General features: G+C 29.7%; 45 protein-coding genes and 1 pseudogene. 16 read left to right on the top strand and 30 right to left on the bottom strand.

The features are described 5' to 3' along the window. Positions 1 to 212 precede the first annotated feature (212 nt). The 3 genes from AJ886_RS03400 to mog all read left to right on the top strand — a co-directional run bounded on the left by AJ886_RS03400 (position 213) and on the right by mog (position 3,627). The gene (locus AJ886_RS03400; protein WP_070287131.1) at positions 213 to 1,967 is read left to right on the top strand and encodes a hypothetical protein; all 1,755 of its coding nucleotides are present in this window, start codon (positions 213 to 215) and stop codon (positions 1,965 to 1,967) included. A gap of 113 nt (positions 1,968 to 2,080) precedes the next feature. After that, positions 2,081 to 3,064, top strand: coding sequence for a magnesium/cobalt transporter CorA (gene corA / locus AJ886_RS03405; RefSeq protein WP_070276184.1), 984 nt, complete (start codon positions 2,081 to 2,083; stop codon positions 3,062 to 3,064). Positions 3,065 to 3,084: 20 nt separating this feature from the next. Further along, positions 3,085 to 3,627, top strand: a complete 543-nt coding sequence (gene mog, locus AJ886_RS03410) for a molybdopterin adenylyltransferase (protein WP_002842823.1) — start codon at positions 3,085 to 3,087, stop codon at positions 3,625 to 3,627. On the opposite strand, the gene AJ886_RS03415 is transcribed toward mog, so the two are convergent. Beyond that, positions 3,624 to 3,809, bottom strand: a complete 186-nt coding sequence (locus tag AJ886_RS03415; RefSeq protein ID WP_044778932.1) for a hypothetical protein — start codon at positions 3,807 to 3,809, stop codon at positions 3,624 to 3,626. The genes mog and AJ886_RS03415 overlap by 4 nt on opposite strands. A gap of 125 nt (positions 3,810 to 3,934) precedes the next feature. Here AJ886_RS03415 and AJ886_RS03420 point away from each other — a divergent pair, with 125 nt between their 5' ends. Genes AJ886_RS03420 through AJ886_RS03440 form a run of 5 tightly spaced genes read left to right on the top strand, consistent with a single transcriptional unit; the run spans position 3,935 to position 7,872 of the window. Next, positions 3,935 to 5,122 (top strand): M48 family metallopeptidase, encoded by a 1,188-nt coding sequence (locus tag AJ886_RS03420; RefSeq protein WP_004305587.1) that lies wholly within the window; start codon positions 3,935 to 3,937, stop codon positions 5,120 to 5,122. Beyond that, complete coding sequence (locus AJ886_RS03425) at positions 5,119 to 5,934, top strand: HemK/PrmC family methyltransferase (protein ID WP_004305586.1); 816 nt, start codon at positions 5,119 to 5,121, stop codon at positions 5,932 to 5,934. The genes AJ886_RS03420 and AJ886_RS03425 overlap by 4 nt, the downstream gene beginning before the upstream one ends. Positions 5,935 to 5,946: 12 nt before the next feature. Beyond that, positions 5,947 to 6,417, top strand: a complete 471-nt coding sequence (locus AJ886_RS03430; protein WP_070287132.1) for a DUF4149 domain-containing protein — start codon at positions 5,947 to 5,949, stop codon at positions 6,415 to 6,417. 37 nt (positions 6,418 to 6,454) lie between these two features. Beyond that, positions 6,455 to 7,204: a flagellin C gene (gene flaC, locus AJ886_RS03435; RefSeq protein ID WP_002871300.1), complete on the top strand. Its 750-nt coding sequence runs from the start codon at positions 6,455 to 6,457 to the stop codon at positions 7,202 to 7,204. Between the two features lie 35 nt (positions 7,205 to 7,239). Beyond that, positions 7,240 to 7,872: a YggS family pyridoxal phosphate-dependent enzyme gene (locus tag AJ886_RS03440; RefSeq protein WP_002871301.1), complete on the top strand. Its 633-nt coding sequence runs from the start codon at positions 7,240 to 7,242 to the stop codon at positions 7,870 to 7,872. Between the two features lie 12 nt (positions 7,873 to 7,884). Here AJ886_RS03440 and dnaE read toward each other — a convergent pair whose 3' ends face one another. Continuing rightward, entirely contained in the window at positions 7,885 to 11,487 is a 3,603-nt protein-coding gene (dnaE, locus tag AJ886_RS03445) for a DNA polymerase III subunit alpha (RefSeq protein ID WP_004305583.1), read from the bottom strand. Between the two features lie 195 nt (positions 11,488 to 11,682). Between dnaE and AJ886_RS10180 the strand changes: the two genes are divergently transcribed. Then, the gene (locus AJ886_RS10180) at positions 11,683 to 11,925 is read left to right on the top strand and encodes a SelT/SelW/SelH family (seleno)protein (RefSeq protein WP_257841545.1); all 243 of its coding nucleotides are present in this window, start codon (positions 11,683 to 11,685) and stop codon (positions 11,923 to 11,925) included. Between the two features lie 12 nt (positions 11,926 to 11,937). On the opposite strand, the gene AJ886_RS03450 is transcribed toward AJ886_RS10180, so the two are convergent. The 18 genes from AJ886_RS03450 to AJ886_RS03535 form a co-directional block, all read right to left on the bottom strand. After that, complete coding sequence (locus tag AJ886_RS03450; protein WP_002861397.1) at positions 11,938 to 12,267, bottom strand: ArsC/Spx/MgsR family protein; 330 nt, start codon at positions 12,265 to 12,267, stop codon at positions 11,938 to 11,940. After that, positions 12,264 to 13,604 (bottom strand): class II 3-deoxy-7-phosphoheptulonate synthase, encoded by a 1,341-nt coding sequence (locus tag AJ886_RS03455; RefSeq protein WP_070274958.1) that lies wholly within the window; start codon positions 13,602 to 13,604, stop codon positions 12,264 to 12,266. Before AJ886_RS03455 ends, AJ886_RS03450 begins: the two co-directional genes overlap by 4 nt. Positions 13,605 to 13,627: 23 nt before the next feature. Beyond that, positions 13,628 to 14,041: a hydroxyisourate hydrolase gene (gene uraH, locus AJ886_RS03460; protein WP_002852246.1), complete on the bottom strand. Its 414-nt coding sequence runs from the start codon at positions 14,039 to 14,041 to the stop codon at positions 13,628 to 13,630. Between the two features lie 132 nt (positions 14,042 to 14,173). Then, positions 14,174 to 14,530: a 50S ribosomal protein L19 gene (gene rplS / locus AJ886_RS03465; protein ID WP_002861395.1), complete on the bottom strand. Its 357-nt coding sequence runs from the start codon at positions 14,528 to 14,530 to the stop codon at positions 14,174 to 14,176. Positions 14,531 to 14,539: 9 nt separating this feature from the next. Continuing rightward, positions 14,540 to 15,244 (bottom strand): tRNA (guanosine(37)-N1)-methyltransferase TrmD, encoded by a 705-nt coding sequence (gene trmD / locus AJ886_RS03470; protein WP_053872575.1) that lies wholly within the window; start codon positions 15,242 to 15,244, stop codon positions 14,540 to 14,542. Next, positions 15,241 to 15,780, bottom strand: coding sequence for a ribosome maturation factor RimM (rimM, locus tag AJ886_RS03475; RefSeq protein ID WP_053872574.1), 540 nt, complete (start codon positions 15,778 to 15,780; stop codon positions 15,241 to 15,243). Before rimM ends, trmD begins: the two co-directional genes overlap by 4 nt. Further along, a complete protein-coding gene (locus AJ886_RS03480) occupies positions 15,773 to 16,015 on the bottom strand; it encodes a KH domain-containing protein (RefSeq protein ID WP_002861392.1) in 243 nt (80 codons plus the stop codon). Before AJ886_RS03480 ends, rimM begins: the two co-directional genes overlap by 8 nt. Before the next feature lie 2 nt (positions 16,016 to 16,017). Beyond that, a complete protein-coding gene (gene rpsP / locus AJ886_RS03485; RefSeq protein WP_002852274.1) occupies positions 16,018 to 16,245 on the bottom strand; it encodes a 30S ribosomal protein S16 in 228 nt (75 codons plus the stop codon). 64 nt (positions 16,246 to 16,309) lie between these two features. Beyond that, positions 16,310 to 17,647: a signal recognition particle protein gene (gene ffh / locus AJ886_RS03490; protein WP_070233227.1), complete on the bottom strand. Its 1,338-nt coding sequence runs from the start codon at positions 17,645 to 17,647 to the stop codon at positions 16,310 to 16,312. A 66-nt stretch (positions 17,648 to 17,713) separates the two neighbouring features. Then, complete coding sequence (locus tag AJ886_RS03495) at positions 17,714 to 18,466, bottom strand: RluA family pseudouridine synthase (protein ID WP_053872572.1); 753 nt, start codon at positions 18,464 to 18,466, stop codon at positions 17,714 to 17,716. After that, complete coding sequence (gene waaA / locus AJ886_RS03500) at positions 18,447 to 19,604, bottom strand: lipid IV(A) 3-deoxy-D-manno-octulosonic acid transferase (protein WP_070287133.1); 1,158 nt, start codon at positions 19,602 to 19,604, stop codon at positions 18,447 to 18,449. Before waaA ends, AJ886_RS03495 begins: the two co-directional genes overlap by 20 nt. Continuing rightward, positions 19,601 to 20,317: a zinc ribbon domain-containing protein gene (locus AJ886_RS03505; RefSeq protein WP_002888864.1), complete on the bottom strand. Its 717-nt coding sequence runs from the start codon at positions 20,315 to 20,317 to the stop codon at positions 19,601 to 19,603. The genes waaA and AJ886_RS03505 overlap by 4 nt, the downstream gene beginning before the upstream one ends. A gap of 9 nt (positions 20,318 to 20,326) precedes the next feature. Beyond that, positions 20,327 to 21,052: a Nif3-like dinuclear metal center hexameric protein gene (locus AJ886_RS03510; RefSeq protein ID WP_002932958.1), complete on the bottom strand. Its 726-nt coding sequence runs from the start codon at positions 21,050 to 21,052 to the stop codon at positions 20,327 to 20,329. Beyond that, complete coding sequence (gene glyQ / locus AJ886_RS03515) at positions 21,039 to 21,902, bottom strand: glycine--tRNA ligase subunit alpha (RefSeq protein ID WP_002852069.1); 864 nt, start codon at positions 21,900 to 21,902, stop codon at positions 21,039 to 21,041. Before glyQ ends, AJ886_RS03510 begins: the two co-directional genes overlap by 14 nt. A gap of 11 nt (positions 21,903 to 21,913) precedes the next feature. After that, positions 21,914 to 22,450 (bottom strand): DUF3972 domain-containing protein, encoded by a 537-nt coding sequence (locus AJ886_RS03520; protein WP_070287134.1) that lies wholly within the window; start codon positions 22,448 to 22,450, stop codon positions 21,914 to 21,916. Positions 22,451 to 22,459: 9 nt separating this feature from the next. Beyond that, positions 22,460 to 22,954 (bottom strand): 5-(carboxyamino)imidazole ribonucleotide mutase, encoded by a 495-nt coding sequence (gene purE / locus AJ886_RS03525; protein ID WP_070274961.1) that lies wholly within the window; start codon positions 22,952 to 22,954, stop codon positions 22,460 to 22,462. Further along, positions 22,955 to 24,208, bottom strand: coding sequence for a peptidase U32 family protein (locus AJ886_RS03530; protein ID WP_044780520.1), 1,254 nt, complete (start codon positions 24,206 to 24,208; stop codon positions 22,955 to 22,957). After that, complete coding sequence (locus AJ886_RS03535; RefSeq protein WP_044794184.1) at positions 24,205 to 24,900, bottom strand: chemotaxis protein; 696 nt, start codon at positions 24,898 to 24,900, stop codon at positions 24,205 to 24,207. Before AJ886_RS03535 ends, AJ886_RS03530 begins: the two co-directional genes overlap by 4 nt. A gap of 202 nt (positions 24,901 to 25,102) precedes the next feature. On the opposite strand from AJ886_RS03535, the gene glnA reads away from it, so the two are divergent. Continuing rightward, the gene (glnA, locus tag AJ886_RS03540; protein WP_070233216.1) at positions 25,103 to 26,533 is read left to right on the top strand and encodes a type I glutamate--ammonia ligase; all 1,431 of its coding nucleotides are present in this window, start codon (positions 25,103 to 25,105) and stop codon (positions 26,531 to 26,533) included. 65 nt (positions 26,534 to 26,598) lie between these two features. Here the strand turns inward: glnA and flgG are convergent, their stop codons facing one another. The 5 genes from flgG to AJ886_RS03565 all read right to left on the bottom strand — a co-directional run bounded on the left by flgG (position 26,599) and on the right by AJ886_RS03565 (position 32,392). Next, positions 26,599 to 27,390, bottom strand: coding sequence for a flagellar basal-body rod protein FlgG (gene flgG, locus AJ886_RS03545; RefSeq protein ID WP_002852142.1), 792 nt, complete (start codon positions 27,388 to 27,390; stop codon positions 26,599 to 26,601). Between the two features lie 30 nt (positions 27,391 to 27,420). Then, positions 27,421 to 28,233, bottom strand: a complete 813-nt coding sequence (locus AJ886_RS03550) for a flagellar hook-basal body protein (RefSeq protein ID WP_002854829.1) — start codon at positions 28,231 to 28,233, stop codon at positions 27,421 to 27,423. Positions 28,234 to 28,388: 155 nt separating this feature from the next. After that, a complete protein-coding gene (gene ftsZ, locus AJ886_RS03555) occupies positions 28,389 to 29,501 on the bottom strand; it encodes a cell division protein FtsZ (protein ID WP_002921956.1) in 1,113 nt (370 codons plus the stop codon). A 15-nt stretch (positions 29,502 to 29,516) separates the two neighbouring features. Next, complete coding sequence (gene ftsA / locus AJ886_RS03560; protein ID WP_079860504.1) at positions 29,517 to 30,905, bottom strand: cell division protein FtsA; 1,389 nt, start codon at positions 30,903 to 30,905, stop codon at positions 29,517 to 29,519. After that, positions 30,902 to 32,392, bottom strand: a complete 1,491-nt coding sequence (locus tag AJ886_RS03565) for a peptidylprolyl isomerase (RefSeq protein WP_070274964.1) — start codon at positions 32,390 to 32,392, stop codon at positions 30,902 to 30,904. The genes ftsA and AJ886_RS03565 overlap by 4 nt, the downstream gene beginning before the upstream one ends. A 158-nt stretch (positions 32,393 to 32,550) precedes the next feature. On the opposite strand from AJ886_RS03565, the gene rsmH reads away from it, so the two are divergent. Both rsmH and AJ886_RS03575 read left to right on the top strand, forming a co-directional pair. Then, positions 32,551 to 33,489: a 16S rRNA (cytosine(1402)-N(4))-methyltransferase RsmH gene (gene rsmH / locus AJ886_RS03570; protein WP_079860796.1), complete on the top strand. Its 939-nt coding sequence runs from the start codon at positions 32,551 to 32,553 to the stop codon at positions 33,487 to 33,489. Then, entirely contained in the window at positions 33,489 to 34,427 is a 939-nt protein-coding gene (locus AJ886_RS03575; protein WP_070287135.1) for a hypothetical protein, read from the top strand. Before rsmH ends, AJ886_RS03575 begins: the two co-directional genes overlap by 1 nt. On the opposite strand, the gene AJ886_RS03580 is transcribed toward AJ886_RS03575, so the two are convergent. The 3 genes from AJ886_RS03580 to pta form a co-directional block, all read right to left on the bottom strand. Further along, positions 34,415 to 34,906 carry a hypothetical protein gene (locus tag AJ886_RS03580; RefSeq protein WP_070233204.1) on the bottom strand — a complete coding sequence of 164 codons (492 nt, stop codon included), beginning with the start codon at positions 34,904 to 34,906 and terminating at the stop codon, positions 34,415 to 34,417. The genes AJ886_RS03575 and AJ886_RS03580 overlap by 13 nt on opposite strands. A 70-nt stretch (positions 34,907 to 34,976) precedes the next feature. Next, the gene (locus AJ886_RS03585; RefSeq protein ID WP_070286435.1) at positions 34,977 to 36,164 is read right to left on the bottom strand and encodes an acetate kinase; all 1,188 of its coding nucleotides are present in this window, start codon (positions 36,162 to 36,164) and stop codon (positions 34,977 to 34,979) included. A gap of 13 nt (positions 36,165 to 36,177) precedes the next feature. Continuing rightward, positions 36,178 to 37,683 carry a phosphate acetyltransferase gene (gene pta / locus AJ886_RS03590; protein WP_083267223.1) on the bottom strand — a complete coding sequence of 502 codons (1,506 nt, stop codon included), beginning with the start codon at positions 37,681 to 37,683 and terminating at the stop codon, positions 36,178 to 36,180. A 91-nt stretch (positions 37,684 to 37,774) separates the two neighbouring features. Between pta and flgH the strand changes: the two genes are divergently transcribed. Next, a complete protein-coding gene (gene flgH, locus AJ886_RS03595) occupies positions 37,775 to 38,473 on the top strand; it encodes a flagellar basal body L-ring protein FlgH (RefSeq protein WP_070286437.1) in 699 nt (232 codons plus the stop codon). A gap of 29 nt (positions 38,474 to 38,502) precedes the next feature. On the opposite strand, the gene ispG is transcribed toward flgH, so the two are convergent. Further along, the gene (gene ispG / locus AJ886_RS03600; protein ID WP_070287136.1) at positions 38,503 to 39,576 is read right to left on the bottom strand and encodes a flavodoxin-dependent (E)-4-hydroxy-3-methylbut-2-enyl-diphosphate synthase; all 1,074 of its coding nucleotides are present in this window, start codon (positions 39,574 to 39,576) and stop codon (positions 38,503 to 38,505) included. A 145-nt stretch (positions 39,577 to 39,721) separates the two neighbouring features. Here ispG and AJ886_RS03605 point away from each other — a divergent pair, with 145 nt between their 5' ends. Next, positions 39,722 to 41,113 carry a DUF2972 domain-containing protein gene (locus tag AJ886_RS03605; RefSeq protein ID WP_070287137.1) on the top strand — a complete coding sequence of 464 codons (1,392 nt, stop codon included), beginning with the start codon at positions 39,722 to 39,724 and terminating at the stop codon, positions 41,111 to 41,113. 623 nt (positions 41,114 to 41,736) lie between these two features. On the opposite strand, the gene AJ886_RS03610 is transcribed toward AJ886_RS03605, so the two are convergent. Next, the gene (locus AJ886_RS03610; RefSeq protein ID WP_070287138.1) at positions 41,737 to 42,330 is read right to left on the bottom strand and encodes a hypothetical protein; all 594 of its coding nucleotides are present in this window, start codon (positions 42,328 to 42,330) and stop codon (positions 41,737 to 41,739) included. Positions 42,331 to 42,585: 255 nt separating this feature from the next. Here AJ886_RS03610 and AJ886_RS10995 point away from each other — a divergent pair. After that, positions 42,586 to 43,056: pseudogene (locus AJ886_RS10995) on the top strand (S24 family peptidase). A gap of 59 nt (positions 43,057 to 43,115) precedes the next feature. Continuing rightward, positions 43,116 to 43,373 (top strand): hypothetical protein (locus tag AJ886_RS03620; RefSeq protein WP_070287042.1); only part of this gene is annotated, 258 nt, incomplete at its 3' end.

Raw genomic sequence — 43,373 nt, forward strand, 5'->3', positions numbered from 1 at the left:
TCTTTGGTAATATCACAAAAGATAATACTTAGTTTGATTAGTTTACTCTCCTACTTGTTAAAAATTTCATCCTGATAATTTAAAATTATTAGGATGGATGTTGTTATATTTTTTTATTTTTGTTTTATTATTTAATTTTATAAAAATATAATTATCTTTTTATGCAACTTATAAGATAATATTAGATTTTAATGTAACTATCAAGGAAAAATATGTTTGATAAAATTCATTATTATTATTTTAATGCTAATTATGAAAAATGTTTAAACTTGAGTGAGCAATTTTTAAAAGAAAGTCCAAAATTTGCTTTAGAATTTGCTACGCTTTCTTCTTATAAACTTTCTCTTTTTCAAAAAGCTTTATATTATGCTCAAGAGCTTTTTTCTTTAAATCCTACAAGTTTTAATGGTCTTATGCTTGCTAAAAGCTATATTGAAAATTTAAGACTTGATGAAGCCTTGAATTTATTACAAACACTTTTAACTCGCAAAGATGATTTAGAGGATGAACTTAAGTTAGAATTGGCTTTTATTTATAAACTGAGCAACAAACTAGAAGAATCTGAACAAATTTTCAAAGAATTGCTTTCTAAAGATATGTATAATCTTAATCTATGGAAAAATTATGCAGAAATTTATTTTAAACATGATTTTACTAAGGCATTAAATGCACATGAACACTTGTGTCATTTTATGCAAGATTTGATTGATAAACTGCAAAAAGGAATCATTGCTGAACAAACCAATCTTAATTTAGTCAAACTCGAAGATAGGCTTCACAGTAAAACCAAAGAAAACCTTACTATTTCTAAAATAGAAGATTTTTTAACTCATCAAATTTTACCCCAAAAAGCATACTTACTTTTTAAGCTTTTTAGAATATCTGATTCTTTAGAACTTTTTCAATCACTACAAGAAACCAATCAACACCATGCACAGTTTTGGCAAAACTATGCTAAGGTCTTAGAATTTAACTCAAACTATCAAGAAGCTTATCATGCTTATAAAAAATGTCTTAGTTTGGATTCTCATGCAACCTATCAATTTGATTTGGCTTATCTTTTGATGCGTATGGGAGTGGATGATAATTTTGAAGAGGGTAAGAAGTATTATGAAAGTAGATTGTTTTATGCTCATAATGAAACTTTTTCTACTTATCATTATAATGAAAGCATAAAAGCTTTTAATAAATTTGGCATTGATGCTTTTAAAAATAAAGAAGTTTTAGTATTTTGCGAGCAAGGCTTTGGCGATACTATAATGTATGCAAGATGCTTAGAAAAACTTTGCAAAATCGCTTCAAAGGTTTTATTTGCTCCTCAAAGTGCCATGTATGAAATGTTTAAAAATCAAATCAAATTTTTAAATCAAAATGATGATATTTTTAAAAATGTAAAGGTTTTAAAAAATCTACCTACAAATTTTGATTATGCTATTCCTATTTGTTCTTTGCCTTTTTTTATTGATATTAAGCTTGATGAGATTTCACGATTAAAAACACCTATATTGCCACAGAAAAAACCGCATAATAAAAGAAAAAAACTTGGTATTTTTTATGCTACTCCTAATGCTGAAAATTCTGATTTATTAAGAAATGTAAAATTTGAATTTTTATTTGATATATTAAAAGACTTAGATTATGAAATCATTTCTTTTCAAATGCAATTAAAAGAAGAATTGCCTAAGGTAATAGAAGATAGAAGCAAGCTTATAAAAAATTGGAATGATACTCTAAATTATTTATATGATATTGACTGTATGCTTAGTATTGATAGTGCTATAGCGCATTTAAGCTTAGCTATGGATATTCCTACTATAGTTCTTTTACATCCTAGATTTGATTGGCGTTGGGGAAAATTTGAAAATCCTAAAAGTTATTTTTGGCCAAAAGCAAAATGTTTTATCATAAAAGAACAAGAAGAAACAAAAAGGAATTTGCAAAAACTGATTAAAGATATTTTAAACTAAAGCTTAGTTTAAGAGCTTTAGGTGGAAAATTTGGTTTTTGATTTGCAAAAATTAAAAAATTGATTTTTAAACTAATCAAGGTATAATTTTAAAGTTAAAAATAAGGAATAACTATGCTCTATGTTTATATTAAAACTCAAAATGCTTTAGTTCAAAGAATCAACTTTAATCTCGATAGTCAAGAACTACCACAAAATATTTTATGGATTGATTTACTTCATCCAAGTGCAGCGGAAATTGCTTTTATATCAAGTGAATTTAATCTTGAGTTTCCTACAAAAGAAGAAAGAGAAGAAATAGAACTTAGTGCAAAATATTGGGAAGACAATGCGACAATAACCATCAATGCTCATTTTTTAGTAAGAGATCTTAAAAGCGATGAAGAAGATAGGAATTTAATCAAACTTCGCACAGAAATTGTTACTTTTGCTACAGCTAAAAATATCTTATTTACTATAAGATATAACGAATTTAGCACTTTTGAAGAAATTCAAGCAAGGATTTTAGCTAGTCCGAAGAATTTTGAAGATGGTTTTGATATTATTGATAAAATGTTTGAAGTGCGCGTTGAAAAAGATGCGGATTTACTAGAATGGATAGATAAAGAAGCAAGACGCTTAAGAACAAGTGTTTTAGAAAAAAAAGATGAATATAGTTATGATGAAATGCTAAAGGATATTTCAAGCTTACAAGAGCTTAATATGCGTGTAAGAGATTCTTTATTTGATAAACGTCGTGCTATGACTTCTTTACTAAAAAGCGATAAAATCGATAAAGATATAAAACAAAATCTCACTATAGTTTTAAAAGACTTAAATTCTTTGGTTGAATTTAGTGTTTCGCAACTTAATATCTTAGACAATATTCAAACCATTTTAGCTAGCCAAATCAACATAGAACAAAACAAAATCATTAAAATTTTTACCGTTGCAACTGTTGCCATGATGCCTCCTACTTTAATAGGAACTATTTATGGTATGAATTTTAAATTCATGCCAGAACTTGAACTTCACTATGCTTATCCCATAGTGCTTGGCGTGATGGTAATTTCTATCATTTTACCTTTGGTTGTTTTCAAGAAAAAAGGATGGTTATAAAAATTTATTAAGGAGGAACAATGGATACGATAAACATAGGAATTTTAACCCTAAGCGATAGAGCAAGTAGTGGTATATACGAAGATAAAGCTACTGCTGAAATTGAAAGAGTGTTAAATTCATATATAAAAAATGATATTATTTATCATAAAGAATTAATCCCTGATGATTATGATTTGATCATTAAAAAATTACTTTATCTAGCAGATGAAAAAAAATGCGATTTGATTGTTACAAGCGGAGGTACAGGTCCAGCACTTCGTGATGTAACCCCAGAAGCCACGGAAGCCGTGTGTGATAAAATGATGCCAGGTTTTGGAGAGCTTATGCGCTTAGAAAGTTTAAAATATGTCCCAACAGCCATACTTTCAAGACAGAGCGCAGGAATTCGCAATAAATCTTTTATCATTAATTTACCAGGAAATCCTAAAGCTATAAAAGAATGTCTAGAGCCTGTTTTTCCAGCTATACCTTATTGTATTGATTTAATAGAAGGTGCTTATATAGAAGCAAATGATGAAGTTATTAAGGTTTTTCGCCCTAAGAAAAAATGTCAAAATTAAAATTTATTAGCTCTGATAAGTCTGCTTAATTGTCTAGCAAGCAGACTTGCCGAAGCTTCATCTTTGCTTATCTTTTGCACTTTATTTTTAAACTTACAAAGTCTGTCATCTAAAATCACATTATTGATTGGAATTTTAGGCTTTTCTTTTTGCTTTTGTGAAATCTTTTTCTTAAAAAACATTCTTTAATCCTTTTTTATAAATATACATCAACTTAGTTGAAAAGAATATTATTTTAGATTTTAAGCTATTAACTTTATTTCATTATTTTAAGCTAAAATTCGCAAAAACTAATCAAGGAAAAATAATGACTTTAATTGCAATTTTATGTCTTTACACAGCACTTTTATCTTGGATTTCCTATACTCAAATTCGTTTCTTAGAAAGAGAAAAAGACAAACAAGCTCAAATTTTAAGCGAAAAAGACTATCAAAATGCAGCAGACATTGCCATCGAAAATGAAAAATTTAAACTATTTTCCAATTTTTATAATTTAATCATCAATATTGCATGGATAGGTTTTGGATTTTTATATCTTAAAGAATTACTTATCTCAAATAACACTCGTTTTGAAAATACTTTATTTTTATTATCTTTTTTAATAATCACAAGTATTTTAAATCTACCTTTAAGTATTTATGAAAGTTTTATCAAAGATAAAGCCCATGGTTTTTCAAATATGACTGTAAAACTTTTTATCAAAGACACTGTAAAAAGTCTTATTTTAACTTTAATATTTGGATTTTTAATCCTTTATGCTTTGCTTTTTTGCTATGATTTTTTTGGAACTTTTTGGTGGATTGTGGCCTTTATTTTTGCCTTTTGTATTATAGTGATTATAAATCTTATTTACCCTACCTTGATAGCACCTATTTTTAATAAAATGGAAAAACTAAACGATGAAAATTTGCTGAAAAAAATCAGCTCTTTAATGAAACAATGTGGGTTTAATGCAAATGGGGTTTATGTTATTGATGCAAGCAAAAGAGATAAACGTTTAAATGCTTATTTTGGTGGACTTTTTAAAAGCAAAAGAGTGGTTCTTTTTGATACATTATTAAAAGCTTTAAATGAAAGAGAACTTTTAGCTGTTTTAGGACATGAGCTTGGACATTTTGTTCATAAGGATGTTATCAAAGCTTTATTTAACGGTGCTATAACTATGTTTTTACTTTTTTTTGTTTTTGCAAATTTACCTGAATTTGTTTACTTAGAAAGTCATCTAGAAGGAGTAAATGGCGGTGTATTTGCTCTTTTATTTATCTTTGCAAATATTTTTAGCTTTTTAATCTCTCCTATACTTAATGCCTTAAGTAGAAAAAATGAATTTGCAGCTGATCAACACGGAGCTAAAGTTACAAGCAAAGAAGATATGAAAAATGCGTTGATAGCTCTAGCAAGAGAAAATAAAGCTTTTATCAAAACAAGTAAAATATATACATTTTTTTATCTCAGTCATCCAAGTATTAGCGATAGAATCAAGGCTCTTTCTTGACTATAAAAAATGCTCTTATAGAAGCTAAATCTAGCTTAAAAGGTTATGAAAATGAAGCAGTATTTATACTCTGTGAATATCTAAAAAAAGATAAAGCTTGGTTATTTTTAAACCAAGATATAGAAATAGATCACAAACCTTATTTTGAGCTTATAAGACGTTTTAAATCTGGAGAACCTTTTGAATATATATTTGAAAAAGTGGATTTTTGGGGCTTAGAATTTAAGATAAAAAAAGGCGTTCTAATCCCTCGTTATGATAGTGAAATTTTACTTTTTCAAATTTTAAATTTATGCAAAAAAAATACTTTTAATAAGATTTTAGAAATAGGATTTGGAAGCGGAATTTTAAGCATTGTTTTAGCCAAAGAACTTGGGTTAAAAATCACAGCCTGTGATATCAATCCTAAAGCCTTAGAATTAGCTTTAGAGAATGCCAAATTACACAAAGTCGATCACTTGATTGACTTTAAACTTTGTAATTTTAAGCAAATTAAAGAAAATTATGATTTTATTTTTTCAAATCCACCTTATATTAAAAATTCATATCCTATAGATATTTGGGTACAAAAAGAACCCAAAGAAGCTTTATTTGGCGGAGAAAAAGGATATGAAATTTTAGAAGAAATCATACATTTTTCCCTCGATAAAAAAGTTAAATTTTTAGCTTGCGAATTTGGCTATGATCAAAAAAAAATTTTGGAAAAAATTTTATATCAAAATAATTTCATTGTTGATTTTTTCAAAGATGAACAAGGTTATAATCGTGCTTTTATAGCTAAATTTACAAATATGCGTTATGATAAAAAATAAAAGGAGAAACTTTTGAAAGCTGTTAATTTATTTTTACTTGCCTCCATCATAGGGGTTGAACTCATACTAGGAATAGTTGTTGCACCAACAATTTTTTTTCCTCAGAATCTTATAGGGGAAGGAGTGTTGAGCCATTTTCAAAGTGGCTTAATGATGACGCAAATTTTTATTAAAATGGGATATTTACTGATTTTTGTTTCAGTGGTTAATTTTTTATATGAAATTTATTCTCTTATAAAAGATGAAATAAAATTTCAAATAAAATTTTCAAAATTTATACTGAGTTTGCTTATTTTGATTTTAAGCTTAATATTTGTTTTTTATTTTACTAATACCATAATTGAACTCCAAAACTTAGGAGAAAACGCTACAAAAACTCAAGAATTTATCAGTATCCATAATGCAAGTGAAGTGGTGATTAAAATCATCTTGATAATGCAAGTTTTTTTATATTTCTTAAGCTTTAAAATAGCAAAAAAATGATAAAATATAAATAAATCTGAAAGAGAAGGAGTAGGCCATGATGATCTCTGAAGCAACTATGATGCAACAAAATTATTATTTAAATAATGCACAAAAAGCTAGCGATAAAGCTTTAGAAAATATTGCAGCTGTTCGCGCAATAAGTGGAGTTGATAGTGCTAATTTAGCTATTGCTGATTCTTTAAGATCTCAATCAAGCACTATAGATCAAGGTGTCGCAAATGCTTATGATGCTATAGGGGTTTTACAAATTGCAGATGCTAGCCTTACCAATATCTCTCAAAGCGCAGATAGACTTAATGAACTTTCAGTAAAAATGAACAATGCTGCACTTAATGATTCTCAAAAAGGAATGCTAAGAACAGAAGCAACACGCATACAAGAATCCATCAATGATTCTTTTAATAATGCAACTTATAATGGAAAAAATGTCTTTCAAACTATGAATTTTGTAGTAGGTAGCGGAACTGAAACTACAAATTTAAATCCATTAGCAACAGGTGGATTAAACATAGATAATCAAGATAGTATTACAAATTTTATGGATCAACTTGGAAGTTTAAGAAGTGAAATAGGCTCAGGTATCAATGCCATCACATCAAATATTAATGCAAGTGTTCAAAATAGCATCAACTCAAAAGCAGCTGAAAATAATTTACTAAATAATGATATGGCAAAAAATGTTAATGATTTTAATGCCAATTATCTAAAAGAAAATGCTGCTGCTTTTATTGCTGCGCAATCCAACATGCAGCTTCAAAGCAAAATTGCTAATTTACTACAATAATATAAGCCCTAAATAGGGCTTATTTCTTTATCAAAATGACTTTAGAGCAAATTTTAGAAAAAACCAAAAACGTTCGTCTTGTAGCCGCAAGCAAGTATGTCGATGCAAGTATAATTGAAAAGCTTTTTGATCAAGGTATAGTAGAATTTGGAGAAAATCAAGTCCAAGCTCTAGCACAAAAAAAAGAAAATCTTGATGAAAAAAAACTAGACATAAAGTGGCATTTTATAGGAATGCTACAAAGCAACAAAATTAATCTCTTAATCAAACAAAAACCTATATTATGGCACTCTTGCAATGGTATTAAAATAGCTAAAGCTATGGACAAAAGACTTGATTATAAATTAAATACTTTATTAGAAATCAATAGTGCAAATGAAAATAGCAAAAGCGGTCTAGATCCAAATCAAGCTGTAGAAGAATATTTACAAATACAAGAAGAATGCTCTAATCTAAATCTTTGTGGCGTAATGAGCATAGGATCACACAGCCAAGATAAAGAAAGTATTATCAAAAGCTTTGAAACTACATTTAAAATTTATGAAATTCTTCAAAAACATGGGGCTAAAATTTGCTCTATGGGGATGAGTAATGATTTTGAAATTGCTATAAAATGCGGATCCAACTTAGTAAGACTTGGAAGCATTTTATTTAAAAATCTTAAGTAAGAACAATCTTACTTAAGCATATTTATTAGAAATTTCCTCTACTATACTATCAGAGATAATAAAATCTGTATGATAAAGCAAGCAAGATCCCGCGCTAATAACTTTTAAAACAAGTTTTTTATTATTTTTTTCATTAGGATTATGTGCATTTCTAGCAATTTCATGAATTTCATAGATTAATTCTCTATTTAATCTTGTCAAATCTAGCTCTATGATATTTTTTTCAAATTCCTTAGGTTCTGCGGTAAAATGATTTTCTTCTTTATTTTTGAAATCTTTTTTTGCTCCAAATTTTTTTATAGCTTTAATCTCGCCATCTTCAAGACTTTGTAAATCTTTAATTGCTTTTAAAAAAAAGCTAGGCTTCTCCCCTCCCTCAGCTTTAAATCCCAATACAAAACCATAGGCATTATTTTTTAAATTTTCATCTTTGATGATGTTTTCTATTTCTTCTACATTGCTTTCAAATACAGTAGCATCAAACGAAGAATAATAATCCAAAATTTCAATTCTACCATAACGCTTATTATTTTTACTCATCATGGATTTGAAATCTTCAATTTTACCTATACTTAAAATTTCTCCATTGTTTTTTAAACTTTCAAAATCTAAACTTTTAACATAATCTATGGCATTAATTTGTTCATAAAATCGATCTAAAGGATGGCCTGAAACATAAATTCCTAAAATTTCTTTTTCATATCCTAATTTTTCCATCACTTCAAATTCTTCATTTTTGGGAGTAAAATTTACTTGAACACCTGAAGTTAATTCCTCTTCACCAAAAAGAGAACTTGCAGCATTTTTTCTTACTTCAGCCATTTTACGCGATGCTTCGCTAAGATTTTCCATATTATCAAACAAAGCTTTTCTAGTAAAACCAAACTCATCAAAAGCCCCTGCCTTAATAAGACTTTCTAATGTTCTACGGTTTATTTTGGTAGGATCTATCTTACCTAAGAAATCATTAATATCCTTAAATTCTCCATCTTGTCTTGCTTCAAGTAAATTTTCAACTGCAGGAATACCCACACTTTTTATAGCCCCAAGTCCGTATATAATAGCATCCTTGCCATCTTGCTCTAAAGCACTAAATTCACGGATCGCTTTGTTAATCGATGGAGGTAAAAGTTTAATATTCATTTTTTTCATCTCATCAATATAAACAGCAATTTTATCCACATTGTTTTCTTCGCTTGTTAAAAGCGCTGCCATAAATTCACTAGGATAATAAGTTTTTAAATAAGCTGTTTGAAAAGTAATCAACGCATAAGCCGCAGAGTGAGATTTATTAAAACCATATCCTGCAAATTTTACGATAAGCTCCCATAAATCCTCAGCTTTTGCTCTATCATATCCTTGTTTTTCTGCTCCATCTGCAAAATCAGTCTTAAGCTTTTTCATCTTTTCAGGATCTTTTTTACCCATAGCACGACGCACTACATCAGCACCTCCTAAAGAAAAGCCACCTATAATTTGAACAATTTGCATAACCTGTTCTTGATAAACGATAACCCCATAAGTAGGCTCTAAAACCTTTTCTAAACTGTCAAAAGGATATTCTATACTTTTTAAACCATGCTTTCTGTCGATAAAATCATCAAGCATTCCTGATTCCATAGGGCCTGGACGATAAAGCGCAAGAACCGCAATGATATCTTCAAAACGCTCTGGTTTTAAGCGTGCATTTAAGCTTTGCATACCGTCTGATTCGATTTGAAAAATCCCTAAAGTATTTCCACTTTGTATGGTTTTATAAACTTTGCTATCATTTACATCTATAGTTTCCCAAATAATGTCTTTATTATAACGCTTTTTAATAAGCTTGATTGCATTATTGATTACTGTTAAGGTTTTAAGACCTAAAAAGTCAAATTTTATCAAATCCACATCTTCTAAATGATCTTTAGAATACTGCGTTACCAAATGTCTTTCATCATTTTTACTTTGTCTAAAAAGCGGAGTTTTCTTCCATAAACTTTCATTAGAAATTACAACACCCGCTGCGTGCATACCCGCATTGCGATTTAATCCTTCTAAAGCTCTTGCATATTCCCAAACTTCAGGACCTTTAGGATGACGATCAATAAATTCTTTGATTTTAGGTTCTTTTTCATAAGCAGCATCAAGAGTGATTTTAAGCTCTTCAGGCACAAGTTTAGCAAGCTCATCAGCATCTTGAATACTCATATCACAAACTCTAGCCACATCACGAATCACCCCTTTAGCTAAAAGCTTACCAAAGGTAATAACCTGTGCAACCTTATCTGCTCCATATTTATCAATCACATAATCAATCACTTCAGCACGTCTGTCTTGACAAAAATCCACATCAATATCAGGCATGCTCACACGCTCAGGATTTAAAAAACGCTCAAAAAGTAAACTATAAGGAATAGGATCTAAATCCGTAATCCTCAAACAATAAGAAACCAAACTTCCTGCAGCTGATCCTCTTCCAGGACCTACTGGAATGCCTTTATCTTTAGCCACTTTAATAAAATCATGAACAATAAGCATATAACCTGAAAATTTCATATTTTTAATGATATTAATTTCTACCTCAAGTCTTTGTTTGTATTCTTTATGCTTGCTTTCATCGATAAATTTTAATCTCTCTTCAAGTCCCTTTTTACAAAGCTCTTCAAAAACTATGTCATCATTATCAAAGCTAAATTCTTTTGTTTCTTCAGGCAAGGTAATATTATGATCTTTAGCATATTCTCTTGTAAATTTGAAATTCGGTGGAGTGGGATTGCCAAGATTAAGCTCTAAATTACATTTTTGCGCGATTTCTTGTGTATTTTCTATAGCTTCTGGAATATCTGCAAAAAGCTCACTCATTTGCTCAGGGCTTTTAACATAAAATTCATGCACACTATGACGCATTCTATCAGGGTCATTAAGTTTTTTTCCCATAGCTATACACATAAAAACCTCATGGGCAGCCGCTCTTTCTTTAAAAGTATAATGCGTATCATTTGTAGCAATGATTTTTATATTTAATTCTTTAGAAAGTCTGATAATATCATCATCTATCATTCTTTGATCACCTATACCATGACGCATGATTTCAAAATAAAAATCATCTTTAAAAACTTTTTTATACCATAATGCTGCTTCTTTTGCTGCTTCATAGCCTTTTGCACCAAAACGCACATTTCTTTCACTATAAGTATTTAAGTGCCAATTTACTTCACCTTGCAAGCAAGCAGAAGAACAAATAAGACCTTCGCTATATTTTTCTAAAAGCTTTTTATTGATACGCGGATAATAATACAAACCTTTAATATAACTTTGAGAACTTAAATACATTAAATTTTGATATCCGATCTCATTTTTTGCATACAAACAAAGGTGAAAACGCTGACGAGAACTTTTATCATCTAATTCATCGTGATTATGTAAATACGCTTCCATACCAATGATAGGTTTTAAACCTTGTGCTTTCATTGTTTGATAAAAATCAATTGCCCCAAACATATTTCCATGATCTGTCATAGCAACACTTGTAGCACCCTGCTCTTTTAAAGTCAAAGCTAATTCTTTAAGCTTATTAGCTCCATCAAGCAAAGAATATTCTGTATGTAAATGCAAGTGTGTAAATTGACTCATTTTCTTCCTTTAGTTTTTTAAGGCTTATTTTAATTTTGATAAAAATTATAAATTTTTCTCGCTGAATTTGAAAGAAATTGACCCTAAATTTCAACTTAAATTTTACAAAAAAGGCAAAAATTCAGCCAAAATAAACTATAATAAAAATTTAAGATTTTAATCTTAAATAAAATAAACTTTTCAAAGGATGAAATGATGAAAGTAAAAATTGCTTATTGCAATCTTTGAAATTATCGCCCACAAGCTGCAAGGGTTGCAGAAGAACTACAAAGCGATTTCAAAGATGTTGAAGTAGAATTTGAAATTGGCGACAGAGGTGATTTTATCGTTGAAGTAGACGGAAAAGTTATCTTCTCTAAAACACAACTTATTAATTGCGAAAGTGAAAGATTTCCATATCAAAATGAAATTAATCAATTAATAAAAAATAGAGTGTAATCAAACACTCTATCATAATATTTTCTCATATTCCTTGCCAATATATATGTTTTGCTCATACTCGATAATAGGACGCTTAATACAGCTTGGATTTTCTAATACAATTTTCTCAAGTTCTTTTTCATTTAAACTTTTAACTTTTTCTTTGTTTAAACCAAGTTTTTTAGAAGTTAATCCAGCAGTATTGATAAGATCTTCAAAAGATTTTTGTTTTAACCATGTGTATAAAATATCTTGATTAATCTTTTTAATATCCATAAAATCAAATACAACACCTTTTTGTGTTAAAGCATCCATAGCTTTCTTTACAGAATTACAATTTTTAATACCATAAAGTTTCATTTTCTAGCCTTTTTTACTAAATCTGCAATTAAAAAAGCAAGCTCTAATGCTTGATCCGCATTAAGCCTTGGATCGCATTGAGTCTCATAACGATCTTCTAAGCTTTGAGCAGTAACATTGCTTGCACCACCTGTGCATTCTGTTACATCTTTTCCGGTCATTTCAAGATGCACTCCACCTGGATAAATCCCTTCGCTTATTGCAATCTCAAAAAAAGATCCCACTTCTTGCATGATTTTATCAAACTCACGTGTTTTAAAATTACCTGCTTTTACTGTATTTCCATGCATAGGATCTATGCTGTATACTAAATTTAAACCTTCACTTTTAAGTTTGGAGAAAATTTTTGGCAAATTATTGATAATTTTATCTGCACCCATGCGGATAATAATATTTAATCTTCCTTCTTCATTATTTGGATTTAAAACATTTGCTAAAGCTATGATATCATCAACACTTGCACTAGGTCCTATTTTAACCCCTAAAGGATTTTTTACTCCTCTTAAAAAATGTACATGGGCTTCATCAAGCGCCCTTGTTCTTTCACCTATCCAAAGCATGTGAGCTGAACAATCGTAAATTTCTCCACTTAAACTATCCACTCTAGTTAAAGCTTCTTCATAAGGCAAAAGTAAAGCTTCATGTGAAGTATAAACACTAACTTCTCTTAGACTTGGGGTATTACTTGTATTAATCCCACAAGCTTCCATAAAAGCTAAAGCTTGTGAAATTTTTTCACTGATATTAGTATATTGCTTATGGAGTTCACTCTTTTTTAAAAAGCCCAAATTCCAACGATGTACTTCATGCAAATCTGCTAAACCACCCTTAGCAAATCCGCGCAACAAATTTAGCGTTGTTGCACTTTGATAATAAGCTTCAAGCATTCTACGTGGATCAGGAATGCGTGCTTGTTCGCTAAATTCAAAACCATTAATAATATCACCACGATAACTAGGAAGACTTATACCATTTAACTCTTCAAAATCACTACTTCTTGGCTTGGCAAACTGCCCTGCAATACGACCAATTTTTACAACAGGACATCCACCGGCAAATGTAAGCACTATAGCCATTTGAAGTAAAATTTTAAACATATCACGGATATTTACAGCGCCAAAATTTTCAAAGCTTTCAGCACAATCTCCACCTTGAAGTAAAAAAGCTTCTTTTTTACAAACTCTTGCTAAAGACTTTTGAAGATTTCTCACTTCTCCAGCAAAAACCAAAGGAGGAAGTTTCTCAAGTCTTGCTAAAACTCTATTCATTTCCTCTTGATCTGGATAGATAGGTTGCTGTTTTATGGGATAGTTTTTCCAAGAATTCTTAGTCCACATGGTTTTTTCTTTCGTTTTATTGATCAGCTTCCTCTATAAGTTGAATAACCAAAAGGAGAAAGGGTTATTGGAACATGATAATGTTTTTGATCTTTAGAAAGCTCAAAACTTACCTCTACAAAAGGATAAAAAGTATTTATTTTGTGTGATGTGTAATAGTCTTTTGTAAAAAATTTAAGCTTATAAATTCCAAAAGCCCTATTTTCAGCTTTTTCATATGGTAATAAATCCCCTATTCTACCATTTTCTTCGGTAAATTCTTCACTTACTTTTTTCCACTGTTGATTTGCTTCCAACTTATAAAGCTCAACTTTTACTTTAGGAGCGGGTTGTCCAGAAGTAATATCCAAGACATGAGTGCTTAATTGATATTCAGTAGCACTCAAAAACATTGGCACGCTTGCTAATATTAATAAAGTTTTTTTAATAGAAAACATTTTCTCTCCTTATATAATATTTACAAGGAATATTATATAAGAGCATTATTAATAATTAAAATCAAATAATAAAAATTATAAATTAATTATAATTATTTAATTGTTAGACTTATAATAAAAAATAATTATAAATTATTTTTTAAGCTCTTTAATACGTGCTGCTTTACCGCGTCTGTCTCTTAAGTAGAATAATCTTGCACGGCGTACACGACCACGACGCAAAACAATAATACTTTCCAAACTCTCACTATAAATAGGAAAAATTCTCTCAACGCCAACATTATTAGCACCCATTTTACGTACGATAAAAGTTTCGCTTACGCCATTACCTCTTCTAGCAATACAAATACCCTCAAAATTTTGGATTCTTGTTTTATCTCCTTCTTTGATACGAATTGCAAGCTTTAAAGTATCACCAGCACGAAAATCTGGAACATTTTTACCTTCAATTTGTTTTGCTTCAAATTGTTCTATATATTTATTTTTCATAAAAATCCCTTATTTTTTGCGTTCATGCTCTAAAAATAAATCTGGACGAAAAAATTTCGTTTTGCAAGACGCCAAAGTAGTTTTTAAACTTGCAATTCTAGCGTGATTACCCTTTAAAAACTCTGAAGGAGTATAAAATTTTTGATTTTTTTTCTCAAAAATAAAAGGTTTTGAAAAAGCAGGTGCTTCGAGTAAATTATTTTCAAAGCTTTCTTCTTCCAAACTTTCCATATTCCCTAAAACCCCGTTAACATTTCTTAAAATCGCATCACACATTACAAGCGCAGGTAATTCTCCTCCTGTTAAAATAAAATCCCCTATGCTAAAAACTTCATTCCCAAAAATTTCAAGCACTCTTTCATCTATACCTTCATAGCGCCCACATACAAAAACTATGTGTTCTTTTTTACTTAAGCGTTTGGCGTCTTTTTGATTAAAAGTTTTACCACTTGGATTTAAAAAAATAAAATAGGGATTTTCTTTTTTTTCTTGAATACTTTTTAACACCTCATACATAGGTTCAGCTTGCATCAAAAGTCCAGCTCCACCACCTATTTTATAATCATCGACTTTATGATAAGAATTTTTAGAAAAATCTCTTGGGTTATAAAAATTAAGTTTGAAAAGTTTTTTTTCTTTTGCTCTTGCAAGTATAGAATCCTGAAAGTAAAATTCCATAAGATTAGGGAATAAAGAAACGAAACTAAATTTCATGAATTTTCTAAAATTAAAAAAGCATCTTGCGTGCAAAAAATCTGTCGTTTTTCTATATCTATATTTTTAACAAATTTATCTAGATACGGAATAAAAAATATTTTAGAATATTTTTTATTCACCCATTTTTCATCACTTTGAATTTCAAATAAATAAGAAGCTCCAGTTTCCAAGATATCAACAACTTTACCTAATCTTTTATCTTCTTCAAAAACTTCACACTCTAAAATATCAAAATAAAAAAACTCATCTTTTTTTAATTTACAAGTTTGTCTGCTTTTCTCGATACTCTGAAAAAGAATAAGATTGGTTAATTCTTTAGCTTTTTCTATATCTTCATAATTCTCAAATAAAACAGTAGAATTGCTTGCATTATAATGCTTAATCTTTAATATTTCTTTGGTATTTTTTATAAAAAAGGTAGCATCTTTTTTAAATTGAGAAGAAAAGTCGCTCAGGTTATGCAATTTTACATAACCCTTAAGACCCACAGTTTTACCAAGTTTTGCAACTTGAACAAAATCTTTTTCACTCAAGTGCTTTTACCGTTACCCTATAAGAACTTGCATCCTTGCTCTTATAAGCAGAGATTACGGTTTTTATAGCATTGATCATTTTTCCATTTTTACCTATAAGCTTACCTGTATCAACCTTATGTGCAAAAAGAACAATCTCAAAAAAATTTTCACTTAATTCAATTTTTTGAGTGTTAATCTGTTCAGGATAATCTGCAATTAATTTTGCGTATTCCCTAAGAAAATTCTCTACCATGATTATTTGCTAGTGATAGAAGCAACTTTATCGCTAAGTTTTGCACCAACACTTTTCCAATAAGCTAAACGCTCTGCATCAACTTTAATTACCTCAGGTTCTACCATAGGATTATAATATCCAATACTTTCTATCCAACCACCATCGCGACGTTTTCTACTGTCTGTAACCACAATACGATAAAATGGTCTTTTAGTTCTACCCATTCTTGTAAGTCTAATAACTGTCATTTATACTCCTTAAAAATTAAAAATTTTATTTATAGATACTATAAAAAGTATTTATAAATAAAATTTAAAATTGTCTTCTAGCTTGGCTCATCATTTGTGTCAAATTCTCCATTCCTTTTTTGCCTGAAAATCTTTTTGCAAGTTTTGCTGCATTACTAAATTGTTTTAAAAAACGATTGACTTCTACCTGAGAAAGACCTGCTCCCTCTGCTATACGACGTTTTCTAGCATTATTTAACAAATCAGGATTTTCTCTTTCTTTTGGAGTCATTGAAGAAATCATTGCCTTAATATGTATAATCTCTTTAGAATTATCCAAATCTATATCTTTTACCGCATTTGCCATTCCGCCAAGCCCTGGTATCATACCGATTAAAGACTTCATACTTCCTAATTTTTTAATACTTTCCATTTGGTTAAGAAAATCATTAAAATTAAATTCACCTTTTTTGATTTTTTGATTGAGTTTTTTAGCTTCTTTTTCATCAATCACTGCAGCAGTTTTTTCAGCTAAAGTAGCCAAATCACCCTCGCCCATGATACGACTTACTATGCGATCTGGTATAAAAACTTCTAAATCTGCTACTTTTTCACCTACACCAATAAATCTTAAAGGAATACCGATTTGTTTTGCTATACCTAAGGCTACTCCACCTTTAGTATCTGCATCAAATTTTGATAAAATTACCCCGCTGATACCTAAAACTTCATTAAAACTAGCCGCAGTCTTAACCCCATCTTGACCACTCATTGCATCAGCAACATAGAAAATCTCATCAGGATTTAAAACATCCTTAACTGCTTTTAATTCATTCATCAAAGTCTCATCTATAGCCAAACGCCCAGCAGTATCCACAAGCAAAACATCCACCATAGAACTTTCAGCCTTTTTTAAAGCCTCTTTAGCAACCCTAATAGGATCTTTTTCATTTTCTATGAAGAAAAGTTCAATTTCATTAGCTTCACAAAGTTGTCTTAGCTGCTCCACTGCCGCTAAACGCTGTAAATCACAAGCTGCAACTAAAACTTTTTTATTGCGTAATTTTAAATAATTTGCAAGTTTGATAGTGCTTGTAGTCTTACCGCCCCCTTGCAAACCTGCCATTAGAACTACTGTTGGGGGTTTAGAAGCAAAAACAAAACCTTGATTTTTGCTATTGACACTTAAAATATTTTCTAAATTTACTTTAATGGCATTTAAAAATTGTTTTTGACCTATTCCGTTTTGCTTTACATCTTCTTCTATCGAAGTCAAAAGCTCTTTAGTTACCTTATGGTGAACATCTGCTTTTAAAAGAGCTTTTTTTAAGGTTTCTAAAGCGTTCTTAAGTGCTTTTTCATCATCAACAAAACGTAATTTATTAATCGCTGATTTAAAAGATTCGCTAACTAACTCAAACACTTTATCACCTTTCTATAAAATTTTTAATTAAACCTTGCATTATACAAAATTTTTTCTTAAATGGCTTTAAAAATCTAAATTTTTTATCTCAAAGCCAACTTTTGCAAAACTATTATCTAGCTCAGCCTTAAAATAATAATCAAAAATTTTAATTTCATAACTATGTAAATACATTCTATCGCTTGAAATTTTAGCATATTTTTCATCACCTACAACGCCATGTTTTATAAATTTAGCATGCGCTCTGATTTGATGAGTTCTACCTGTTTGAATGACTATTTTTGCTAAGGTTTTTTTTGACTGCAACATAATAGGAGTAATGATACTTAAGGCACTTAAACCATCTTTTGAAACTTTACTTAATGCTCCACATTTTGCTTTTATGGTAAAAATAGGCTCATTCACTTCAACCTCTTCAGCCAAAACCCCATCTAAAACCGCAATATAACTTTTATAAACTCTGTGTTTTTTAAATTCTTCTATACAAAGCTTTCTAAAATCTTCATCTTTGCAAAGCAAAATCACACCGCTTGTTTCTTTGTCTAAACGATTTAAAAGCTTGGCATTAAATTTTTTCTCCAAGTCTTCACTCACATAAGCGTAAGGTTTATTAATAGCAATAATCTTATCATCTTCAAAAATAATTTGAGGATTTTTGGTTTTTATCACATTAAATCTTGCCTTATCGTTCATCAAAGCTCTAGCAACCACAACTTTTTTTCCATGTGAAAAAACACAACCCTTATCAATCAAATCTTTAGCTTCACGATTTGAAATTTTTTCTTGCAAAGCTAAGAGTTTATAAGCTTTTTCTTGCATCAATTCCCTTTTGTATAGTTTGCATGATAAGATCTAAATTTTCTTTTTTGGAAATTTTAGCTTTTAAATTTAAATAATGGATTTTATCATTTAAATCTTTTAAATTTTCACAAAAATATACATTTTCTACTTCTTCAAACAAAACCTTTTGATTGTGAATAAATTTCCCGCTGATTAATACATTGTCAAAATATGCCACTTCTATAGGATTATGTCCTCCTATACCTTCTATGAAAGAACCTCCAAGCACAACAACATCAGAAATTGCATAAAAATTTACAAGCTCCCCTAAAGTATCTAAAAGTAAAATTTTTTTAGAAAATTTCTTATTTTCATCTTTTAAAGAACTAAATTTTTCAAATTCTAAACCTTTGTTTAAAAGTAAATTTTCAACTTCTTTAAAACGCTCAGGGTGTCGTGGGGCGATAATGAGTTTTTCATTTTCTTCTAGTTTAAAATGATCAAGTAAAAGCTCTTCTTCATCTTTATGAGTACTAGCAAAAATGATAAGTTTTTCCTTAGGTTTGGTATAAATTTTATTATTTTTAATTTCTAAATTTGCCTTAATATTTTTAAAAATTTTAACATTTTTAGCTCCCAAACTTTCAAGTCTTACTTTATCTAATTCACTTTGAGCAAAAACTTCATCAATATAAGAAAAAATTTTTTTATAAAAAAAAGAAAATTTTTGATAAGAATGATAAGATTTATCAGATATTCTCGCATTAAGCAAAATAATCTTAGCCTTATAAATACGTGCCATAAAAACAAGCATAAGCCAATATTCTGCTTCAAAAATTACCAAAACCTTACAAGGATTAAACCAAAAAGGCAAAAAATTTTCAAAAGCAAGATAATTTACCTTTTTACAAAATTCTTTTGCACATTCAAAACCTGTTTGAGTAATAGTAGTTATTCTTGAATCAAATTTCAAAACCAAAGCTTTAATACTTCTTACCTCCCCGTAAGAACAAGCATGAAAATGTACATCAGCTTTTTCTTGATGTAAATTTTTATAAAGAAAAAATCGAGATTTTAAACTAATTTTGTATTTGGATTTTAAAAAAGAAAGCAAAAGAATAAAGACGGCACAAAATAAAAATGCCGTCCAAGTTAAAAAATAATAAAAAAAGATCAATTTTGCTCTTCTTGCTCTTTATAAAGAATTCTTCCACAATGAGGACAAGTTACAATCTCTTCACCTTTTACAACAGACAGATAAGTCTTATCGTAAATTTTCATAAAACATCCATAGCATGCTTGTTTTTTAACAGGAACTACAGCAGTATTTTTCGCCCATTTGCGAATTTTCTCATAAAAACTTAAAACTTTTTGATTCATCTCGCCCACAAGTTTGGTTTTTTTATCATAAACACTCATTCTATCTTTTTCAAGAACTTCCATTTCAGATTTAATGCTTACTCTAATCTCATTAATATTTTGCTCTTGTTTGATTTTTTCTTCTTCAAGTTCTTTTTTATAAGTTTCTTTATTCTCTAAAATTTTATCTAGTCTTACAATTTCATCATTTGCAGCGTCTAATTGCTCTTTTGCAATATCTTCTTCAATTTTTAAAGCATTAGCTTCTTTTTCTGTTTTTACTGCACCACTTTTTTTAGAAAGCTCTTTAATTTTTGCTGAAAACTCGGAAATATGAGCATTATTTTGCACTTTTTGATTTTCTATATCTTTAATTTCTTCATCGATTTTTTCTAAATCTGTGTTGATTTTTCCTATTTTTAACTCAGCATCTTTTAAAGTCTTATTAATACTGTCTATTTTTGGTTCATAACTATCAATTTCTTGATCTATTTTTGATAAAAGCACTAATTGTTCGAGATATTTATTCATTTATTTTCCTTAAAAATATTGAAATGGATTTTTTGAAACTGTTATTATAACTTGTAGCGGCAAATTTTTCAAGTCTTTTGCTAAACATTGAGAAAAATATCTCTCACTTTCAAAATGACCTAAATCAATAAGACTGATTTGATTACTAAGCGCCTCTAAAGCTTGATGATATTTAAAATCTCCACTTAAAAAACAATCCGCATCTACTTTAGAAATTAAATCCCCGCCACTTCCAGTACATATAGCAATACGCTTAATGTCTTTTTTACCACAATCACTTACACGTAAAATTTGTAAATTTAACTTTTTTTTCACCCAGTCACACAAAGCTTCAAAAGACATAGAATTTTCTACATAAATCAAAAATTCGTCTTTAAAAGAAATTTTAAAACCTAAAATTTCTTCCGCAAAATAAGTATTTAAATGACTTAAATCGTAATTTGTATGCATGCTGATTAAAGAAATATTTTTACAAATCATTTCTTTAATAAAAGCCCTAGGATAAGCCTTATCATACAAATTTTTTAAACCTTTAAATATCAAAGGATGGTGTGTGATAATTAAAGAATTTTCACTCGCTTCTTTAATGATATTTTCATCAATATCTAAACTTAAATAAACAGTTGAAATTTCACTATCCCTATCTCCAAGCAAAATTCCACTATTATCCCATGATTCTTGGATATTAAAGGGACTTAATTGATCTAAAAAATTATAAATTTCACTCAGCTTCATTTAAATTTTTCTTATAAATTTCAGCACAATTTTTTGAAAGCTCACGAATTTTTAACATATAATCTTGTCTTTGTGCTACAGAAATTGCTCCTCTTGCATCTAAAAGATTAAAAGTATGTGCAGCAAGCATACAATAATCATAAGCAGGTAAAGCTAGTCCTTGTTCTAAAATATTTTTACATTCTTTGTAAGAATTTTCAAACTGCTCATTTAAGATTTTAACATCACTTACTTCAAAATTGTATTTACTAAATTCATATTCACTTTGCTTATGCACATCTGCGTATTTAATTTTTTCTCCATTAAATTCACTCCAAACTATATCATAAACATTATCAACATTTTGAAGATACATGGCTATTCTTTCAAGGCCATAGGTAATTTCAGCACTTACTAAATCTACTGCTATACCGCCAACTTGCTGAAAATAAGTAAATTGAGTAACCTCCATACCATCAAGCCATACTTCCCAGCCTAAACCCCAAGCACCCAAACTTGGACTCTCCCAATTATCTTCAACAAAACGAATATCATGACTTTTTAAATCAAAACCCAAATTTTCAAGACTTTTAAGATATAATTCTTGAATATTATCAGGGCTAGGTTTAATCAAAACTTGAAATTGATAATAAGCACCTAAGCGATTAGGATTTTCACCATAACGTCCATCAGTAGGCCTTCTACTTGGAGCCACATAAGCAGCTGCCCAAGGTTTTTTTCCTAAACTTCTTAAAAAAGTTGCTGGATGAAAGGTTCCTGCACCTGCTGGCATATCATAAGGTTGCATAATCGCACAACCTTGCTCTTGCCAATAATTTTGTAAATTAAGTATCATTTGTGAAAAAGTCATTGTATCTCTCTTTATCGTTCCATATTTTCAATAGGTTTTTCTAAATTTTTATTCATTTCCAAATCAGGCTCTGTCTTAGCTCCAAAAATTTCTGCAGTTTTACTCCACATTAATTTATATTTACGTTTGAGAAATTCTATCTCTTCACGCGCATGTTTTAACTCATTGTTTAAGGTTTCTATAGTTTTTCTATCTTCATCATAAAGTTCTTGCATAGAATAAAGAGCATCTTTTAAAAATTTATTCTCATTTTTTAATGCTTCAAGTGTTTCATCTTTAGCATCTAAAACTTTTTCATGTAAATTTAAAATAGTTCCTATTGTTTTTTCAACAAAACTTTCCCCTGCTAAAGTCATTGAATTTACCATTGCAGGTTGAGATTTTACAGCACTAGGCACCACACTAAAAGTACCTTGATGAGCTTCGATGTAAATTTTACCCTCTTCTTCTTTAAAATTTAAAGCCCCATTAGCCATCATACCTTTAACCACATCTTCATTTAAATGCACAAGTTTACAAAATTCTTCAAGTTCAAGATAGGTTTGCATTTTTATCCCTTATAATAAAACTTCTACTTCTTTTGAATCAGATACAAGTTTTTTTTCTTTTTCAAGACGATCTTCTTTAAGTTTTTGTGCTAAATCAACATCATAAATAGCTAAAATTTGCATAGCCAAATAAGCAGCATTGATTGCTCCAGCCTTACCAATAGCTAAAGTTCCTACAGGAATTCCACTAGGCATTTGCACCGTAGAAAACAAAGAATCCATACTTGCAAGATTACTTCCTGGCATAGGCACTCCTAAAACAGGTTTTGTGGTATAAGCTGCAACAGCTCCAGCCAAATGCGCTGCCATTCCAGCTGCTGCTATAAAAACTTTCGCACCTTTTTCTTCAGCATTTGTAATATACTCTTTTGTTCTTTTTGGGCTACGATGAGCTGATGAGATAATAAGTTCATACTTTACCCCAAAACTTTCTAAAGTTTTAGCAGCCTCTTTCATAGTCTCATAATCACTCTTGCTTCCCATTAAAATAGAAACAAAATTCATCTATATTTCCTTTCTTAAAAAACTTAATGCACTGATTTTACTTGGTAATTGAATTTCATGTTCATTACCGCTATGAATTTCACTAAATTCTTTATTGTTTTTAGCAATGAGTTTTTTAAACTCTATAAAATATTTATCCTCTTTTTGATAAATTTTACCTAGTTCATTGTCACAAGTTTGAATCACATCGCCTAAAGGAGCTAAAATTTCATAAGGCGTGTTTAAAACGATTTTTCCTTTGCATTTAAAAAAGCTTCCATCTTCGCTTATAGCATGCACTTGATGAGAGCCTTCTTCTATGCTTGTATTATGATTTTGTGTGTCGGTTTTTTCTAAAGGACGCGAAACAAGATAGCCATCTGTAAAACCACGATTCTTAAGCGTAGCAATCTCTTTTTCATACTTGTTTGACTCAAACTTACCCTCTAAAACATCCTGTATAGCCATTTTATAAGTTCTTGTTGTAAGCGCAACATAATATTCGCTTTTGGTGCGTCCTTCTATCTTAAAAGCACTGATACAATTTTCTTGCATGATTTTTTCTATATAAGAACAAAGATTTAAATCTTTGGAATTAAAAACATGAGTACCATTTTCATCTTCTTCTAAACGAAATAAAGTACCATTTTCTGGATTTTTAGCATAAAGCTCATAATTAAATCTGCAATCATTTGCACAAGATCCACGATTACTCATTCTTCCACTTTGCACAGAGCTTATTAAACAACGCCCAGAATAAGCAAAACACATAGAACCATGCACAAAGGCTTCAAGTTCAATATCGCAATTTTCTTTTAAAGCTTTAGCATCTTTAAGCCCTAATTCTCTCGCAATTACAACCCTTTTAGCGCCCATATCCTTATAAACTTGAGCATCTAAATAATTTAAAATATTCGCCTGAGTAGAAACATGTAAAGAAATTTCAGGTGCAAGCTCTTTAACAAGACGCATAGTTCCAACAGAAGCTACAATAAAAGCATCGGGTTTCATCTCACGTAATTTTAATATATGTCTTTTTAAGCCTTCAATTTGAGAGCTTAGATGAAAACCATTTAAAGTGACATAAATTTTTTTACCACGCTCATGGGTATATTTAATAGCTTCTTCAAAACTTTCATAATTAAATTCTCTTGCAGTACGTGATCTTAAAGAAAAATTATTCACACCCGCATAAACCGCATCTGCACCATAAGCTAAAGCAATTTTTAATTTTGTGAAATTTCCTGCAGGAGCTACTATTTCAGGAATGATCATTTTTGCCCTAAACTTGCAATTAAAGCTTCTATATCATCATTACTTACAACATCAGTAGTGCTATCACCTTCAATATGCACTGCAGAACTTACACGTTTTTTATCATCAATTTTACCTTCAAATAAAGAACTCATATAACGGCTTAAAGCACGCATTACATTAATAACACGTTCGATTTTTTGACGATGTATATCTTGATACTGCATTGCATCCATTGCCATCATCACTTCATCTTGTCCGCTTTGAAGATTTCCGACAATCTCCCTAGAACTTTTTTTAGCTTGATTGTTTAATTCTAAAGCTTCACTGAAACTTTCTACATTAGGAAATTTTTCATTAAGTTTGGAAAAAATATCAATATTTTTTTCTATTGCTTTATTTATTTCTTTGAGTAAACTTTCAGAATCCGCAAAAAAATTATTAATACTTTCAAGCTTATCCATCATTTCCGTTGCTTTAAGCTCGCTATCTTTTGTAACATCATCTAACTGATGTACAACTTTATGTTCCTGATTTGGTGGGGGTGGTGGCCATACTACACTAGGATTAGGTTTGTAATCAGCTATTTTGACATCTTCTAACATCAAAGCATCTTCTTCGGTATTCGATTCTTCGGTTTTTACCTCTGCTTCTGTCTCTGAATCAAGATCAACATCACCATTCATCAAAGCATCAAGCTCTTCTTGAGTCATTTTTTTCCCTTTTTTAAATCTAGATTTTCAATAATTGCTTAAAATTATAATCAATTTTATCTAAAACAAAAATATAAATTTTTATTTTTTAATCTTTTTAAATTAAATTTTTAAATTTATTAAAAAAAATATATTAATTAAATCTTAATTAAAAATTTTAAGATATAATTTTATAAATTTAATTACATAAAGGAGTAAAAATATGGGAAAATTTGTTAATAATATAGATGATTTTTTCAAATTTTGCAAACAAAATGAAGTGCTTTTTGTTGATTTTCGTTTTACAGATATGATAGGAACTTGGCATCATATTACCTATAATCTTCATGCAATCAATGAAGAAACATTTCAAACTGGCATTCCATTTGATGGAAGCTCAATCCATGGATGGCAACCTATAGAAAAATCAGATATGATTTTAAAACCTGATGCTCAAAGTGCTTTTTTAGATCCTTTTACAGCTGATCCTACTATCATAGTATTTTGTGATGTGTATGATATTTACAAAGGACAAATGTATGAAAAATGTCCAAGAAGCATAGCAAAAAAAGCAATGGAACACCTTAAAAATAGTGGCATAGCTGATACTGCTTACTTTGGACCAGAAAATGAATTCTTTGTTTTTGATAGTGTAAAAATAGTTGATACTACTCATTGTTCTAAGTATGAAGTTGATACCGAAGAAGGAGAGTGGAATGATGATAGAGAATTTACCGATAGCTACAATACTGGACACAGGCCAAGAAACAAAGGTGGATATTTTCCAGTTCAGCCAATTGATTCTTTAGTAGATATTCGTTCTGAAATGGTTCAAACCCTTGAAAAAGTAGGTCTTAAAACTTTTGTTCATCATCATGAAGTTGCACAAGGACAAGCTGAAATAGGAGTAAATTTTGGCACGCTTGTAGAAGCAGCTGACAATGTTCAAATTTATAAATATGTTGTAAAAATGGTAGCTCATTTAAATGGCAAAACTGCCACTTTTATGCCAAAACCTTTATACGGAGATAATGGCAATGGTATGCATGTTCATATGAGCTTATGGAAAGATGGGGTAAATTTATTTTACGATAAAGATGGATACAGTGGACTTAGTCAAACTGCTATAAATTATATAGGTGGAATTTTAAAAAATGCTAGAAGTGTCGCAGCTTTTACAAATCCAAGTTCCAACTCTTACAAAAGAATAGTTCCTGGCTTTGAAGCTCCTTGTATTTTAACTTATTCTTGTCAAAACAGATCAGCAAGTTGTCGCGTTCCTTATGGCATAGGTAAAAATTCAGCTCGTATAGAAATTCGCTTCCCTGATAGTACTGCTAATCCTTATTTAGCTTTTGCTAGTCTTTTAATGGCAGGGCTTGATGGAATCAAAAATAAAACCATTCCTGTAGGTCCTATGGATGAAAATTTATTTGATCTTACTTTGGATGAAATACGTGAAAAAGGGATAGAGCAATTACCACATACTCTAAGAGGAAGTTTAGAAGCTTTAATCCGACATAATTCTTATTTAAAACCTGTAATGAGCGATATTTTTATCGATGACTATCAGCATTTAAAATTTGAAACACAAGTTTGGCCAGTAGAAGCTCGTCCAACTGCTTATGAATTTAAAACTTGCTACTCTTGCTAAAAATTTAATGGCGTTTAACACGCCATTAAACTAAAAAAGAATTAAAAATATTTATTTTATATCAACTATCGCTTAAGTTGATTTACAATTCCTAGCATATCATCACTTGTTGTAATTGCCTTAGAACCCGCTTCATAAGCCCTTTGTCCTGTGATAAGATCTGTCATTTCTTCAACAAGCTGAACATTACTAAGTTCTATAAATCCATGTCTTATTGTTCCAAGTCCATCTTGTCCTGCTATACCCGCAACAGGTGCACCACTTGCTCCTGTTTCAAGATAAAGATTATCACCCATAGAATGAAGACCCGCTGGATTTATAAACTGAACTAGCTCCACTTGGCCAATTTGAGTTTCTTGTTGCTCCCCTGGTAGCATTACAGAAACGGTTCCATCTGTAGCAACATTAATTGCTGTTGCGCCTTCAGGTATTGTCATTTCAGGTAAAAGTCTATAACCATCTGAATTTACAATATTGCCTTCATTATCTTTTGTAAATTGCCCATTTCTAGTATATCCTATAGTGCCATCAGGAAGTTGTATTTGAAAAAACCCATTACCTGCAATAGCCATATCAAGACCATCAGTACTTGTTGATTTTAAATTTCCTTCAGTAAAAACTTTAGTTACTGCTGTTGGACGCACACCCACACCCACTTCTATACCCGAAGGAGAAAGAGTAGTAGCTGAAGTTGAAGTTCCTGCATACTTCATAACTTGATACATAAGATCAGCAAATTCTGCGCGACTTTTCTTAAAACCTGCTGTATTAACATTGGCGATGTTATTTGAAGTAACATCAATTTGTGTTTGCTGCGCTACCATTCCCGTAGCAGCAGTATGAAGTGATCTCATCATTTTTAATCCTTTTTTTTATTTTATTTTAAATTATTTAACAGCTGCAAGCTTATTGATAGCTTCTTGATTTAAGTCATCCATATGAGCTGTCATAACTTTTTGATACATTTCTACCATTCTGTTTGCTTCAATCAGTCCTACCATTTCAGTAACTGGATTAACATTTGATCCCTGAGAAAAACCTTGGCGAATAGCATTGGAGTTTTCCAAATCTCTAATGCGGGTTAGATCATCTATTTTATAGACATTATCCCCATCTTTTTGCAAAGCTCTTATATCATCTACTTGTGCTACAAATAATCTTGCATTTTGAGCTCCATCAACCTCAATGCTTCCGTTTTTATCAACGCTAATTTGAACAGCACCATTAGGAATGCGTATGCCAGCATTCTGAGGATTATTAAAATAATCACTACTTAATACCTTGTATCCTTGCTTATTTACCAAATAACCCTCATCATCAAGTTGAAAATTTCCATCTTTAGTTAATCTTACTTCTCCATCTTTGGTTTGAACCAAATAAAAAGCATCTTCTCTAGTCATTGCCAAATCCAAAGGATTGTTTGTGGCCTTTAAAGAACCTAGGCTAAAATCCGTATATTCTTGAGAAACTTGCGGGATTCCATCTATTGTAGTATTTACAAAACGAGATGCATCTCTTGTGTGATTTTCTATAGGCAACTCATCCTGAGTTTCTTTAAAAATCCTTTTAAAATCTGCAATAACCACATCATCTCTTTTGTATCCACTTGTATTAATATTGGCAAGATTATTAGTAATCACATCAAGTTTATTAAACTGAGTTACCATTCCACCAGTTGCTTGATAATATCCATTTTGCATATTTTCACCTATAAAATTAAGATTTTATAGCTATAAAAGCAAAGAGTGTTCCAACTTTTAAAAACAAAGAAAAATAAATATTTGAAAGATTATTAGGAGAGAAATTTAAACTACAAAAAGCAAGATTTGACTCAATCTTGCTTTAAAAATCAATTTTAATCCATTTGACGACGCAAGAAAGTTGGTGTTTCAATTTGCGCCATTATCTCTTCATCGTAACCACCGCTTACCTTTTTAAGACTTAAATAAGGATTTTTCCTAGAAGCTTGAGCTTCTTCGGTAGATTTTTTAGCTACTGTATCTTTATCTTCAAATCCTGTCGCAATAATAGTTACTTCAACTCTATCTTCCATGCTATCATCTGTGGTAGAACCAAAAATAATCTTAGCATTTTCATCAACAATTTCTTGTATACTATTTGCTGCTGCCGAAATTTCAAACAAAGAGCAATTAGAACTTGTTTTAAAATGTAAAATAACTCCCTTGGCACCCTTAATATCCATTCCATCAAGCAAAGGAGATTCTATAGCGTTTGAAAGGGCCTCTTCTATAGCATTTTCACCACTAGCACTACCAACACCCATAAGCGCGAGTCCGCGATGACTCATGATGGTTCTTACATCCGCAAAGTCAACATTAATATCTCCATTATCAAGCAAGATAGACACCATACCTTTTACAGCACGAGCTAAAATATCATCAACCAATCTAAAAGCATCTTTAATGCCTGCTTTTTTATCAATAATGCTCAATAATTTTTCATTTTGAATTACAAGAATAGAATCACTTTCTTTTTTAAGCTCAAGGAGACCGCTTTCAGCAAGTTTTTTTCTTTGTTTTCCTTCGAATGCAAAAGGCATAGTTACAACAGAAACAGTTAAAGCTCCAATCTCTTTAGCTGCTTGTGCAATAACTGGAGTGGCACCCGTTCCAGTACCTCCACCAAAACCTGAAGCAATAAATACAATATCACTTTGACTAAGACTTGCTTTTATTTCTTCAAAACTTTCTCTAGCACTTTCTGCGCCTACTTCAGGAAGCATACCAGCGCCTAAACCTTTAGTTTTTTTCTCGCCAAGTTGAATTTTAGTTTTTGCTAATGAAATTGAAATAGCTTGTGCATCAGTATTTGCTGCAATTAAATCAAGATCATTTAATCCCATTTTAACCATATGGTTGATCATATTACCGCCACCGCCACCGCAGCCTATAACCTTAATTTTTGCACCTTTATTATGTTGCATTTCTTCTACTAAAAATTCACTCATAAAAATTTCTCCTTGTTAAAATTGATTCATAATTTTATGCCAGATATTTGAAAAAACGCTAGGTTTTTTTTCTTTTGGCTCTTTAAAATCTAATTGTTCTTGTATTGCAATTGTATCATTTTCTTGCAAATTTTCATCAAAAAAATCAGATTTTATTTCACTTTCTGCATCTTTTTGCAAAACAATATCTTGTTTAATTTGACGATTAAAATTTTCAATTTCCCCTTTATATCTTAATTTTTCATTAGAATCAAGTTCATAAGGCGTAAAATACCCTGCTCCATATAAACAAAGTCCTATAGCACAAGTATTTTCAGGATCATTAAAAATTTCACTAAAACCAGTAATCAAATCTTTTCTTGCAGTAGCCAGTCTAACTGAGCGATTATCAAATGTTGCAGGAGCTAGCTCATCAATACCTGCTAACTTAGTCATTCCACCTGTTAAAACAACTCCACCACCTATAGCATTGGCATAACGATTATCACTTAAGATTTTTGCCAAAATCATCAAAGTTTCTTCCGCTCTTGCATAAATTACGTTTGAAATAATATCCAAAGAAACTTCATTAACCTTTCTTTCATCGCCCATTGAAGGAATTTGTATAAGGGTGTTAGGCTGTTGCGAAAGAGCTGCATAATTAAGCTTGATTTTTTCTGCTTCTTTTAAAGGTGTATGCAATGCCATTGATAAATCTTGGGTGATATTAATCGAGCCAATTTGCAAACAATCATTGTATCTAATTGAATTTCCAGTATGAACAACCATATCACAAATCGCTCCACCCGTATCAATCAAAACAGCGCCTAATTCCTTTTCGCTATCATCTAAACAAGCTATAGCTGAAGCATATCCTGAAAGAACTATATTATCCACTCTTAAATCAGCTAATTCAACCGCTTTCTTAAGATTTTTAATATGAGATTCTTGTGAAATCACTATATGGGTTGAAACTTCTAAACGATTGCCACTCATTCCCAAAGGATCATCAACATGTTCAAGATCATTAACCTTAAAATTATAAGGCAAAACATGGATAATTTCATAACCACTTGGTAGATTGGCAGTATGCTTAGCTGTACTTACAGCACGATGGATTTCTTTAATGCCTATTTCATGATTTGGAATATTAACAACACCTACACTATCAACGCTTTTAGTATAAGCACCTGATATAGACACCACAACCTTATCATAATGAACTCCGCTCATCATCTCAGCACTTCTAACAGCTTCTTCAATAGATTTAGAAGCAAGCTCTATATTGGTAATGGCACCTTTTTTAACCCCGTTGGTTTTTGACTTGGAAAAACCAATAATTTTTAATCCATCTTCATCTTTTTGAGCAATAATGGCACAAGTCTGGGTTGAGCCTAAGTCAATTCCTAATATATTCAAAATCAATTCCCTTTATAATAAATTTTTATTGGATATATCTTTTTAAGTTCATCAATAAGTTCTTGCTTAAGCTCATTTGCTTTTAAATTTTGCAAATTTTGCTCAAGCATAGTTTTGTATTGTTTAAATTTATCGGAGTTCATATCTAATTTTTGTTTATTTATTTTATATAATATTGCTTTATTGTCGTTAATGACCACATAAGAACTATTTTGATCAGCATTAAATACATTCATTAAAAAATAAGCAAATTCAGAATCATTTAATATCTTATCACTAAGCTTTACACTCTCGCGAGAACTATCTCGACTTAAAAAGCCTATATCATCGCCTTTAAAATTTACTAAACTATTTTTGGCTTTTTCTTCTAAATTTTTTCTAGCTTGTTCGCTTAAATACATAGGTAAAACTTCTTCTCTAGCTTCTTCAAAAGTTTTATTTCTTATAGGATCTACTTTATTTAGTTTAACTATGATATATCCGTTATTATAAGGTGCTGGTCGTAAAACATCTCCATTTTTAGCTTTATTCAAAAGATCAATTGGATAATAAACATCAGATTCACTAATATTTTGATCTTTTTGAAAATTATCTTTCCCATTTTTTAAATCTAAAAATTTAGCATTAGCCACATTCTTTAGTTGCATTAAGGCGTAATCTTTAGCAACTTCATTTTTAGCAGACTGAAAATCCATCACTTTACCTGCAAAATCTTTATATTTTAGTTTATTTTCATCTTGATTGTAAAATTTTTCTAATTCTTTGTCGTCAATTTTCTCATTGCTAACTGGCAAAAAATAAGTTGAAATTTCATATATTTTTTTAGTTTTATAATCTTCTTTATGTTCATTCCAAAGCTTTTTTAAATCCTCTTCATTAATCTTAATATTTTTTTTGTCATAATCAATTTTTGCAATACTTAAAGCATCTTGCATAAAATAACTAGAAGCTAACATTTTTAATTCCTCATCTTTGCTAGGAATATTAAAAATTTGATTAAGTTTATCGGTAATTACTTCATTTGCAAGTTGTGTTTCATAATCTTTTGGAGTTAAATTATTGGCATTTAAAAGTTCATAATAAATTGTTTTGTTAAAATCCCCTGTAGAATCTTGAAATTCTCTAGTATTTGCAAGTTTTTGTAAAATTTCATTCTCGTTTATACCAATACCCAAATCTTTAGCAAAATTTAACAAAAGCTTATCTTCAACAAGAGAGCTTAAGGCTATATTTTTAATGCCTAGTTGCTCAGCATTTTCTGGAGTTAAAGCACCATTGCTAATTTGATTATAATAACTTAAAATCTGTCTATATCTAGTATCAAATTCGCTAAAACCTATCTTTTCATTTCCTACAGTTGCAACACTCGAACTTCTATTGAGATTAAAATCATAAGCACCCCAACCTAAAAAGCCGGCACCAACAAAAGCTATAGTACTAACCCATATAGTAACAACAAGATATTTTTTGTGATGTTGCATCCAAGTAAGCATATCATTCCTTGATTAAATTTAAACTAGATATTGTATCGTAGAAGTGTTTAAGTGGAGTTTAATTATAAAATTTTTACCAAAAAATATTTGTTCTTTAAATTTTATGATTTTTACAATGAAATTTAGTTATAATTATAGTTTATAAAAATTTATTAGGATTGATTTTGGAAATTCCTCATATCCCAGTTTTACTTAATGAAGTTCAAGAGATTTTTAAAAATCTTAAAACAGGTTATTTTTTAGACTGCACTTTAGGATTTGGCGGACACAGTGAAGCTTTGCTTAAAAATCATCCTGATCTTGAAATCATTGCTTGCGATCAAGATCAACAAGCTTTAGAATTTTCTAAAAAACGTCTTAAAGATTTTCACAATAGGATAACTTTTATACAAAGTAATTTTAGTGAAGTTTTAGAAAAAATTTCACATAAAGAAGAATTAAGAGGTATTTTAGCAGACATTGGAGTTTCTTCATTTCAACTTGATAATAACGAAAGAGGTTTTAGTGTAAATTCTGACTTTTTAGATATGAGAATGAATCAAAACTCCAAAATATCGGCTTATGAGATTATTAATACTTATACAAAAGAGCAATTAACTTCTATTTTTAAAGATTATGGAGAATTGCACGATGCACATTTTATTGCTGAAAAAATTTGCCTAGAAAGAAGTAAAAATCCAATCAAAAGCGCCAAGGAACTTTATCAAATCATAGGAAAAGGCAAACAAAATCATAGAAAAATTTCCAAAGCCACTTTAGCATTTCAAGCCATTAGAATAGAAGTAAATCAAGAACTTAAAGTGCTTAAAGATTTTCTTGGGCATTTAGAAAATTTAAAACCAAAAAATTGCATTTTAGCAATCATTAGTTTTCATTCTTTGGAAGATAGAATAGTAAAAAATTTTTTCAAAAAATGGTCAAAAAACTGCATTTGTGATGAAAAAATAATGCGTTGCGAATGTGGAAATAACCATAGCCTAGGGCAAATAATAACCAAAAAAGCTATAAGCGCAAGCAAGGAAGAACTTTTAAAAAATTCTCGCTCTAGTTGTGCTAAAATGCGGGCTTTTTATTTTAATAATTTGGACAATAAATAATGCTAGAAGATGATTTTATAAAAGAACGCCAAAACATACGCCAAAAAATGCTGAAATTTTCTCGTGCTATAAATCAAGGCAAACCGCTTGATGATGACTTAAGAAATGAAATTTCTAGCGATGATATTTTAAGACGTCGTTTTAAAAAAAAGACTCCTAATAAATTCTTAGAAGAACTCGATGAAGAGTATGAGTCAAAACATACCAAAAAATCAAATATATATTTAAAAGAAGATCTGATCAATGTTAAATTAGAAGAAAAGCAATCTCTTGCTAAAAAAATTTTTTCCAAAATGAAAGAAAGAAAAAAAGAAGAAAATAAAAAAACTAAAAAGATTTTTTCGTTTGGAAGAAAAAAAATAAACGAGATAAAAAATATTCAAACCAAACCAAAAATTCAAACAAAAAATGATCAAAACCCTATCCAAGATAAAAAAGAAAAAAAAGAATCTATAAAATCTATAGAAAAAATTCAAAAAACTGAGCCTAAAATACAAAATTCCCAAACTATAGAAAAACGACCTGATATTAAAAAACAACCCGATATTAAACAAAGTTTGGAAAATTTACAAAAAAAGATAACACCACAAGAAAATAAACAAGAACTTCCAAAACCATCCAATCAAGCCCAAGAAAAACAACAAAATGATGAAGATGCTCAAAAGGCAAAAAATGTTTTATTAGAAGGCTTCTCTAATGCCACCAAAGAAGATAAAAACCTAAATTTCAATCATCTTCTTTTTGCGGCTTTACTTGTTAGTTTTGCGTTATTTTTATTTGCTCCACAAATTTATATTAGAAATCAAATTTATTATCTTAGTAGAGAAATTGCTACATTAAGAACAGAAGAAAGCGTTTTAAACGAAGAAAATAAAGATTTAAAAAGAAGACTTGAAAATATGCGATTCCAAAATCAAATTTTAGATTATTTAGAATGAATAATCTTATCTAAAACATACTGCTCTAAATTTGCTTTTGGAATTTCTTCTTTTAAGGCTTCCCTATAAATTTCACCTGCCATTATAGAGTATTTTTCATAAGCAAAATAAGGGAAATGCAAAGCCCAGGCTTTTTGTATTATTTTTTTTGAGATTATTTTGCGAGTATAAACTTTAAAAATATCATATCCTATAAATACACAAGCAGTAACCATAACAGCACTCACTATGCTTATATGAAAGTCAAGTTTTGTTAAAAAATAATGAGTAATTAAAAGCAATGGCAACAAAACCACAGCACAAAAAACACCAAAATAAATATAAGAATTTAGAATTTTGAAATTAAAATTTAGCTTAGAAGGATCTACAAGCATACCGTCATTAAAAAGTGCATTTGCCTCTAATAAATCCTTCACTAAAACAGGTTGTTCTGATACTTTAAATAAAAAACGAAGGCTAAATTCTTTAAATTTTTTCATAATCCACGCTTTATTTTTTAATTAAAATTTTATCTAAAGAAAATTAATTTTTACTAAATATAAACCTCTTTCAATTGCTTATTAATTCTTCTGTGATTCTAGCGATTTCTAATTCTTCATCTGTAGGAATAACAAGCACTTTAACTTTAGAATTGGCATGATTTATCATTCTTTCGCCCGAAATCCTTTGTTTGTTAAGTTCAAAATTTAACTCGATACCAAGATGAGCTAATCTCTCACATACTTTTTGTCGAACCAAACTATCATTTTCTCCTATACCACCTGTAAAAATAATAGCATCGGTTTTTGGCAACACAGCAAAGTAGGATCCTATATATTTTACAAGACGATAGCAAAACATATCAAGAGCCAAACGTGCTTTATCATTACCTTGTTCTATCTCTCGTTCTATATCTCTAAAATCATTATAACCGCAAATTCCATATACTCCGCTTTTTTTATTCATCAGTGTATCTATTTCTTCTATAGTTAAACTTTTAATATGGCTTATAAAAGGTAAAATAGCAGGATCTATATCCCCGCAACGCGTTCCCATAATAAGTCCTTCAAGCGGAGTAAATCCCATAGAAGTATCCACACTTTTACCTTTTTCTATAGCACATACACTTGCACCATTTCCAAGATGAGCAGAGATAACATTTAATTCATCTTGATCTTTTTGAAGAAATTTTGCCGCTCTAGAACTAACATAAGCATGGGAAGTCCCATGAAAACCATATCTTCTAATATTATGCTTATCATAAAAATCATAAGGCAAAGCATACATATAAGCAAAATCAGGCATAGTACGATGAAAAGCTGTATCAAAAATAGCCACATTTGCAACACTAGGTGCAGCTTTAATCATTGTTTTTATGCCTGCTAAATGGGCAGGATTATGCAAAGGAGCAAAAATACTAACCCTATCTATCTCTTTAAGAACATAGTCATCTACTAAACAATGCTCACTTAAATTTCTTCCCCCGTGAACTATACGATGACCACAGCCATCAAGAGCATTTAAATCCGCTAAAATTCCTGATTCTTTAAAAAGCTCATTAACTATACTAAGTCCTTCTTCGTGATTATTTATTGTTAATTCTCTTTCAAAACTTTCATTATTTAAAACATTTTTTAATATAACTTTTGAATTTTGCTCTCCGATTTTCTCTACTAAGCCACTCGCTTTAACGACTTTATTATCAAAAAATTTAAATTTAATCGATGAAGAACCTGAATTTAAAACTAAAATTTTCATTTATTATTCCTTTCTATTGAGCTTGTATAGCACTTAAAATAACAGTATCTACAATATCATCCACCAAACATCCACGACTTAAATCATTAACAGGTTTTTTAAGACCTTGTAAAATAGGACCGATTGCTAAAGCATTAGCGGTTCTTTGAACTGCTTTGTAACAAATATTTGCTGCATTAAGATCAGGAAAAATATACACATTTGCATGGCCTGCTATCTTAGAATTTGGCATTTTCTTTGCCGCAGTCTTTAGATCATAAGCACAATCAAACTGCATAGGACCATCTATATTTAACTCAGGGTATTTTTCTTTAGCAATTTTTAATGCTTCTTTTACAAGATCTACACTTTCCCCTTTACCGCTATCACCACTAGAATAAGAAAGCAAAGCTATTCTTGGTTCAAGTCCAAAAGATTTAGCAGTCATAGCACTTACATAAGCACTAGTTGCAAGCTGTTCAGCAGTTGGACTTGGATTTACAGCACAATCCGCAAAAGCTAAAACTTGATCTTCAAGCCCCATAAAGAAAATTCCCGAAACAGAACTAATACCTTCTTTGGTTTTAATAAGCTGCAATGCAGGGCGAATTGTTTCAGCCGTAGTAGTTGATGCTCCACTAACCATAGCATCAGCTTTTCCAGTATGTATAAGCAAAGTTCCAAAATAAGTTTTATCCTGAACTAGCATCTTAGCCTCTTCTAAACTCATTCCTTTAGATTTTCTTGCCTCATAAAGAATGGAAGTAAATTCTTGATTATATTCTGAATTGAGCGGATTCATAATTTGTATAGTACTTAAATCAAGACTTAATCTAGCAGCATCTTGTTTGATTTTTTCCTCATCACCCAATAAAATAAGATCAACAACTTTACTTTTTAATAAAATTTCAGCAGCTTTTAAAATTCTCTCATCATTACTTTCTGGCAAAACAACAGTTTTTTTATTTTTTACGCTTTGTTTAATCAATTCATATTTAAAACGATGCGGAGTTATAAAATCATACTCTTCAAGCTTTTGCACTTCTTCAAAATTAAATTTTTCATTAATCAAAACATAATTACGACCATCTAGGGTATGATCGAAATATTTTTGAGCTATAAGTTTATCTTCATCATTAATAATAGCAGCGATAGGGGTATTAAGATTTTTAGCCAATTTTATACTAAGATCAAATCCATCAAGTATTCCAAATTCGCAAAAGCTATTTACAAGCACAAAATCGTATTTGCGTTTTAACTCTTCGTATTCTTCTAAAATAACATTAAAAAAATTATGAGGATCTTTGCTAAATTCCTCCATTGCTTCTCTAAAGGTAAAACCATAAGCACTTTTTACGGTTTGGTTAATATTAAATTCTTCCAACCAACCTTGCAAAACAGGGACGCGATGTATGTATATCACAGGACAATAAATTGCGATATTTTTGTAAATTTTGCTATAATTTTTAAGCAAATTTGTACTAATAATAGTATTTAATTCATCACTTCTAGATCTCATCAAATAAAGATTTGCCATCATTTTCTCCTTAAATTTATAAATGTGGAACACTCTTTGCTTTTTCTAATTTTAACAAAATAAAAATAAAAAATTTATATTTTAAAGGACGAAAATGAAAAAAGTTTTATTTTATATGTTACCGTTTGCGTTTTTTGGTTGTTCTGCAACGGTTGATCCACAAATTTCAATGAAACCACCTGCTTATGTAGAAGAACTTGCACCAAAACAAAGCAATAATGTAGAAAGTGCACCAGGATCGCTTTTTGGCAAAGGGGATAATCCTTTATTTTCAGATAAAAAAGCTATGAATGTAAATGATTTAGTTACAGTTGTTATACAAGAAAGTACCACTCAAAGCACACAAGCCAATAAAGCAACAAGTAGAACTAATACCTCAAATTTAGGCGGAGGTGCTTTAACAGGAAGTTCAGGAGTGGTAGCTAATGCTCTTAATAAAGTCAATGCTTATTCTAATATAGGCTTTCAAACCAATAGTTCAAACAAGTACACAGGAACAGGCTCACAAAGCAGAAATGAAAGTTTCAATACTACAATTTCAACGCGTGTAATTAAAATTTTATCGAATGGTAATTATTTTATCGAAGGCTCAAGAGAGCTTTTAATCAACGGAGAGAAACAAATCATACAATTAAGCGGTGTTATTCGTCCTTATGACATCGGTCAAGACAATACTATAGATAGTAAATATATAGCAGATGCTAAAATTCTTTATAAAACAGAAGGTGAAGTGGATAGAAGCACAAGAAAACCTTGGGGTAGCAAAGTTATAGAAGCGATATGGCCATTCTAAAAGCAAGGTTAAACCTTGCTTCTTGGCTTTTATTCTTTTACAGCCCTACTTTTAACCTCATCTTCAACTTCAGCTAAAAATCTATCTACAAGTTCACTTTCTTTTAATTTAGCTACAACTTCACCATGTCTTATAACAAGTCCTTGATTTTTCCCAAAGGCTATAGCCACATCAGCGCCCTTAGCTTCACCTAAAGCATTTACTACACAACCCATAACACTGATATTTAAAGGTTCTTTTATATGCTTGGTTTTTTCTTCTACGATTTTAATCGCGCTTAACAAATCACTTTGAATCCTACCGCAAGTTGGACATGAGATGATATTTACTCCGCTTTTTTGCACTCCACTATCTTGCAAAATCGCTCTTGCTACACGAATTTCCTCTTCAAGCTCACCCGTCATAGAAACACGCATAGTATCGCCTATACCTTTAAGAAGTAAATTTCCTAAAGCTATAGAACTTTTTACAGTGCTATGAAATTTAGTTCCTGCTTCAGTTACCCCTAAGTGAAAAGGATAATCACAAAGCGGTCTTAATCTCTCATAAGCTTCTATAGTTTTTTGAGTATCTGAAGTCTTCATGGAAATTTTAATATCAAAAAAGTCTAAATCCTCTAAAAGCTTGATATTATACATCGCACTTTCTAGCATAGCATCGACACCATAGCCAAATTTATCACTAAATTGTTTTTCTATGGAGCCGTGGTTTACACCGATACGTATAGGGATACCCCGTTCTTTACATGCTTTTACCACTTCTTTGATATTTTCTTTAGAACCTATATTGCCAGGATTTATACGCACTCCATCAATAAATTCAGCACAATATACAGCCAAATTATGATTAAAATGAATATCTACGATTAAAGACAAAGGACTTTTAGCTTTAATCTCTTTTAAAGCCCTTGCATCAGCCATATCCAAGCACGCCAAACGCACTATATTTGCTCCTGCAAAATAAAGACGATTGATTTGCTCCAAAGAACCTTCTATATCTCTTGTTTTAGTAAAAAGCATAGATTGAACTGAAATAGGTGCATCACCGCCTATTAAAACATCTCCTACTTTGATTTGTCTGGTTTTAAATCTTTTATACTCCATAACTTCACTCTTTGAAAAATTTTAATATCAAATTTTAACTTTTTATTGCTTTAATTAAAGTTTATTTTTGATAATATATTTAAATTTCATGACATTTAAATATTTATGAATTATATATAAATTAAATACAATTAAAAGAGGTTATATGCAAAATCTTTTACTCTATATAAACAATAACCTAACTCCAACCCTAGCTCAAATTCTTTTACAAGCTTTAAAAAATTCGAATAATGAAAAATTTTTTACCTTTGTTTTGGAAAATATTGAAATAATTTGCACTTGGCTCAATTCTAGCGAATTTAAGAATAGATATTTATCAATAAAACATCCTTATCCACCTTTAATCAATCCTAATTTTATAGAAATAGATGCTAGTCGACATTGTGCAGAATTAGCCTGGGATTTAAATTTACCCCTACCTAAACACTATAAATTTATCTATATTTCTCCATATGGCGTTGGAGCAGCAGCATTTTTAAGATACCTTAATCAATGTTGCGATGTAACTTGTTTTGCCTCCTGGGTTTTACCACCTGATGCCAAAGAAAGATATTGTCTTAATTACATGTGTCTAAATGACAATACGATTACTCAATATGCTATTAATATATCAGAAATCAATCTACCTTATTTTGATAAATATCTATCTTTATTGGATTTTAACTCTAAAATTATTTGCGGAGTTCGCGATCCAATAGGAATTTTAAAGCATAACTTGGGAAGAGATTGGAGTAAAGTTTTAAGAAACTATCCCTCTGAATTTAATCTAACTTATGATTGGCGTTATTATATCGACTATCTTACTCATCAAAATCATAAAATTAAAATCGATATAAACGAACTACAACAAGGAGTTTTTATCATCTCTTATTTATTAAAATATTTTAACAAAGACAATGTATACTATCTTGATATGGAAGAAATCCGCCAATCAAAGGCCTTCGATACTATGAATTTACTTGCTATAAATTTTAATTTTACCCCCCCCCATAAAGATAAATTAGATTTATTTAAAATTAAAGAATTTAGAGGTTATATTCGCTATCTTTTTCCTATTACACTCTATGCAAATTCTAAAGATATTAATAACACCTTTTATCTTAATACTCCTAAAAATAATAAAAATTTCAATATTGATAAAACTTCTAGCATTCCCATAATTTTAGACAGAAAACATATCAATCATGAAAAAATAGACATAATACAAGAAATTATAAAAAACGACCTATGTAATGATATGGGTATATATATTGATAAAAATGATTTTAAACAACTGGAACAAAACAATCTTTTATTTTCAACAATTAAACATTATTTGTATGATTTTTTATATCAAATTAAAATAACTATAGATGAAACAGAATCAAAAATGATGAAAGAAAAAGATGTGATAGATTATTTTATAAAAAATAAATCACTTATTCACACTTTTTTTAATATTTTTGAAAATGATCTAAATCATTTAAAGCAAAAATTTCCCAATATAATTAACTCTTGGACATACTATAAAGAATTTGAAAAATGCGTCAAGAGTTAGATGACAATATTCAGGGAAAAGATGTAAGGGGTATTTTAAAAAGAACATGTAACTATCCCTAAATAATTTTAGCAAAACCACCAAATAATAGGATTTTAAAGCTCATAAAAATAACTTTTTATCTTTCCTAATTTAAAGTGTAAAAAATCCCAAATATCCCAAAATATCCGTTTTGTCCCAAAAAAAGTGATTAAATGCTGTTTAAAAGGCAGATAAACACGAGTTTTGATTTTAATTTTATATCCCAAAAATGTTTTTAACCCTATAAGATAGTTGCATTTTTACTTAAAGTATTCTTATGTTTTTTAACCATGTAACTATCCCTATAAAACACTATATAATCATACTTTAACCACTTTTTATATAAAAATAGTATGTAACTATCTATAGCTTTAAGGTTTGGAGGATAGTTACATATAAAACCTAAACATTTAGTTGGTTTTTGTAAGCTTATAATAGACTAAGATTACTTTAATTTATTTAAAAATTATTTTTATTTTTGATTTTATTTTTTAACTTTGATGATAACTTTTGCCAATTATAATGTTTTTTAAAAGAGAAATATATTAACTTTTATATATATTTAGTTTTAGACTTGTAAATATAACTATATTATTTTTTAATTAATATGAATTATGTTTTTGTATATAGATATCGCATCTATTTTTCAATGCCATAAGTTTTTTGAGTCCCAAGGGATTATTTTTTTTGAAATCATCGCTATTTAAATAACAATCATATCTCCCTATGATGTTTTTTATCATATATGCAAAATGTTCCATTATAATATTTTCATCTATCTTATTGTTTTCAAAAAAAGTTTGAAGTATTTCAAAATAATTCATCATCATTATAATTGATCTTTCTAATTCTGGATTGTTTTTATCTTTAATTTTTTTTAATATTTCTTCATCTCCTTTTTCGTATTTTATATTTTGTTGCTCTCTTGTATAATCTCTTGCCTCTATAAAATGTTTTTCATCCCATTTGGATAATAACTGCATTGTTAAATTAAATTTATCTGCTCTTGTTTTTTCAAAAATAGAATAAGCATTTAGCACCAATGAGCCTGAAACCACATAAGCAGAAACAATAGATATAATAGCTTTAATTCTGCTTTCTAAATCACTAATAAATACAAAACATAAATACACTGCTATCAAAAACCCAATTATATATAGAAATATAATAAAGTATTTATTTTTTAATATTTTCATTAAAATCCCTTTAATATGTAATTAAATTTCATTAGAATTATATATTAAATTTTTTATTTAGTCAAATTTTTAAAGTTGCTTTGTAAAATCAAAGTCTTATTTTTTCACTTTGATTTCTAATGCAAAATTAAGTATATTTTTATTTATAAACTTATAATTTTAACTTAAAAAATCAACTTTTCAAAATAAAATATTTTAATTACTTTTTGTAATTTTATGTTTAAATTCTTTGAAATTAAAATTAAAGGATTTAAAATGCAAATGCAAGAAGTAATCGAAAAATTAAAAGACATACTTGCTAGTGAAGGTAAAAGATATTTAAAAACAAAAAATATAGCTAAAGAATGAAGTTTAGAAACCCCATTCCTTATCCACAAATACTCAATTTTTTACAAGAAAGAAATATAAGTATAAATTATTTCTTTTACGGAAGCTCTCCCAAAGATCAATTGGTAGTAAAGAATGTGAGTTTATCACCTGCTATGGAGAAAGCATGGAGCCACTTATAAAAGATGGAAGATTTGTGTAATAGATAGAAATAAAACTTTTAAGAATAAAAGCATTTGTGTGATTAATACTAGAGATGGACTTTTTATAAAACAAGTTTTAAAACAAGATGATGGAGTGATTTTACACTCTTTAAATCCTTTATATGAAGATATATTTTATAAAAATGGAGATTTTTTGCTAATTGGTGTGGTAATTGGAGAACTTTCTAAGATGTAACAGTACACAATAAGCTAAGCCAAGCTAATCTTGTCTCATCAATACAAAAGGATATAAAGATGGATAGAGTATCAGCAGACATAAGACAAGGTGTTAACAAAAGATTTATAAACGCAATTTGCAACCATAACAATGAACTTGTTTTAGAATATCTTAAAAATGGTATGAGTGCAACTAAAGAATGCATGGGCGAAGAACCTATGTTTTATGCAATAACTCATAATAATTTTGGAGCGATTTTACTTTTATTAAAATACGGTGCTATTTTAGATAAAGAGTATCTAGAAGAAAGCAATAAAGATTTTAGCAAAGAAGCT

It is taken from the genome of Campylobacter sp. BCW_6465 (assembly GCF_001762815.1).
Taxonomy (GTDB): domain Bacteria; phylum Campylobacterota; class Campylobacteria; order Campylobacterales; family Campylobacteraceae; genus Campylobacter_D; species Campylobacter_D jejuni.

Excerpts from the sequence above, each read along its gene's own strand:
- AJ886_RS03400 (WP_070287131.1), top strand. The coding sequence starts at position 213 with ATGTTTGATAAAATTCATTATTATTATTTTAATGCTAATTATGAAAAA.
- corA (WP_070276184.1), top strand. The coding sequence starts at position 2,081 with ATGCTCTATGTTTATATTAAAACTCAAAATGCTTTAGTTCAAAGAATC.
- mog (WP_002842823.1), top strand. The coding sequence starts at position 3,085 with ATGGATACGATAAACATAGGAATTTTAACCCTAAGCGATAGAGCAAGT.
- AJ886_RS03415 (WP_044778932.1), bottom strand. The coding sequence starts at position 3,809 with ATGTTTTTTAAGAAAAAGATTTCACAAAAGCAAAAAGAAAAGCCTAAA.
- AJ886_RS03420 (WP_004305587.1), top strand. The coding sequence starts at position 3,935 with ATGACTTTAATTGCAATTTTATGTCTTTACACAGCACTTTTATCTTGG.
- flaC (WP_002871300.1), top strand. The coding sequence starts at position 6,455 with ATGATGATCTCTGAAGCAACTATGATGCAACAAAATTATTATTTAAAT.
- AJ886_RS03440 (WP_002871301.1), top strand. The coding sequence starts at position 7,240 with ATGACTTTAGAGCAAATTTTAGAAAAAACCAAAAACGTTCGTCTTGTA.
- dnaE (WP_004305583.1), bottom strand. The coding sequence starts at position 11,487 with ATGAGTCAATTTACACACTTGCATTTACATACAGAATATTCTTTGCTT.
- AJ886_RS03450 (WP_002861397.1), bottom strand. The coding sequence starts at position 12,267 with ATGAAACTTTATGGTATTAAAAATTGTAATTCTGTAAAGAAAGCTATG.
- AJ886_RS03455 (WP_070274958.1), bottom strand. The coding sequence starts at position 13,604 with ATGTGGACTAAGAATTCTTGGAAAAACTATCCCATAAAACAGCAACCT.
- uraH (WP_002852246.1), bottom strand. The coding sequence starts at position 14,041 with ATGTTTTCTATTAAAAAAACTTTATTAATATTAGCAAGCGTGCCAATG.
- rplS (WP_002861395.1), bottom strand. The coding sequence starts at position 14,530 with ATGAAAAATAAATATATAGAACAATTTGAAGCAAAACAAATTGAAGGT.
- trmD (WP_053872575.1), bottom strand. The coding sequence starts at position 15,244 with ATGAAATTTAGTTTCGTTTCTTTATTCCCTAATCTTATGGAATTTTAC.
- AJ886_RS03480 (WP_002861392.1), bottom strand. The coding sequence starts at position 16,015 with ATGGTAGAGAATTTTCTTAGGGAATACGCAAAATTAATTGCAGATTAT.
- rpsP (WP_002852274.1), bottom strand. The coding sequence starts at position 16,245 with ATGACAGTTATTAGACTTACAAGAATGGGTAGAACTAAAAGACCATTT.
- AJ886_RS03495 (WP_053872572.1), bottom strand. The coding sequence starts at position 18,466 with ATGCAAGAAAAAGCTTATAAACTCTTAGCTTTGCAAGAAAAAATTTCA.
- AJ886_RS03505 (WP_002888864.1), bottom strand. The coding sequence starts at position 20,317 with ATGAATAAATATCTCGAACAATTAGTGCTTTTATCAAAAATAGATCAA.
- AJ886_RS03510 (WP_002932958.1), bottom strand. The coding sequence starts at position 21,052 with ATGAAGCTGAGTGAAATTTATAATTTTTTAGATCAATTAAGTCCCTTT.
- glyQ (WP_002852069.1), bottom strand. The coding sequence starts at position 21,902 with ATGACTTTTTCACAAATGATACTTAATTTACAAAATTATTGGCAAGAG.
- AJ886_RS03520 (WP_070287134.1), bottom strand. The coding sequence starts at position 22,450 with ATGCAAACCTATCTTGAACTTGAAGAATTTTGTAAACTTGTGCATTTA.
- purE (WP_070274961.1), bottom strand. The coding sequence starts at position 22,954 with ATGAATTTTGTTTCTATTTTAATGGGAAGCAAGAGTGATTATGAGACT.
- AJ886_RS03530 (WP_044780520.1), bottom strand. The coding sequence starts at position 24,208 with ATGATCATTCCTGAAATAGTAGCTCCTGCAGGAAATTTCACAAAATTA.
- AJ886_RS03535 (WP_044794184.1), bottom strand. The coding sequence starts at position 24,900 with ATGACTCAAGAAGAGCTTGATGCTTTGATGAATGGTGATGTTGATCTT.
- glnA (WP_070233216.1), top strand. The coding sequence starts at position 25,103 with ATGGGAAAATTTGTTAATAATATAGATGATTTTTTCAAATTTTGCAAA.
- flgG (WP_002852142.1), bottom strand. The coding sequence starts at position 27,390 with ATGATGAGATCACTTCATACTGCTGCTACGGGAATGGTAGCGCAGCAA.
- AJ886_RS03550 (WP_002854829.1), bottom strand. The coding sequence starts at position 28,233 with ATGCAAAATGGATATTATCAAGCAACTGGTGGAATGGTAACTCAGTTT.
- ftsZ (WP_002921956.1), bottom strand. The coding sequence starts at position 29,501 with ATGAGTGAATTTTTAGTAGAAGAAATGCAACATAATAAAGGTGCAAAA.
- AJ886_RS03565 (WP_070274964.1), bottom strand. The coding sequence starts at position 32,392 with ATGCTTACTTGGATGCAACATCACAAAAAATATCTTGTTGTTACTATA.
- AJ886_RS03575 (WP_070287135.1), top strand. The coding sequence starts at position 33,489 with ATGCTAGAAGATGATTTTATAAAAGAACGCCAAAACATACGCCAAAAA.
- AJ886_RS03580 (WP_070233204.1), bottom strand. The coding sequence starts at position 34,906 with ATGAAAAAATTTAAAGAATTTAGCCTTCGTTTTTTATTTAAAGTATCA.
- AJ886_RS03585 (WP_070286435.1), bottom strand. The coding sequence starts at position 36,164 with ATGAAAATTTTAGTTTTAAATTCAGGTTCTTCATCGATTAAATTTAAA.
- pta (WP_083267223.1), bottom strand. The coding sequence starts at position 37,683 with ATGATGGCAAATCTTTATTTGATGAGATCTAGAAGTGATGAATTAAAT.
- flgH (WP_070286437.1), top strand. The coding sequence starts at position 37,775 with ATGAAAAAAGTTTTATTTTATATGTTACCGTTTGCGTTTTTTGGTTGT.
- ispG (WP_070287136.1), bottom strand. The coding sequence starts at position 39,576 with ATGGAGTATAAAAGATTTAAAACCAGACAAATCAAAGTAGGAGATGTT.
- AJ886_RS03605 (WP_070287137.1), top strand. The coding sequence starts at position 39,722 with ATGCAAAATCTTTTACTCTATATAAACAATAACCTAACTCCAACCCTA.
- AJ886_RS03610 (WP_070287138.1), bottom strand. The coding sequence starts at position 42,330 with ATGAAAATATTAAAAAATAAATACTTTATTATATTTCTATATATAATT.